Below are 57,671 nucleotides of genomic sequence, written 5' to 3'. Positions count from 1 at the left end.
GAAAGCACTGCAATGGTTTCTTAACATTTGTTTAATTACTTTAGCACTTTTTTTAGCTTTTCTTATGGTAAAGGAGCTTATCGTATTCTTTGACATACTATTCAACCACCACAAGACAGCTCGAGATCATGAAGTTTTCTTAGCGAATATCTTAATCTTCTTCCTCTACTTCGAGTTCATCACAATGATTGTCAAATACTTCAAAGAAGATTATCACTTTCCTCTCCGCTATTTCATCTATATTGGCATTACTGCCATGATTCGGCTTGTTATTATCGATCATTCCAACGCGAAAAGCATGTTGCTTTATTCCTTCGTTATTCTATTATTGATTATTAGTTACTTCATCATTAATATCACTCCATTAGAACGTCCAAAGAGATTTTGGTTTTGCAATCCGAAAGGAAAAAAGCTGAATTAATGCCGCCCACCATCTTCCGCTTCATAGACAGTGTTCTAATCGATATGGCGTATAACAATTACCCATAGCCCATTTATTGTTCATGTATTTTATTTAATCTTTGAATTATGAAATTGATCACGACAATATCTTACTGCTTACGACAAATTACATCATTGTTTGGAATTATTAGAAATTATATTTCCTGAGAAATAATTTTATATATTTTTCTATTCGTTTTAGGAAATAAAATCAAAGTAAAAGGGAGCTACCTACGAATGGTAACTCCCTTATTTTTGAGTTTCATTAAGCTTTTAAAAACTCTGGATCTAAATATGATGGGTTTGGATATTTGTAGAAGCCTTCACCAGATTCTTTACCTGTTTTACCTTTGTCTAGGAAATCTGTTTTTAATATATCTGCGATTGGTTGAGCATTTGGATTGTGTTTTGCTTCATTCGCTACAATATTGTAGGCTGTTTGAATACCTACAACATCTAAAATAGCGAATGGCCCCATTGGTGCACCTGTTGCAAGCATCCACGTTTTATCGATTGTTTCTGGATCAGCAACTCCTTTCGCTAGTAATGCTTGGCCAGCATTTAAAAATGGTACTAACAAGGAATTTAATATATAGCCAGGTTGCTCCTTTAAGATATGAAGAGGAATCATACTGATTGATTTTGCAAATTCAATCACTTGATCTTCATACTGTTTATCAGTTCCTGGGTGACCCATTACTTCAGCTGTATTGTTTTTCCATACTTCGTTCGCAAAGTGTAATGCTAAGAACTTTTCTGGTCGACCTGTATATTCTGCAAATTGGCTTGGCAACATTGTTGAAGAGTTAGATGCAAAGACTGTTTTTTCAGGTGCAACCGTTGCTAATTCTTTATAGAAATTGATTTTAATATCTACTAATTCGGGAATTGCTTCAATAATTAAATCAGCGTCCTTAACTGCTTCTTTTAAACTTGAACTAAACGTGAAGCGTTCAAGTGCAGCAATCGCTTTTGTTTCATCTTTGAAATAATTTGCATAAACATCTTTTAATCCAGCTAGACGTTCCTTCGCTTTTTCAAGAGCTGCATCATTGATATCATAAACACTTACATTATAACCATGAAAAGCAGTTTGGAACGCGATTTGGCTTCCTAATACGCCACTACCAGCAACCGTAATATTTTTGAAATTCATTTGAATTGACTCCTTTAAATTGAATTTAAGTACATTACTAATATCGCATTAATAAAATGCTATGTCAATAAAAAAGTAAGTACTCACTAACTAAAATATAATTTTATAGCCCGGAAGAATGACATCACATAAAATATATTATTGTTGTACTTATTTTTAGTTAATTTCTTACTTAAAAAATATTAAAATCTATAACTGTTAAAATTGAATAAAATAAAAAGGAATATTTGATGGGTAATATCAAATGTTCCTTTTTAATAGTTAATCGTATTTGCGACGAGAATCGCAAGGCGGGGAAATTAAAGAATTTAGCTTATTTTTTGTATTAGTCCATTAGATCCATTAACTTAGGAATGAGTTATTTTTCACTTTGAAATACCTATAAGTTTCAGTGAAATTAGCTGCTCACATAAACTAGCTAATGGTAAACCAACAACGTTTAAATAATCCCCTTCGATTCGATCAACTAAAAAGACGCCATCTGTTTGAATACCGTAGCCGCCTGCTTTATCAAATGGGTCTCCAGTTGCAACGTAGGCTTCTAATAGTTCATCGGATACATTTTTGAAGATGACTTTCGTTTTCTCTACAAATGTTGTTTCCTCCCCATTTTCTTCAATAATTGCCACACCTGTTAAAACGTCGTGTGCTTCGCCACGCAAAGTGCGAAGATGGGAAATTGCTTCTTCATGACTTGTCGGTTTATGAAGTAATCGGTTGTCTTTTGCAACGATTGTATCTGCCCCTATGATTACTTTACCAGGTGCTTTTTCCGCAACATCGCGGGCTTTTAGTAACGCTACTTCTTTGACATATTGTGAGACTTTTGAAGCTTGTACACTTGTTTCTTCAACATCCGATGTGACAATGTCAAATGGTATATTTAATCGCGTGAAGATTTCTTTTCGACGTGGTGATGCAGATGCTAATATAAATGATTTTGTTGTATGAAATTGCATTGTTTTCACTCCTCATTTTTATCATACAAGAAATACCGGGATTTTAAAATTTGTATCATATTATTACTTATTAAATTATTAAATCGAACAAAAAAATTCCCTTATGTCGATTATGACATAAGGGAATTGAACCTATTTCAAAATGAATGAATGACTAATCGTTTCAAAACCTAAATATATGCAAAGAACTGTTAGTATAACTGTAACAACATTTTCTGTTTTACTACCTGTTCGAGTGGTAATTGGAAAACGCACATTGATATCTAGAGGAAACAATAACTTTATCCCTTTTTTTGTGGCCATATCGAGGATGTAATGGCTCACCATTCCGGTTAATATACCTGCTGTGATTGATTCATTTGAAATATACTTATTCATAAACAATGCCATAAGGAATAAAAATAGCAGACTATGTGTGAATGAACGATGTCCAAATAAAGTGTTAACAATCTTGGATATAAAGGGAAATGTCCGGCCAATTTTACTTCCCCCGTGACAAATATCCGGAAGTAATGCGCCTGCAACACTTGCACCAACTAACACTAATGAATCGTAATTTGAAACTTGTACTAAAGCAAGACCTGCTGCTATGCCGCCTATGATGTGTGTATTTCCTGTCATGCTTGTAAATCTCCTTAATTCTCCTAAACTGATTGTCCCTTTACATTACTCCAAGGTTTTCAACCTTTTACTACCTCTTTTCTTATGTAATGTACTTATCAGTATATAAGAACATTCGTTCGTTCGCAACAAAAAAAGGGCGATTCATCCCCTAGTTATAAAAAAGGGGACTTCTCAACCTCTAAACATCCAAAGATAACTGTAGAGAGAATTGTTTATTAAAATAATTTTGATACTCTCCATTTAATATTTGCTCCCACCAATCTATATGATTAAGATACCACTTAATCGTTTGGGCGATCCCCGTTTCAAAGGAGTAGTTCGGTTTCCAACCAAGGTGTTCTAATTTTGATGGGTCAATTGCATAGCGTTTATCGTGTCCTAATCGATCTGTTACAAATTCAATTAGGTCTTCTGATTTACCTAGTGTTTGGATAATAGTTTTCACCACTTCTAGGTTTGTTCGTTCATTATGACCGCCTACGTTATAGACTTCCCCATCTACCCCTTCGTGTAATACTAAATCGATAGCCGTACAATGATCAAACACATGTAACCAATCACGGATATTATCGCCACTTCCATATATAGGTACCTTTTGATTATTTAACACACGAGAAATCGTTAAAGGAATTAACTTCTCTGGAAAATGATAAGGGCCATAGTTATTGGAACAACGGGTAATATTAATTGGTAAACCAAATGTTTCATGGTAAGCACGGACTAACAAATCTGATGATGCTTTACTTGCACTATAAGGACTATTAGGTTGAAGAGGAGTTTCTTCTGTAAAAAATGTAGTTGGATTAAATTCTAATTCACCATACACTTCGTCAGTTGAAACGTGAACAAATTTTTCAACTCCAATAAGTTTTGCTGCGTCTAGTAATACTTGAGTTCCCACTACATTCGTACGAATAAAGATACCCGGATCTGTAATCGAGCGATCCACATGACTTTCCGCAGCAAAATGAATTACATAATCAAATTTATCTTTTTCAAATAAAGGAATGATTGTATCTCGATCTACAATATCTGCTTTCACAAAATGATAATTATCCATTTTTTCAATTACACGATGTTTCGTTAAATCACCTGCATAAGTCAATACATCTAAATTGTAGATATCATATTGAGGGTATTTGTTTACCATGTATTGCACAAAATTCCCGCCAATAAACCCTGCCCCGCCTGTAATAAGTAACTTTTTTCGATTCATACCATCTCACCTCATCCGAACAATTCTCTAAATTAATATTTTTTCTAATGGCTGATGTGCAATTTCAACTAAATATTGACCGTATTCCGTTTTCATAAGAGGCTCAGCAAGACTTAATAATTGCATTTGCGTAATATATCCTCTTCTAAAAGCAATTTCCTCAATACAAGCAATATACATTCCTTGCCTTTTTTGAATGGCTTCAACAAAATTAGAAGCCTGTTGCAATGAATCATGAGTACCCGTGTCCAACCACGCTAAGCCTCTTCCCATAATTTCTACTTTTAGCTTTTGTCTTTTCATGTAATATTCGATAATAGAGGTGATTTCTTTTTCACCACGTTCAGAAGGTTGAACATTTTTGGAGATTTCTATTACATCGTTATCAAAGAAGTATAATCCTGGTACAGCGTATGATGATTTTGGAAATTCAGGCTTTTCTTCTATTGAAATAGCATTTCGATCTTCATCTACCTCAATTACACCGTATGCACGTGGATCTTTTACAAAACAGCCAAAAATAATGCCACCACTTGTTAATGTAGCCGCTTCTTGTAATCTCTGACCAAAATTAGATCCGTAAAAGATATTATCCCCTAATACTAAGGCTACTGATGATTTACCAATAAACTCTTCGCCAAGAATAAATGCTTCAGCTAAGCCATTTGGTTCTGCTTGAATTGCATACTCAAGATTGATTCCAAGGTTGCTACCATCCCCTAACAGCTCTTGAAAATTGATAACATCTCTTGGTGTGGAGATAATAAGAATCTCCTTAATACCTGCAAGCATTAAGACAGATAATGGGTAATAAATCATCGGTTTATCATACACAGGTAGCATTTGTTTCGATACCGCTTTGGTCAATGGATAAAGCCTTGTTCCTGATCCACCAGCTAAAATAATCCCTTTCATCGAAGGCATCCCCCTTTTATGATGTTGCAAATTTGATCAACATTATCTAATGCTAAATCTGCATAAAGAGGTAAGGTTAGCACCCGATCAGCGATATATTGCGCAACTGGTGTATCATCTGGATTAAATTGATCTCCAAAATATTTAAAACTATTCGTAAGTGGATAAAAATACTTTCTAGCAAATATATTTTGTTCCTTTAACAGTTCATACACTTCATCTCTAGAAAATTTATATTGATCAAAAACAACTGGGAAATAAGCATAGTTACTTTTTACTCCTTGTTGTATAAATGGCAGATTAATACCCTTGATTTCACTCAACTGCTCCATATATCTTTCAAAAACTAATTGTCTTTTTTTAATCTCTTCATCAATATTTCGAAGATTGCAAAGTCCCATCGCAGCTTGGAATTCATTCATTTTCGCATTACCAGCAATGTAGTCAACAAACTCTGGTCCAGTCATGCCAAAATTTTTCATTGCGTTAAAAATTGATGTTAGCTGAGGTTCTCTAAAAGATAATGCGCCACCTTCAATAGTGTTAAACACTTTTGTCGCATGGAAACTAAACATAGATGCATCGCCAAAATTAGCAACACTTTCTCCTTTGATCGTAATCCCGAAAGCATGCGCTGCATCATAGATGACTTTCAGATTATACTTATTTGCGATTCTTTCAATTTCTTTCACATCACAAATATTCCCGTATACATGAACTGGTACAATTGCAGTCGTTTTATCTGTAATCAAACTTTCAAGTTGATCAATTTGGAGTGTGTAGTCATCGGGGTTAATATCACAAAAAACGGGCTCTAAGCCATTTCGAACAATGGCCTGAGTAGTAGAAGCAAAGGTGAAAGGTGTAGTGATGACTTCTCCGCTTAAATTGAATGCGGAAAGTGCAGTCTCTAAAGCAAGATGGCCATTTGAAAAAAGGGAGATATTTGGCACATTTAGATAGTTTGCTAATTGTTGTTCTAGTTGTTGATGTTTTGTCCCCATGTTCGTTAGCCAATAGCTCTCCCATAGGTCTTTAATTTCTTCTATATATTGTTCGTAAGGAGGGATTGAGGATTGTGTTACTTGGATTGGGCTTGGCATTATTGGATTACCTCACATTCTATATTAGAAATTCTATTAATAGAGTAGATTTCAACATATAGTATGATTTCGAGGTGACAGTAAGAACTAGATTTTATGAATTTTATCTCATACCTGAATCAATTAGTAAGGAAATTTATACTATTAGATTATACTAATTCTTGTATTCCTATCATTTCTTTAATTCTACTTATTTCGTTAAACATTAATACGTCGATGATTGATAGACCTGGGACAAACTTATGTTTGAATTGCTTATAAGGTGCTAAACTGGGGTTAATAAATTGAATATCTAATCCTTCGTTTTTATATTTTTGTGTACTATAAAATTCTTTACCACCAATAGCATTAATATAAGTTGATGCTTTTAATGCTTTAGATACTTTAATTCCCCATTCATCTGCCTCATCTGCTTGGTTAATAAAAGGAAATTTTTCGGACAATACGGTTATATTTGCATCTATTTTGAGTAGATTGCAAGTCTTTCTTAAAATAGATGTATTAAATTGGCTTACATTATCGCATTTAATACTCAGACATTCTTTAACAAATTCCATAACACTAGTAAAATTCGGGGCAGCCTTATAATAGAGTAATTGTTGAATGATTTTTTCTTGCCAATTAATATCATTATTTATTTGAATATCTTTAATTTTTGTTTCTCTTTGAGCTTTAAAAACTGGGACATTGATATAAATACTTTCCTTATGTGCATTTAATATTCGATTTCTTGTAATCCAGCTTCTTCTAATAAATTGTGCATTATCAAAAATCACAAATTCATCTACTGAATTGATCAGTCTATAATAACCCAGATACGGGAAAAAATAGGGTTGCATTAATGCTACTTTCATCTCAAAATCCCCTCCCTTGATTGAATATTTTACATTAAACTACTAACTTGCGCTGAAATCTCTTCATTATTTCTTGGCACCAGATCTACACTTAGCTCCATATAAATTTTCCCTTTTCGACAGTATACGAAATAAGTATCTTCTTCTTGATAGGCTGTTCCTAGTTTTAATGATGAGAGGACTTCCTCTCTTTCAAAATGAAGGATACGCCATTTTGAAACTTCACCTTGGATCTCTGAAAAATCAAACACGTTTAGCCAATTTTGAGTTCCTCTTAATAAATGCCAGATTCTCTCTATTTCCCATTCTTCCCAATCGATAATTTCTTTATATTCACTAGCTTTTATTTGTCGAGCTCGTACCGTTGGACGTTCTTTTGGTTGTTTTATTCTAGGTGCAGAACCATTTTCTATATCTATGATTGACTTAAGTAACAGCTTACCCCCGATTATATCCTCTAAGTGTTCCATAAATTCCTCTTCAGTGGCACCAAGAGGTAAATGATAACTTTCTTGATAGATAATATCCCCGTTATCTTCATTTTCTTCTAAATAGTGAACTGTTACACCAAATAATTAGGGATTTGATAGTTAGACATAAATTTTTTAATTCTATTGTTTGTATAGTAGGGTTTCTTTGTTTAGAATCGATAATTCCAATATTATTAACCGAAGAATCATGCTAATAATGGACAATATTGTTGAAGCCAATTGTTATTACCATTACTTTTAAATTGCGAACTTCATAGCAATGTTTTAATGTAAAATTCTGTACGGAAATTGGAATTCTTACTCGGTTACTAGTTCCATCATTCAACTGCATTTGTTTTAATATCATTTATTTTGATATTCATTCACAAAATAATCAGAACTTAATAGCGTACAAATATAGGCGTTGTGAAATCCACCTCTTTTATAAACTAAATCTCTTATTTTTCCTTCGATTTTAAACCCTGATTTTTCTAACAATCTTATTGTTGCTTTATGATCTTCTCTGCAGAAAGTATATATCATATTCAAGCCGAGTTCTCCAAATAAATGATCTAAAAACAATTGGCCAGCTTCAAATGCATATCCATTACCAGCTAAATCTTTCGATATGATGATTCCTCCATATTCGCACTTTCTATTAATATAATCGATATTCTTTGCACAGGTGTATCCAATTGGTCTTCCACTATCAATACTAGAAATCATTAAATATAATTGGTTATAATTATTGAATATTTTATCCTCGATCCATTTTTTATCTCGCTCAGAGGAAACATAATATTTGTTACCACAAGTTAGTTCAAACAGTATATCGTCATTACGCAACTCATTTAGAAATTCTAAATCATTGTATTCAAATGCCCTTAAATATAATCTTTTTTCCATAATATTCAATCTCCTCATCTAAGGATTTCTTTCATTTCTACTTTTCTTGTACAAGATCTTTGATAAGTAGATCTTCATCTAGATAAGTTTGTTATTCAACAATAACCCTTACCCACTTTGTTATATTATCCATCTTCTCTAGCATTTCATTCATAGAAGAAAATTTTAGAATCATTGTTCCAATTTTCTCATTAGAGCCTATATAAGTGGAAACATTATCATCTAGATTAACGGTTAAGTCACATTCAACAATATTATTTTTCTTAAATTCGTAATCAATATCAACGCCTTTAAATTTCCCACTTTTCTGACTACTTATTAAATAAGCAGACCAATAGCCATTCGGTTTAACCATCTTCAAGTCACTGCAGTCTTCTCCCAATGCTGCTTTAATGGTAAATTCAATCATATCGATTCCTGTTGCATAATGAGTAACATAAGGTATCAAATGGCCACCATTTCGAGCCCCCATATCCAAAAAGTAAACATTTTCTTGAGCGTCAACTTGAATATCGAAATTATACGCACCTGTTTTCATTTCGAGTAAATCTAATAATCTTTGAATTTCATCATGAATTTTATTTTGTATATGTTCAGGCATGTTGCTTGGCCAACTTGGCCCTACCGCAGCAAACGAATTTACCGGATTTAAATGTTTTGGCAAAAAGTGTGCATTTGCAAAACATCTAAATACAAGTTGACCATTTACTGAAAAACAATCTCCCCCAACTTGATAGCCATTTTTTTCGATGTACTCTTCAATAATAATACGTTTGACTCTTGAAAAACTAAGAGCATTTTCTACTTTTTCTGGAAGTGATACGATAGAGTCTATCTTTGAAACCCCTCTACTTGCAGATGAATCTACGGGCTTAATCATCACTGGCATATTAAAATAATGAAAATCAGCTTTTGCTTCTTCTAATGTGCTATATCCCTTTGCTTTAGGAACGCTAAATTTATTTTTTTTCAAAAACGATCGAAACTTATCTTTAGTTGAAATTATTTCTACAGACCTGTATGGATTTGAGGGTAAACCTAACTTTTCAGCAACATAGGCTACTACAGGTGCAGCTGCATCATTTGCAAAACAAGTAATACCATCAATATTTAATGATTTCGCTAAAGCTAATATCTCTTCTTTATCTGTATAACTTACATTGTAGTAAGCATCAGCATATTTATGTCCTAAATTCGCCTCTATATAGTCACAAGTGATCACATAATGGCCCATTTCTCTTGCTTTTTTAATAGATGGAATTTGTGAATAATCCCCACTAAGTACTAATAATTTTTTCAACTTATTACACCTCGTTTTTTATTAACTTTGTTTTTCTATTTCTTTTATTCCTTAACATCTCTTTCAAAGTCAATAGTAAATAATTAAAGCATTCTAGTTTAAACATCCTAGCTAATCCAACATATATTGTTACACCAGCAAATACTTGAATAATAATTGTAAATATTGCTATCATCCCAAACCAATGGATAGTGTATACTAAAATTCCCATCACTAGAGATAAAAAAAATGAGGGAATAATATCTTTCCATTGTTCTTGAAAACTATAGGCAATTAGTTTTTGATTAGGATAGGCATTTATAAAAGTAGAAAGGAAACTCATCACTAACGTCCCCCATATTATTCCGTATATACCGAAATTTACACTTATCCCTAAGATGATTAGACTTAGTATTACTTTAATTATTTCAAGTTTTAAAAATAGATCACTTCGTCCTAATGCATTCATTACTTGTAAATTTGCTGTATGAATAGGCCATAATGCATAAGAAATACAAAAAATTTGCAACATTGGAACAGCAGGTAGCCATTTATCTGTCAATAGAATTTTAACTAATGGCTCCGCAATAACAGCCAACCCAATCATAATTGGAAATATGATGAAAGTGGTTGTAACTATTGATCTACGAACAAGCGATTTTATTCTATGATTATCATCTTGATAAAATGATAAAGTAGGAAGCATAACAGAATTAATAGCACCATCAATATTACTAACTATTAGGTTTGGAAATTGCTCTCCCCTATTATAAAAACCTAAAAGTACAGGGTTAAATATCTTTCCTACTAAAAGATTTTGGAAATTTGAGGATAGTGTATCTAATAGACTCGAAATTAGTAGCTTCCATCCAAACGAGAAAAGAATTTTGATTCTTTCCATTGAAAAAATAAAATTGGGTCTCCATTTTACTGTGAACCACAAAATAATTGTAATCATCAATTGATTTGTTAATTGTTGTCCCACCAAAGCCCAAACACCTAAGCTAGCATACGCCATTATAATACCTACTATGCTTGATATGAGAATAGCTCCTAATGTACTAAAAAATAGAATTTTAAATTCCATGTTTCTCGCTATCACAGCATTCTGGACTGAACTAAACGGAGTTATAAACAAAATTAAGGATAAAACTCTTAAAACAGATTCTAGTTGTGGTTCTTTAAAGAATATTGTTAGAAAAGGTGCAGTAAAAAAAAGCATTATATAAAGTATGATTGAAATAAATAAGTTTAGGTAAAAGACAGAAGAAAAATCTAATTCATCAACAGTATTCTTTTGAATAAGTGCAGTATTAAATCCACTTTGAACAAATACTCCTGCAAATGTAATAAAAATAGATACTAATACTATTAAACCGAAATCTTTTGGCTCTAAAAGACGGGCTAAAATAATCATAACTACAAACTGAAAACCTTTAGCCCCTCCTCGCTCCATCAGTTTCCAAATCAGAGAAGATATTATAGTATTTTTTGATATTTTATGAATATGAAATGCACCTCCTCTAATTGTCTATTAATCTATTCATGGATGGTTTTAGATCTCAGTGTGTTAAAACTTGTTATATAATACGCTTAGTTTTTTTTATAATCCACGTTATATCTACTTTATTTCTAAAGTAATTAACAAGCCATTTTGGAAAATAGGTACTCATCTTGAACACTATTATTGTTATTATTCTTTCTTTTTTAGCATTATATAATTCTTTTTTAAATTTATAATTGGAATACTCATTAAAATCATTTAATATTTGAATGATTTCCTTATTTAATTCTATATTTTTTTTTATGTCATTAATACCATTAAATGTTCTTTGTGTCCAAGAGCCAGGGACTCCGGTTCTATATGCAGACATTATTTCGTTTATATAATAAAAGTAACCTTTATTTCCAATTAGTAGAGCAGATGGAAAATCCCCAATACTTGCTTTGAAATACCAACTAGGGAGATCCTCCATTGAGCTTTTTCTATAAACTCTTGAAGCTGTTGGAATATAATATGGCGTTGCCTTTGAAGAAATTTCATCCATATAAACAATCCTATTTTCTTCTGCTATTTTTGCAATAGTACCAGTCGGTTCATTAGAGATATTAACAAACTCAGCCGCATGAAAGACCAAACTACATTCTGGATTTTTTTCTAGGTAGTCTATTTGTTTTTGTAATTTAAATAAATCTGTCCAATAGTCATCTCCCTCACAAACAGCAATATATTTTCCTTTGGCTCTCTTTCTATTAAATTCTTCTACTGCAATACCTTTTGAATATTGATTCTCCGATTGGTATATCGGTTTAATCAACTCAGGATACTTTTTCTCATACTCTCTAATGATATCTGCAGTTTTATCAGTAGAAGCATCATCATGAATCAATATTTCGTACTTAAAATTTGTTTTTTGCATTAAAAAACTATCAATTGCATCTGCGATATATTTTTCATGATTATAAGTAATGCAGTGTATACTCACTAATATATCTTCCATTTATTTTACTCTCCCTACTTGAAAGTAATAATCCCTTCTTAATAGTTAGGTGGAGAAACACCCGAAATTAGACTAAATAATATATCTAGGTTCACCTTCTATTCATGAAAAAGATACTTTACTTTTATAGATATCTATATAATCATTGAATCGATCTTTTTTACTATAATATTGATTTGCCCTTCTTATGCAATTCTCCAAAAAAGCTGCTTTACCTGCTTTAGATACTTTTTCAATTGCACTTCTTAATTCATCAGTATTTCCCTTGTCTACTACAAAACCGCATGTATGATCAATATTTTCTGGGCTCCCACCTGTATCAAATGTGATTACAGGTGTACCGCATGCTAATGATTCAATATTTGTTAAACCCATTACTTCTTCCAGTGTTGGGTTTATAAAGACATCTGCTGTCGAGTAGATTTCAGTTAATACTTTTAGATTCTGTGTCTGAGTTAATCCAATTATGTTTTTTGGTAAGTGAACTATTTGATTTTTCGTTAGACCTATCATTACAATAACTGAATCTTTGTCGATTTTCTTTGAAAGCTCTATAAAATAATCAAATCCCTTTCTAGGTTCCCATATATTTGCTACGCCTAATATTATAAATTTTTCTTCTAAATCATATTTTTTTCTAAAGTTACTTTCTGTATGTCTAAAAACTTCTAAATCTATACCATTATTTATAACTTTAATTTCATATTCACCCAAAAAAGAATTTTTCACTAATTTTGCGAGCCATTTAGATGGAGTTACTATTGTCATATTTTTAATCCCAGTAAATAAATCCCTTTTCTTTACATAATTGTATTTTGAATTATCGAAATTAAAACTAGATGGATATATTTTTTTTTGTGGGCATTGATTACAGCCAGTTTTCCATTTCTCACAGCTAATGTTATCAAAATAAGTACAGTGTCCAGTAAATGGCCAACAATCGTGTAAAGTCCAAATTACAGGCTTATTTGATTTTTTTAGATAATCGAATAATATTTCAATGTTAATGTAATATCCATGAATGTTATGCAAATGAATAACATTAGGATTAAGCTCTTCAACCTTTTTTATAAAGTCTTTAGTTGCTTTTTTCGATCCAAAACCATGTTTATCATATATCCTTGTTAAAGCTACATGAGCATAATTATCAAATTTTGTTCCAATCTTAATTGCTGTATCGCAATTCTTATTAGACTCTCTACCATATGCAATAAAACTTTCATGACCTTGTTCTATCAAGATATTATGGATGTCTGTTGCAATTCTCCCAGTACTCCCTATCCCACACACCGAATTTATCTGTAATACTTTCATAGTTTGTTACTCCAAACAACACGATTGACATAATCCGTGTACGATAAAATTATTCTTAGTACTTTATCCGACACATTAGGCATTGTGTAATCGTTAACTTGTCGAAGTGTATTGATTTCTTGTGATTGTACTACTTCAAGAGCTTGCAATATGCGTTCTTTTTTTAAACCGACCATCATCACTGAAGCCTCTTCCATTGCTTCTGGTTTTTCATGCGCTTGTCTTAAGTTTAGTGCTTTGAATCCTAGTATTGATGATTCTTCACTAATCGTCCCACTATCACTTAGTACAGTTTTTGCCTTCATTTGAAGTTTTACATAATCATTAAACCCTAGTGGCTTCAATGTTTTGATTAATGGATTAAATACTATCTCTTTTGCTTGCATCATATTTCTAGTTCTAGGGTGTGTGCTAATAATAATTGGCATGCTGTATTTTTCTGCTACTGTATTTAAACTTTCAATTAAATCTAAAAAATTCGTTTCTGAATTGATATTTTCTTCTCTATGAGCGGATACAACAAAATAGGCCCCTTCTTCAAGTGCTAAACTTTGTAACACATCTGATTTCTCGATATCCTCTTTTCTTGAATTCAGAACTTCAAACATTGGGCTTCCTGTTTTAATAATTCTATCTGCAGGTAAACCTTCTCTTAACAAATATTCTCTCGCAATATCGCTATATGTTAAGTTAATGTCAGCTGTATGATCAACTATTTTTCTATTGATTTCTTCTGGTACCCTTTGGTCAAAGCATCTGTTTCCTGCTTCCATATGGAAAATCGGGATATGTCTTCTTTTCGCTGCAATTGCACACAAACAACTGTTCGTATCACCTAATACTAAAAATGCATCTGGATTAACTTCTTCCAGAATAGGATCAATCCCCAGTAATATATTTCCAATTGTTTCAATCGCGGTACTTTTTGCTGCATTTAAAAAATAATCTGGTTTTTTTAAGTTAAAATCACGAAAGAATACTTCATTTAATTCATAATCATAGTTTTGTCCTGTATGAACTAAAATATGTTCTATTGCTTCAGACTCTTCTAGTTTGTTAATTACACATGATAGTCTAATTATTTCTGGACGCGTTCCAATAACTGTCATTACCTTTAATTTTTTCATAAAAACACCTCCAATATAAAAATCATAAAATAGTATTTAAACTACTTTTAATCCTATCTTGCAAGTCAAAACTGTGCTAATTCTCCTCATAATTTTGCTCTTGCAAGAGTTGGTATCCGATATAAGTCCAAAAGAAAATAGTTACAGAATTTCCTAAACTAAATAATATATTTTCAAATATAGAGTAAATAAAAATAGACATTATTAAAAATAAAGTATAAAATTCAGAAATTTCATAATAACCTTTTACAAAAATTCTTTTATAAAATACAAATAACATCTTAAATAGAATTAAAATTAAAATAAGAAAACTAAAAATACCTGTTTCAACAATTGTTTTAATATAAAAATTATCAAAAGTAATCCCTGGTATCATGTATCCTTGTCCTTTACCAAAAAACCAATCCCCAATATTTAATTGTTTTAAGTGGATTGTCCAATAAAATACTCTATTACTTGTTAGTTTATTTGCAATTGAATAAAATTCATTTATATTCACGATGATTCGTATTATCAATATCATAGCCAGAGTTAGTAAAGTAAGATTCATTATGTTTTTCAAAATAATAGAGTACACTATATTTAGATTATTTTTTACTAATATAATGTTTTTTGAAAATATCATTAAAAAAATTATTAAGAAAAATAAGAATAATGCAGTTCTACTATCACTGATATAGATTAATGCCGTATAAAAAAAAATTACTAGAAGATATCTCTTACTCTTTGTTAATACATAAACAGCTAATGATGTTAATATCCCACCGAAAGAGAATAAACCTAAAAAATTTGGATTTGTAAAATAAGACTGATATCTTTCTCTATCACCAATTACATAATTACTTCCTCCATCCTTTAACCCAAAAATAAATATGATTAATAATGCAATTAAAAATGACCAATAGAAAACTTTTAATACATTGTGAAAATTACCCTCTTTTAAATTCATATAGTACGGTAGTAAAATTAAAGTTAAAATAAATAAAATTAAGTAGGAGATAAAAATAGGAAAACTTTCATTAAAATTGAAGCTAAAAAGTAAAGAAATAGATATAATAAAAAACCAAATATAAAAGAGGAAAAAAAGTTCACTAGGAAATTTTAATAAATCTTTTTTAATCATTACATTTGCTAAAATCCAAAAAAGTAAGAGCAAACTTAATAAAAATTTTAAATTATATAATATTGGCGCAAATTCAAAACGACCGAATGATAATATATTCGTAACAATTAGTAACCCTAGTAATATGTTCGTCACATCTTCTTCTCCTCCGACTAATCTTAAAAATTAGTAGTAATTACAGAATTGCAATTCTACTAGGATCCAATGTTTCCTTATTTATTCAATATCTCGATCGTTATCTTTAATTTCCCAAAATCTTTACACTTCCAAGAAATAAGTGTCTGGCTTATCTTGTTCAAAGCACTCATTTACCCACATTACTGTTACAAGATCACTTTCTCCCACATTAACTATGGAATGTGTGTATCCAATAGGAATATCTACAACTTCGAGTTTTTCCCCACTTACTCGATATTCAATAATTTCATCAGAATCTAATTTTCTAAACCGAATTAGCCCTTCCCCACTGACGACCAAGAATTTTTCATTTTTCGTATGGTGCCAATGATTTCCTTTTGTGATTCCAGGTTTTGAAACATTTACAGAAACCTGGCCTCTTTCAGGTGTTTTTAAAAATTCCGTAAATGTTCCCCTTTGATCAGTATTCATTTTCAGATGATAAGAAAACTCTTTTTCAGGTAAAAAGCTTAAATACGTACTATAAAGCTTTTTAGTTAGAGCATCTTCCATATTAGGAATTGTTAAATTAGATCTACTTTCTTTGAAACTTTTTAAAAGTTCAGCTAACCTTTCAAGTGTAATTGAATAGGTTATTGGTACAATACAATAGCCATCTTTGATAGTAGGATTACCCTCTAAAGCTCTTAAAAATTCAGCCATTACATCATCTATATAACAAAGATTGAGCTCAGCAACGGAATTGTTGATTTGAATATCAATATCCCTGGAAATATTATGGCAAAACGTTGCTATTACGGTATTATAATTTGGTTTACTCCACTTTCCAAATACATTTTGCAATCGATAAATGTAAATATTCACACCTGTTTCAGCAGAATATTCCAACAATATTTTCTCTGCTGCTTTCTTACTTTTTCCATACAGATTATCTTTTTCAGCCTGAATAGAGGAGGTCAAAAGAATCGGTGCTTTATTTCCATGTTTTTTTAACAGTTCTAGTAAATTAGAAGTTAAATTAAAGTTACCCTCTAAAAATTCTTGTTCATCTTTTGGTCTATTCACTCCTGCAAAATGAAATACAAAATCACATTCTTTTGTATATTGTTCGAGTAAAGAAGCCTCACATTCTCTTGTAAATTCCAAAATATCGTTATACCCCTTATTTTTAAGCTCAGCAATCAGATTTTTCCCTATAAAGCCCTTTGCACCTGTAACAAGAATCTTCATAAATTAATTCCACCTTTATCTAAGTAAGTGAATTTCTTTATTCCATTCTTTAAGCTCATTTTGTACATAATCTAGTTTTAATAATCTTTCTTTTATTTGTTCGATATTCAGGATATGTGTGTTATTAGAGTTGTATTCTTCTATTTGTGTTAGCTTTTTACTACCTTCAACAAAATATTTATCGTAGTTCAGGTTTCTTTGATCAGCGGGTACTCTGAAGAATCCTCCCAAGTCTTCTGCAACTACATATTCTTCCTTCGTAAGTAGTGTTTCATACTGCTTTTCCCCATGACGAGTTCCAATTATTTTAATTTCATTTTCTGCATTAAAAAGTTCCTTAATGGCTAGAGCCAAGTCACCAATAGTACTAGCTGGAGATTTTTGAACCATGATATCTCCCGCATCCGCATGTTTGAAAGCAAAAACAACTAATTCAACTGCCTCTTCTAAATTCATTAAAAACCTTGTCATATCCGGATCTGTCACGGTCATTGGTTGTCCACTTTTAATTTGATCGATAAATAATGGGATAACTGATCCACGAGAAGCCATTACATTGCCATATCTTGTTCCGCAAATAAGCGTTTTCTCTGGATTAGCCGTTTTAGATTTTGCAACAAATACCTTTTCCATCATTGCCTTTGAAATCCCCATTGCATTAATTGGATAGGCGGCTTTGTCAGTTGAAAGGCAGATTATCTTTTCCACTTCGTATTCAATCGCAGCTGTAAGTACATTATCTGTTCCTAAAACATTTGTTTTCACTGCTTCAAGTGGGAAGAACTCACACGAGGGTACTTGTTTTAAAGCTGCTGCATGAAAGATATAATCCACTCCATGCATAGCATTTTTTACACTTGCAATATCTCTTACATCCCCTAAATAGAATTGTAATTTATCATTATTGTATAGTTTGCGAATGTCTCCTTGTTTTTTTTCATCGCGTGAGAAAATGCGTATTTCCTTTATATCTGTATTTAGAAATCTTTTCATTACTGCATTACCAAAGGAACCTGTTCCACCCGTAATAAGCAATGTTTTTTCATTAAACATTTTTAGCCCTCCAACTTATTTAATGTTTCTTCTAATGCCGACATAAAATTACTTTTACTATAGTTTTTAATGTAATAATCATATGAATTTTCCATCATGATTTCTTTCTTATCGCTTTTACAAAACTCCAATATGATATTCGCTAATTCTTTTACATCCTCTGCTGCACAGCAAAAACCACAATCAGCCTCTTTTATGACACGACTCGCCTCACCATTAATTGCACCAATAATAGGTTTACTTGCAGCCATATAGGATTGTACTTTACCAGGAAGTGTGTACGAAATTGCAGTATTATCTTTTAAAGTAATTAACATCGCATCTGCCAAGCTATAATACTGAGGCATTTCACTGATTGGTTTTCTGCCGTAAAAAATAATATTACCTAGTTTTAAATTATTACTAAGCATGATACATTCCTCTAACTTAGATCCATCCCCTACTATATGAAAATTAATGTCATTGTGGTCTCGTAATTCATTTGCTGCTTTGACTATTGTTTCTACGCTCTGCATATCCCCAATATTTCCAGCAAAAACAAAATTGAATTTATTATTCACCGGCATTTCAACTGCTTCGGTAAACAAATCTTCAGCATATTGAGGTATATGTTGTATATTTTCAATATTCATTCCTATTGTGCTTTTAAAATATTCTTTAAACATACTAGAAGTAACTGCCATAGAATCAGCTGAACTATAAATCCATTTAGATACTTTCAAAAAGGGCTTATAAATTATTGAATCTTCTTTAATTCCTCCGGCAGATAGGCTAGCTGGCCATAGATCGAGACAATAAAGCAAAATTTTCGTCTTATATTTTTTCTTATAAACTATTGCTGGAATTCCCATTGTGACGGGTGAAAGCTGGTTTACCAATACAACATCAAACTTTTCATTTATAGTCAAAGCTTTTATAGAGGCTGAAACAGTAAAACTAAGGTAATTCAAAAAAAGTTGAAATTTTCTACTTCCTCGACCAATTTCAAAACTTCTTATAACTTTTACACCGCTAATTATTTCATGCCTCTTCTTACCAAAACGATAATCTTTAAATATTTTCCCCTCTGGGTAGTTAGGAAGGCCCGTTAATACAGTGACATCATGCCCTTCCTTAGCAAGTGATTCACATATATCAGTAATTCGAAAAGGCTCTGGGTAGTAATACTGGCAAATGACTAGTATTTTCATTATTTCATCAGCCTCCCATTCATAACCTACTTAACCTTTAATCTTTTCGTGATCTGAATTTCTTCTTTTACTTCAGCACCTTCAACATACCCATCGCTTTTTAACACACTTACAATAGTCATGATAAAACACTTGCAATCCATCCAAAAATTGAGATGCTTCACGTAATAACCATCTAACTTTGCCTTCAATTCAATAGGGAGTTCATCTCTTCCATTTATTTGTGCCCAACCCGTTAGGCCAGGTTTTATATCATTTGCTTTATACTTCTCTCTTTCTTCTATTAAGTCGTATTGATTCCAAAGTGCTGGCCGAGGACCAATAATACTCATTTGGCCAATAAAAATATTCCAAATCTGAGGTAATTCATCAAGTGAAGTTTTTCTTAAAAATTTACCCATTCTCGTTATATATTTATCTGGATTTTCTAGAAGGTGCGTAGGGGTATCTTTTGGTGTGTCTATTCGCATAGTTCGAAACTTTAGTATTTTGAAATGACTCATATGAATTCCAATACGATTTTGTTTAAATAGAATTGGACCTTTTGAATCAATCTTTATTGCTATAATTAACACTACAAATAATGGAGATAATATGACTATTCCTAATAATGAGAGGACAATATCAAACAATCTTTTTATGTTTAAATAAGTCATATTATGTATCCTCCATTTTTTTTATAGAATTATTTCATCATACATATTAATTAATATAGTGATTTAAAATTAGCAATTTCTAGTTTGTTTTTTTCTAATTTTTGTATTAGATATCTCATTAATTCATCTTTAATTTCTTCATCCTTCAAAGCCATATCAATCGTTGTCTTCACAAATCCCAACTTCTCCCCAACATCATATCGCTTACCTTCAAAATCATATGCAAATACCACTTGAACCTCATTCAACTTCTGAATTGCATCTGTCAGCTGAATCTCATTGCCTGTACCCGTTTCTAATTTGTCGAGAAAGTCAAAAATCTCAGGTGTTAAAATGTAACGACCCATGATAGCTAAGTTAGAAGGAGCTGTTCCTAGTGCTGGTTTTTCTACAAAGGTATCAACTTGATAACGTCTACCCTTCATCACACTTGGAGCTATAATTCCATAACGTTGCGTTTCTTCATCAGAAACTTTTTGTACGCCTACTATGGATAATTCAGTCTCCTCATATTGTTCAATTAATTGTTTTAGACATGGTTTTTCAGCTTGAACAATGTCATCACCAAGTAAGACGGCAAATGGTTCATCACCAATGAATTTGCGAGCACACCAAATGGCATGACCTAAGCCTTTTGGCTCTTTTTGCCGAATGTAGTGAATTTCTACTTTTGAGGATTGGTTGATTTTGTCCAAAAGTTCAAAGTTCCCTTTTTTCATTAAATTATCTTCCAGTTCAAAGTTACGATCAAAATGGTCTTCGATTGCCCTTTTGCCTTTTCCGGTAACAATAATAATTTCCTCAATACCTGATTCGATTGCTTCTTCAACGATGTATTCGATTGTAGGTCTGTCTACAATCGGAAGCATTTCCTTTGGCATAGCCTTGGTTGCGGGTAAAAAGCGAGTACCTAAACCTGCTGCTGGAATAATGGCTTTTTTTATTTTTTTCAAATTTAACACCTCTTGACCATTCGAATTAGTTTGAATTCATAAACCTGTTTCCTAAAAATCTATATCTATTACTTACTTCCATTTCGCTTGGTTCAATTATTGACTCTTTATTAATAAGCGCTCATTACGGATTTTATGAATAAAGATATTGCTTTAAATATAAATTATTATTGGAATTAATTATTTTCACACTTGTTGCACTACATTCCTCTATTAGTTGGAAATATCCTTTTTTAAAAGTAATAATGAGCACTTTTATCGATTGATTAAGCCTATTTCATCCATCATCGACAATAAATTTGTTAATGTTATGAATGACGATTGTCTAGTTGATGTGTGTGAAGCCTGAAATCTTTTTCTCAGAAAATTTCAGTAGTACTTTCGCATTAACCGATAGTTTTTACTTCATGTAATGCATGTCGAAAAGGATGACCTTGTCTTCCCTGGTCAGCTAAAATTACTGCGTATGTTACAGCTAGTAGTTGAAAACGACAAAATAATCATGTCATTTGATATTTATGTAATGAATATAGTGTTTTACAATCTGGTGTGTGTAGTGAGATGAAAGTTGATTACTTTGCCAAAGTCACTTGAAATTTGAGGAAATCGAATTTTTGTATTTATTTTATTTGATTCGTCCGGTATTGTTGGAATTGTTAGTTTAAGCATATTGCAATAAATGCAAATTGATCTTTTTACTTAATTGGCAAAAAATCTGTGATATTTGGAGATGGTCGTGAAGAAATAGTTCTACATAAAACATATGACTATTATCATAAAATATTCTCTATTAATAAAAACATTTTTGACTAAATAGTTTTGTTTAATTTTTTGAGGAGATAGTTGCTTAATTTTTATGAATAAAAGATGCACAATGAAGTCATTGTGCATCTTTTTTATCGGTTATGTGAATAATGCCCCGGATTCGGTATGGCTCCTATCGTACTTACCCAGCGGTTGGTGTAGTTGAAGAAGCCTGCGACAAATGCTGCTTCCAAAATTTCGTGGTCATTGAAGCCTACTGCTCTTAGTTTGTCTATTTCATCAGGAGTTAGCTCTGCTACATTTTTTGTTGCTCGATAGGCGTAATCACAAAGTGCCCGTTGCTTCTCTGTTAATTCCGCCGATCGATAATTATAGGTTAACTTATCTACCCATTCAGGATTTTTTGTTAATCCACGTAGCACATCGCCATGGGTGGTCAGGCAATAATTGCAGGAATTTGTAGATGACACAACAAGGCCGATCATCTCTTTGTCTATATTGCTTAAATAACAAGTTTCTGGATTAAATAAAGACTCTTTGAAATTTAAAAAGCCTTTATATTGATGTGCATTTAGTGGCAATATTTTTAATAAATGGTTAAAAAATCCCTGTTGCTCCATTTGCCCATCAATTGCTGCTTCAAACTCCTGCTGCAAATCTGCAGGAACCTCTTCCATATTTGGTTTCTCTAAATAAGAATACTTTTTATCATCCATTGTCATAAATATCTCCCCTTTCAGCATGCAATCATAAAATTTAACGCTGGAATACTCAACTTTTCTATATAAATATGAGTCTTTAACTTATTTATGTGTTTTCCCTTTTAGTTTTCTTCAAAACTATAAAGTTATTTGCAATTTGTCCTCCTTTTAATTATCTGAAAATTCACCTATTTAAAATATAAATTATTTTATCCAATAAAACAAATTATTTTTATAGGATTTAAATCATTCATGATTTGTGAGATGCCCGAATAAAAAACGGATAAACCGTGTTGTGTTAAGAAAATTGTTTTGTATATTCGGATAGTAAAACAATGCTTTCGCAAAATACTTTTCATACTATTAAATTGTAAAGTTTGTTAAAAAATTATTTGTGCAAAGTGCCCAATGAATAAACATACAAAGTTGCTTCATTTTATTTATTAAATTTTATCTTTCTCATAATTCCCTAGCAATTTAGCTCTTATATTTGTGCAGATTGCACATTTTTTATCCTTCGTTTTTATAATATATATTAACTATCTAAATTTTCAAAAAATAATGAAGACGGAGGGTTTCTATGAAAAATGCTGATATTATCATTGTAGGCGGTGGTGTTATGGGTTCTAGCACTGCTTATTCACTACGGAAAATTGGTTTTGATGGAAGAATCATTGTTTTTGAAAAGGATCCTATTTATGAATACTCATCCACTCCTAGAAGTGCTGGAGGAATTCGGCAATTATACACAACAGCTATTAATATTCAAATCAGTCGTTACAGTTTGCAGTTTTACAAAAACTTCCCGAATACTATGGAAATTGATGGAGAACCTTCAGAAATTAATTTCCGCCAAAGGGGTTATCTATTTTTAGGAACAGATCAGATGATGGCTGGTTTAGAAAAGCAAAGAGCTCTGCAAAACGAATACGGCGTACCATCCGAAGTATTAAGTGCAAATGATTTACTTAACATTATTCCAGAATTAAATAGTGAAGACTTAGCTGGTGGCCTTTATTGCCATGAGGACGGCTATCTCGATCCATATTCAGTCATGCAAGGTTTCAAAAAGAATGCTCAGAAGATGGGCGTAGAATATATTTCTGAAGAAGTTGATACGATTTTAACCCAGCAAAATCGAGTAACTGGGGTTCGACTTATCAATGGAACAGAGTTCAATTCGCCAATTGTGATTAATTGTGCTGGTGCATGGGGTGTTTATTTAAGTGAAAAGATCGGTATTCCACTCCCTATCCATCCTTTAAAACGTCAAATTTTCCTGTTTGATACGGCTACCCCATTAGAGAAAGAATTGCCTCTTACAGTAGATCCAACAAATGTGTATTTCCGTCACGAAGGAGATAAAATTTTATGTGGATACTCCGAAAATGTAAAACCAGGTATCGATTTTACGGTGCAGCGTTCACTTTTCTATGATGAAATGTGGCCTATTTTAGCTAACCGAGTGAAAAATTTTGAAAGAGCTAAGATATCAACTGCTTGGGCTGGTTTATATAGTTTTAATACCGTTGATCATAATGCGATTATCGGAAATCACCCATCGATGAAAGGCTACTATATGGCTTTAGGATTTAGTGGTCATGGCATGCAACAAGCACCTGCAGTTGGACAAGGCTTAGCCGAACTGATTCATTTAGGAAAATATGAAAATATTGATTTACGACCACTTCGAGTTGAAAGATTTTCCGAAAATGATCTTGTATTAGAGGATGCGATTGTATAGTAAAAAAGGTTAGAAGGAGGTTATCATTCTTTGCTTATACTAAACGAAAGAGATATTTTGCAAGCGGTTACGATGAATGATGTGATCCTTGCCATTGAAGAAGCCTACGTTCTCTATGAAAGTAATGATTTCCAAATGCCCCTACGAAATCAAATGACAGATCAAGATAATACCATGCTTCTAATGCCATGTGTTGCAAAGGACTCCACAAGCTTAAAAATCGTCCATGTTTTTCCAAATAATCATGAATATCCCGTAACTCAAGGAGTCATGATGCTGAATGATCGTGAAAATGGAACGATTAAAGGAATCCTCAATGGTACTGTTTTAACTGGTATTAGAACTGGAGCTATTGGTGGTGTAACCATCAAATACTTAGCTCCTGAAAATGCTCATTCAGTTGGATTAATTGGTACAGGATTTCAAGGTCTGCATCAATTGATTGCTGCATGTACTGTAAGAAATATCAAGGACATCTACCTATATAATCGGACATCATCTAAACTTCCATCCTTTGTACAAGCCCTAAGAAATCAAATAGCTAAAGAAATAGAAATTCACATCGTGAACAGTACTTCAGAGTTAGTAGATCAAGCAGATATTATAGTAACAGCAACAACCTCAAATTCACCTGTACTACCAACTATTCAGAATGCTTTTAATGGAAAGCTAATTATTGGCATTGGATCTTATCAGCCTCAAATGAGAGAGTTTTCAGAGACAATTTATAATAATCTAGATTTTTTATACGTTGATACGTTAGATGCTATTCATGAAAGTGGTGATGTGATTGACCCTATTCAACATAATTGGCTAGTAGAATCACAAGTCATTTCATTTTCAAAAGTGATTACCCAAAAGATCCACCCTACATTTTCAGAACATCGCCCAACCGTATTTAAATCCACTGGAATGGCCCTTTTCGATTTGGTTGTCGCTAATGTTATTTATGAAAAAGCTTTGAATCAGCAAATTGGACAATATGTTAATCTGTAACTTTTAGCTTGTATTCACCTCAAAAATAAGGAGATGATTATTTGAATACAGTTGTTTTGGTTGAATTTATCCTTTATTGCATTTTCATGCTAGGAGTTGGTTATTTCTTTAGCCGAAGGGACATGGGGCATTCTGATTTCCTTTTAGGTGGTAAGAAAATACCAGGATGGGTGTTAGCTTTTTCTGAGCGGGCAACGGGAGAATCTGCTTGGTTACTCTTAGGATACACTGGATTTGTCTATACAACTGGTTTATCTGGAATTTGGGTAGCTGTAGGTATAGCGCTAGGTATCGTTTTTTCTTGGTTATTTTTAGCGAAACGATTTATGCAAGATGCAGAAAAATATCAGGTTATGACTCTTCCTGGATATCTAGCAAAGAGATTTCCAACTCATGGAAAACTAATTTTGTGGATGTCAACCATTCTTATCTTTAGTTTTATGATGTTCTATTTTGGCGCACAAATTGCTGGAGCTGGAAAAACGCTTTTCACAGTTTTCGGTATTCATACAACAGTTGGAATGCTCCTAAGTATTATCATTGTCATACTCTTATCGTACGCAGGTGGATTTGTCAGTGTCGCATGGACAGATATGATTCAAAGTATAATGATGCTTGCTACATTAGTGATCCTTCCAATTGTTGCGCTCTATAATATCTATACAGGAGATTTGTCAATTAGTCATGCATTAAGAGCATCAGGCTCAGAGATTAATTCTTGGACAGGTGGAGTTACAGGTTTTGCATTAGGTCTACTATTTTTTAATAATTTTGCTTGGTTCTTTGGCTTCCTTGGTGGACAACCACAACTTAGTTCCCGCTTTATGGCTTTGAAAAATAAAAAAGAAGCGAACACAGGTAGTATTGTTGCGATAGTTTGGACAATTTTAGCCTATTGTGGAGCATTTCTAATTGGTATTACCGCCATTACACTTTATCAGGATCATCAGTTCGCAGATGTTGAAACAATTCTACCTTATATGGCCCTTGATCTCCTCCCACCTTGGATAGCTGGACTTTTACTTTCAGGAATTCTTGCCGCAATCATTTCTACCGCTGATTCACAGCTTTTAGTCATGACTAGCTCAGTAAGTGAAGACATTGTAACTAAAGCAATGGGGAAAAAGTTGACAGAAAAGCAACTGGTTAAGGTTTCGAGAATCACCATCATCGTAGCTGGTTTAGTGGGTTTACTCATTGCCTTAACATCAAAATCACTTGTGTACTTAGTAGTTAGCTGGGCTTGGGCAGGAGTTGGTTGTACCTTATCGCCTGCTATTATTCTTACATTTATATGGAAGCGGTATTCGGGGATTGGCGTTATTGCCACAGTCCTTGCAGGTTTCTTCAGTACTGTTATCTGGATTTCTACACCACTTGAAGCGATCATCAGTTCTCGATTCACTACCTTTATCATAGCTGCATTATTCGGGATAGTATTTAGTCTTCTTTTCCCAGATAAACAAAAAGAGCAAGCACAAATTGAAAAGATAGATGATTTAGCAGTATAAAAAATTAGGCCTACAAGGTTCTCTTTAAAGAATCTTAGTAGGCCATTATTATTTGTATTCGGCTGTGTGAAAGGTCAGTGTTAATAGTTTACATCTTAACACTGACCTTTCACATAGGCTGATTTTGGGATCTTACTTAGCTTTCATTCATCGGAGGGCTATGAATGAACCTCTTCTATGGTTGTTGTTGAACTATCTACTTCTGAAGAAAGAAACTTATGAACTCTTCTGCTGACAGTTAAACCATTTTCAATTGCACCATCTATAAAACCAGCCCAACCTTTTGCATATGTTGTACCTCCCAAGAAGACTGTGTTTTCAGGTGTGTTCCATTCCTCATAGTAAGTAGTTAGTTGATTTGGTTTCAGCATTGGCCAAGTCTCTCTAGAAAATTCATCGTTCACCCAATCATGCCCCGTACTTTCGACAACCTCAATGTCAGGAATCCAATACTTTAATGCACGCTCAACAGCTTCCTTATCGTTCGGATTGAGTATTGCTGCACTTGGTCCGAAACCAACAACTATACTGTCCCCATCTATCATGCGGTCTAAATGAACAGAGTTTAATGGATAATTTCCCGGTGCTAGGGCATCGAATGGTTCTAGTTCTCCTTTCACTCTGGCCCATACTTTTACCCCCTTAGCTGTCTGACCTTCTTTCGATGCAGCCTGTTTTTCAAGAGACAGTGCTGGCTCGAATACAATATCTTGCAATGTCGTTAGCGGAACCGTTACTATCACTGCTTTTCCAGTGAAGCAAGTGCCACTATCAGTGATAACATTAACAGAATCTTTTTGATGCTCAATCTTTTTTACAATAGTTGAAAGCTCTAAATCAGCATTTGCATCTGCTGAAATTGCCTCAATTAGCGCTGATGTTCCCTGTTGTAAACGGTAAGTCGAAATCATTGCACTTTGGGTCTCCCAGTTTCCTTGTGAAAAAGCCCACCAACGGAGTATTTGTGTAGCAGCTCCTTCTTCAGGTGCACCACAAAAATCTGAAGCAATCCAGCCATGAATAATATCATATTCTTCTTTTGTTAAATCAAAAGTTTTGATAAATTGATCAGCTGTAATACCATCTAACTCTCTAAATTTTTCAGATTGTAAAGGTTGAAAAGGAAGTGGTAAATATTCATTCCCCACTTTTAATAATTTTTCAATTGCTTTTCTGAGCTTACTCTTAAAATCACTAGCAGATGCTGAAAGTGATTTACCGTCTGCAATCCAGTATACCTTTTGCGTATCAGGTCCAGTTGTAAGTTCTAACCCATATCTTGTTATTTCCGTCCAGACATGAGGTTGATGCCAATGAACGTAAGTGCCTCCCATTTCAAGTCGAGTCCCTAAGCGGTTATCTACCCATGTTCTTCCTCCAATACGGTCACGTGCTTCTATAACAAGAACCTTATGTCCTAACATACTGAGCTCCCTAGCAGCTGTTATTCCCGAAAACCCGCCTCCAACAATAATTACATCATAATTAATATTTTTCAATTTATGATTTCCTCCCTACTTTTTTCTTCAACTACTGGTAACTCTGTATCTATCGGCAATTTAATATTTCTTCGATTAAACACGATATAATAATATAGATAGCAAGCAGCAATGAATCCTAATCCCCAAAATAGTGAGTTACGTTGTGTTTCGTCATAAGCAGTGAATGCAAAGATAAATAAGCACATAGCAATACAAAGAATAGGTACGAATGGGTAGAGTTTAACTCTATATACTAGATCCTCAACTTTTCCTCCATTTCTTACATATTTTCTACGGAAACCAATTTGAGAAGCGGCAATTGTTAACCAAGTAAGCGTACCACCAATACCACTTACTGACAGTAAAACAACGAATAATGTATCTTTTGCTACGATACTTGTTAACAAAGAAATCAAAGCAAATGCTAATGTTATTAGTAATGCGTTTGATGGTACACCCTGTTTATTTAATTTCCCTAAAATTTTAGGCGCCATTCCACTTTGAGCTAGCGAAAACATTACCCTTGTACAGGCAAATAATCCGGTATTGCCAACTGAAAGGATAGCAGTTAATATGACGAAGTTCATAATATCTGCAGCATATGGTATTCCTACCATATCAAAAACTGTAACAAATGGACTTTCAAGTACACTAGCCTGTTTATAAGGAAGAATAGCAGATAAAACAAAAATAGCTAAAATATAAAATATTAATATCCTGAAAACAAGCGTTCGAATAGCTCTCGGAATACTCTTATCTGGTTCTTCTGTCTCTCCGGCTGCAACTCCCATAATCTCTGAACCTTGGAATGCAAAGACAACCGTCATCATTGAGATGAATACCCCTGAGATACCCTCAGGAAATAAACCATTCCCAAAGAAATTAGAAAAATATGGAGTAGGTTGATTTTTTAGATCAATTAAGCCAAAAACCGCCGAAAGACCTACAATAATAAAAATGATTACGGCAACAACTTTTATTCCTGCAAACCAGTATTCAGTTTCAGCAAAGAATTTCGTCGTCAGTGAATTAATCGTAGATAATAAAATCACAAAGAAAAGGCACCAAATCCATGTAGGTACATCAGGAAACCATCTATCCATTAATAATCCCGCGGCTAAAAATTCGAGTCCAACAGTTAAAGCCCAGCTCAACCAATAAACCCATCCAACAACAAAACCTGTGGCTGGTCCAATAAACTTTGTCGCATGAGCTTGAAACGAGCCTGAAACTGGCATTACAACAGATAATTCGCCTAAACATACCATCGCCAAATACATTAGTAAACCACCTACTAAATAAGCCAAAATGATACCTGTTGGACCTGCCTCACCGATCGCATACCCAGAGCCTAAAAATAGACCAGTTCCTATGATACCTCCTAAAGAAATCATAAATAAATGTCGGCTTTTCATCTTCCGCTTTAATTGTCGCTGGTTATCTTTACTACTTTCCATCATAATTCACCATCCTTCATTGAAGAAATTTTTGAAGATTCGACGTAAGCGTTTACATTTATGGTGATACTTAAGATTTTCAGTGATCTATTATGCAATTGGCTATATAGGATTTGACATAGGTAGTGGGAGTATTGCTTCTAAATCCTTTTGTAAAAGTAAATGAAATTGATGAACTAAATTTTCTGTTGGTGAAAATCTTCCTTGTTTATAAGCACCCGTTTCTATTCCTTGCTGAACTACTTCACAAATATCAAGATCCTCTTTTCTAACTAAATCGTCCATCGCTAGCAATTCTTTCTCCTCTTCTGATACCCCATCGTTTAAAAAGAAGGTAGTATAAATGTACTTAGTTGTTTTATGATCGATTGGGATAGATTGGTGGATAGAAAGATTTGCCGGACCCGGGTCAAATGAAAACCAAGTATTGGGATACAGCCAGTAATATCTCCCACCTTCACCTAAACCAAAATCGCTTGTCTTTCCTCTTAGTGGTGTTCCCTGATATGAATAGTAATCATACATTGCTATGTCGTATAGCTTCATATCAAGCTTAGAAACTAGGGTTTTATGAACAAGAGAACAATGATCACATTCAAGATAGTTGTCAATTCCAATCTTCCAATTGGATTTACAAATCGTTTCCTTTACCCGAATTCTTTTAAGTTCCCCCAGATTATATTTTTTCACGTGTTGGAATAAGTCAGGAAATTGGGTAGTCATAGATGGTGCCTCAGGATCTAAATTAATAAAAACAAAAGATTGAACAACTTCAAGTTGAATATTCTTAAGACAAAAATCTTGATAATCAAAGTTCTCACAATCTTTCATATTTGGTGCTCTGAGAAGAGATCCATCTGTACGATATGTCCAACCATGATATGGGCAAGTAAAAACTGCTTTATTCCCTTCACCTTCTACAAGCTTTGCTGCTCTATGGGAACAAACATTATAGAAAGCACGAAGTTTTCCATCTTTTCCGTAATTAACGATAATCGGGCGACCTGCTACTTCTGTTGTAATATAATCCCCAGGCTTCGTAAATTGGCTCATATGGCCAACATACTGCCAAGTTTTGCAAAAGATTTCTCTCTTCTCGACTTCTAGAACTTCAGGTTTTGTATAGAGCCAAGACGGTAGCGTATAAGCTTCACTTATTCTCTCACTAACTCTTACTTCTTTTTGGTTCAACTAAATTACCCCCTCAGTTTTATATAAAAAAATTGATAGATATTGGGAATGATTTAATTTTAAATTAAAAATATTCTGAATTATATGTGCGTATTACCCAAAAATCACTCTCTTTCATCTTGAATTTTTGTTATTTTTTACTATACAAATATGGTTACCACAGAAGCAAAAACGAAATTAATAACAAGTTTATCAACTATTCCAATTTTACATATAATTGTATTTTGCATTATAATTGAGATGTCTATTTTAGAATATTCAGATTATATAAATGACAGAAACAACTTATTTTCTAAGACATATAATAGGTTGAATATTTAATACATTTTTCATCTTACCTTTTTTGAAATCTTTATATTTTGAAAGGAATGGGATTTTGTATGAAAATACTTGAACATAATGCACAGAAAATTGTAGAAAAGGCTAGTGAAATCCTAAAATTCCCTATTAGTATTACAGACAATGAGGGAATCATTATTGGCTCTACCGATAAAAGTCGAATAGGTATTTTCCATAAGCCCTCCTTAGAAGTTATTAAGAAAAATGAAATAGTAGATTGTAAAACTGAGGTTGAGAAGAAAATCCTACCAGGAGTTTCTGCACCAATCAAGTTTAACAATAAAGTAATCGGAGTTCTTGGAATCGTTGGTTCTCCTCGAGAGGTCGAAAAATATGTACAACTTGTCAAAAACCAAGTAGAAATGTTGTGCCAAGAAGCCTTCAGAAATGAGATGCTAGAGCTTAAGGAAAAAATGATAGAAATGTTTGTTCATCAATTAATCAATTATAACGAAAAAGAAACAAACGAAACCGATCATATTCATCAATATGCAAATCTTCTAGAATTTGACTTACAGAAAGATAGAGTTTGCCTGGTTATCAAGATTAATCGTTTTGCACAAAGTTTGTCATCCAAAAAAGGCAATGATGAATTTTTTGGTACATTCCAGTATTTCCAAAAAGATGTTTTAGGATTTTTGCATTTGATTTTCCATGAATGTAAAGATGATATTATCTCATTATTAGATTTTGAGCGTTTTATTGTCATTAAATCGCTCCCTTATAAACAATCATATTCATCATTAATAGCGAGTTTAGATGAAAATCTCAAGAAGTTAAATACTTTTGTAGAAAAGAAATATCCTGCTAGTGTCTCTATATCTGTGGGGGATAGAAATACTGGAATTAGAGGTATTATTGAATCCTATAATAATGCCATTAAAGCTATGAACTTAGGAGTAAGCTTTGAAGAAGGTACGGGAATCTATGTGTACAAAGAGCTCGAAACTTTGTTATGGCTGCTTCCAAAAGAGTTGAATCCAACATACCAGGTAAAGTTATTACGAAGTATTACATCTTTAATTGAACATGACAATTACGAAATATTATCTTCTACTTTTATTGAATTCTGTAAATGCAATATGAATTTAAGCGTAGCATCCCGTAATCTCTATATTCATCGAAACACGATTATTTATAGGTTAGAAAAAATTAGAGAAATCACATCACTAAATACAAATAGTTTTGAACATTGTATGCTATTATTTACTGCTATTCAGTGTTTTGAAGAATCTAAGAAAAGAAGAGGCTAATTATCTGAGGGCACTAAAAACGATTTTACCCCTAAACTTATAGTACAAATCCGATATAACATGAAGTGGAATCAGCTTCGCTTTCCCGCTGGAGTCTTCGCTGATTCCACTTCAATAAAAATAGCATTACAAAATTTTATTATTATATTTCATGCATTTTGACTTTTTCTGTGTGCTCATTATCTTTCGCTCCTTTTTATGCCCACGTTGCCTAACCCAATCTTGTTTTTAACTTCTCACAAATGGAATCTCCAACTTGTTCCGTTGTTGCTTGCCCTCCAAGATCTGGTGTAACTACGTTTTCTTGAAGTACTTCCTCCATCGTCTCGATGATTGCCTTTGCTGATTCTGGATGGCCTAAATGATCAAGCATCATACTTGTACACCAAATTGAAGCAAGAGGATTGGCAATTCCCTTTCCTGCGATATCTGGTGCAGATCCATGGACGGGTTCAAACATTGAAGGAAATTCCTTTTCAGGATTAATATTAGCAGATGGCGCAATTCCAAGTCCCCCAACAATAGCAGCACCTAAATCAGTAAGAATATCTCCGAAAAGATTGGAAGCTACTACAACATCCATCATTTCTGGTTTACTTACAAAGAAAGCTGCAAGAGCATCAATATGAACCGTATTGCTTGTTACATTCGAATATTCTTGATTGATTTTTTGAACATATTCATCCCAGAATGGCATTGTATGATTAATCCCGTTTGATTTAGTAGCGGCTGTAACGTGCCTTCTTTTCCCATTCTTTTGGGCTAAATCAAAGGCATATCTTAAAACCCTCTCTACTCCTTTTCGTGTAAAAACACTATTTTGGATAGCCATATCCATATCAGTTCCTTCATACATACGACCACCAATATTCGAGTACTCGCCTTCGTTATTTTCTCGAATAACAATAAAATCTAAGTCTTCCGAAGTTTTACCAACTAGTGGAGATTGAATACCCTTTAATAGTTTTACAGGACGCAAATTGATATATTGCTGAAATTGTCTTCTTATTGGTAACAGTAGCCCCCAAAGTGATACATGATCTGGTACGCCTGGATAGCCTACAGCCCCAAGAAATATTGAATCAAAGTCCTTTAATCTTTCTAAACCATCATCTGGCATCATACTTCCATGTTTCGCATAATATTCACAGCTCCAATCATATTCAGTATAGGATATCGAAATCCCTCCATGAATATTACAAATCGTATCTAATACTTTCTTTCCTTCTCTGACAACATCTACTCCAATCCCATCTCCAGGTATTAAAGCGAGCGAATAATGGTCCATCATCATTCTCCTATTCTTGTTTAATTGTGTTCAGTACTTCTGGATTAGCAATATAATCAGGGCGTTTTTCTGTCAATACTCTTATTACATTCTCAGCTACCGTAGATGACATGATATAATTACTTTCAACTGTTGTTCCACCTACATGTGGCGTAACAATAACATTTGGTAGGCTTAAGAGTGGAAGATCTTTTTCAGGGGGTTCTGGATCAAATACATCAAGACCTGCTCCACCAATTTTCCCTTCTTTTAATACATGATATAAATCACTTTGATTTAGGATTGCACCCCGAGCTGTATTAATTAAAAAGGCAGATGGTTTCATTAAAGCAAAATATCTTTGATCTATAGAATATTTAGTTTGATCATTTAAAGGAATATGAATTGAAATAAAGTCACTTTGTCGAAATACCTCGTACATATTCGTATTGATTTCTACTCCTAATTGGTGAGCAATTTTATGTTTTTCAGGTTTGTATTTTCTAACCCATGCTGTAACATCCATATCAAATCCAAGTTTTAGGCTTTTCGCAACTTCTTGTGCAATATTCCCAAATCCGATTAATCCTACTTTTTTGCCTTTTAATTCGAAAGATTTAATAGACATACGTGAATTATAATTACCATTTTTCATATTTTCATTGAAGGGAATTACTGATTTTGCTAACGCTATGATTAGCATTACGGTGTGTTCCGCTGTCGATCTCTTATTCACAGCAGGTGCATGTAGAACTGGGATTCCCATTTTTGTGGCATACTCTACATCAATATTATCTAGTCCAACACCCGCGCCTGAAATTACTTTTAGATTAGGATTTGCATTTATTACTTCTTTCGTAATTTTCGCTGGTGCCCTGAGGACAATTCCGTCTACATCCTTTACGCACTCGCATAAATGAGCAATATTGTAATCGTCCGTTCGGATGACTTCTGCACCTTTTTGTAAAATCTTTTCTCCTTCAGGATGATACATTGAGAGAATCTGTAGAACACGCGGTTTACTCATTCCTCTATACCTCCAATGACTAGACTCTTAGATTTTCTACAATGGTTGCGATACCCTGACCGCCACCAATACAAGCAGTAATTAAACCATACCTACCACCAGTTCGTTCAAGTTCGTTCATGATTTTAACTGTTAAAATAGCTCCTGTACCGCCAATAGGATGGCCTAATGCAATTGCACCACCATTAACATTTAATTTTTTTCGATCAATATTTAATTCTTTCACGACAGCAAGTGCTTGAGCAGCAAAAGCCTCGTTCAATTCAATTAAGTCAATATCATCTAAGGTTAGACCAGCAAGTTTTAGTGCCTTGAGAGTTGCAGGTACTGGACCAATACCCATAATTTCTGGGGACACTCCGATAGAAGCTTGAGATACGATACGGAGACGTGGTGATAATCCACGGTTTGCAGCTGTTTCTTCAGACATCATGATCAGAGCTGCAGCCCCATCGTTTCGGCCACTTGAATTACCAGCAGTAACTGTACCTCCCTCTTTAAAAACAGATTTTAAGGTTGCAAGTTTTTCAAAACTAGTTAAACGAGGGTGCTCATCCGTATCAAATTGGACGATTTCTTTCTTCATTTTTATTTCAAAAGGTACAATTTCATCTTTAAATTTCCCATTTTCTATCGCATCAGTAGCTTTTTGTTGGCTTTCAAGAGAGAAATAATCTTGCTCTTCACGACTGATATTATATTTTTCTGCTAAATTTTCGGCTGTTAATCCCATTGTTAAATTTCCATATACTTCAATTGGTTGTGCTCGTGGCTGACTTTCAGTGTTTGGATCAACTAGCTCTGCATTTCCAGCACCATAGCCATATCTAGCTTTTCTTAAATAATATGGAGCTGTGCTCATACTTTCAGCACCGCCAGTTATCATGACATCTGATAAACCACACATGATTTGTTGTGCAGCATTATTTAATGCTTGGAGTCCAGAGCCACATTGACGATGAACTGTATAACCAGCTACTTCAATAGGAAGGTCTGCTCTGAGTGCCGCAAGTCGTGCTAAATTCGGAACATCTGAGCTTTGCTTTGCATGTCCCCAAACTACTTCCTCCACATCAGAAGGGTTAATTTCGCTTCTCTTTATAGCCTCACGTATTACTTTTTCTGAAAGAAAATCTACTTCAATATCCTTAAGGGTTCCCCCCATTCTACCGATAGCGGTCCTTACACCGTCAATAATTACTGCATTTTTCATCCTTACACCCCCGATTTAAATAAACATAGGAAAAACTTGCACATATTTTTGAAAAAGCCCTTATTTATCATTCATTTTTACTTTGAGTTAATTTTATAAATGCTTTTCTAGCTAAAAAGTACGTATGATATATATTCAACCCAATAATTCGGATTATATTTTATATAGTATTGCTTATTATGCCGCTCCAAATGGCGCTTTCCGCGGGCGAGCGGTAAGCCTCCTCGTCCAAAACCCTTTGCTCCTGCATCGCTTCGCTAGCTTCGTCGCAGGACAATGAATAACCCTCTTTGAAATAACATCGCGCGAAAGAAATGCGAATGCATTTTCGAGGACTCGCCATCTTCCGCTTCTTAGACAATGTTCTAATAGATATAGCGTATAACAATTTTCCGATTATGTTCATGTTCGTGTTTTAACTCTAATCTTTGAATTATGAAATTGATTCCTTTAGCTAAATATTAAAAAGTTGTTATAAAAACTCCTTTTTCAATTCGCCTGCAATAATATTTTTTTGAATTTGGCTTGTGCCTTCATAAATTTTCGTGATTCTAGCATCTCTGTAATATCGTTCAATTGGATATTCTTTCATATAACCCATCCCCGCATGAATCTGTACCGCTAAATCAGCGACACGGTTGTACACCTCTGAACCATATAGTTTTGCCATGGCTGCTTCCTTTACTACTCTCATACCTTTATCTGTCATCCATGCTACCCGATAGGTCATCGAACGAAGCAACTCGATTTCAACAGCCATATCTGCTAGCATATGCTGAACAGCTTGCTGTTCAAAAATTGGTTTATCAAACTGAATTCTTTGCATCGCATAGTCCATGCTGTGTTCCAAAAGTTTTTCACTAGAGCCCAGGTTTCTTGCCGCAAGTGCAGCCCGTCCATTTGCTAGAATTTTCAATGCATTTACATATCCCTGACCTTCTTCACCAAGGACATTTTCTACTGGAACTTCCAAATTTTCAAAAAAGAGTTCTGCAGAATGTGAACCACGAAGCCCCATCTTTTTCTCCACATTCCCTACGATAAAGCCAGGAAAATCCTTTTCTACAATAAAGGAAGTTATCCCTTTCGCACCTTTACTCGGATCTGTTACAGCCATAACTGTGAAAACATTTCCACAGACTGCATTGGTAATATAGTGCTTTGAACCATTAATGATAAATTTGTCTCCTTTTCTTTCAGCTCTTGTCTTTAAATTAGCTGCGTTTGATCCAGCACTTGGCTCTGTTAAAGCAAATGCACCAATCCATTCACCGCTAGCCATTTTCGGAAGGTACTTTTCTTTTTGCTCTTTTGTTCCGAGGTCGACAATTCCTACTGTTCCGATTCCAGTATGTGCTCCAATCAGAGTCGTATAGCCGTTATGTGTTTTACCTAATTCTTCGTAAATTGCACATTTTCCAACCATGTTAAGACCAAGACCACCATATTCTTCTGGAATACTTAAACCGAATAGACCCATTTCTTTTGACTTTTCAACTATATAACTAGGAATCTCGTCATTTTCCTCTATTTCCATCGCTACTTTTTCAACTTCACCTTGGACAAAGTCATGAACAGCTTTTTGCAATAATTGAATATCTTCTGGTAATGTAAAATCCATTATTGGCCTCCTTATCTTCCTTCAAAATGTGGATGTCTTTTTTCTAGAAATGCTTGTGTTCCTTCAAGTTTATCTTCAGAACCAATCAGAATCGTCTGGGATAGTTTTTCTAGGTAAAGTGCGGTATCCATATCAATATCTGCTCCGCGATTTACAGCTGCTTTCGCTAAACGTACAGCTAATGGACCTTTTAAACTAATTTTGTTGGCATACTCTTTAGATTTCTCAATAAGTTCATCTTGTGGAACAGCACAACTTACTAGTCCTCGCTTTACTGCTTCTTCCGCAGTAATGATGTCACCCGTCAGAATAAGGTCCAATGCATTTCCTCTACCAATTATTCTAGTGAGCCGTTGAGTTCCACCGGCACCAGGCATGATACCCAATCCAACTTCTGGCAAACCCATCTTTGCATTCAATGATGCTATGCGGATATCACAGGAAAGAGCCAACTCTAAACCACCACCTAAGGCAAAACCATTTATTGCTGCAATTGTTGGCTTCTCATACTCTTCTATTTTTCTATAAGTGGCTGTCATATTTGGTTGGAGTGCTTCGATCATTACTCTTTTATTCAATTCACGAATGTCTGCTCCAGCTGCGAAAGATTTTTCACCTACACCTGTAAAAATGATGACTCGAATGTCTTGATTTACTTTCCAATTATCTAACGCCTTTTCGATTTCAAGTAATGTCTCTAAATTTAAGGCATTTCGTTGATCAGGTCGGTTAATTTTAATAAAGCCTATGTTATTTTCCTGTTCTACGATAATATTAGAAAAATGCAACTTTTCCACACCTCCATACTCATATAATATCTCGTGATAAATGTTTCAAAAGAAAGGAAATTATCGTTAAAGAATTGTCTATTCAATTCTCATCGTTTGTAAATTTTCAGAAACTCTAAAATGAGCGTCTGTCAGTTTTCTTACTTCATCAACAGAGGTATCATTAGAAATTTCCTCTAGGAATAATTCCCCATTTCCATTTCGAAAAACGGCTTTTTCAGTTACAATCAAATCTGCTGTACGTATACCGCTTGTTGGATAGGTAAGCTTTTTTACAATTTTAGGTGTGTTTTCTTTCGTAACATGGGTCATGGTAATTATTATTTTTTTTGCACTTGCTACTAAATCCATCGCACCCCCAACCCCAAGAATATCCTTACCAGGTACAGCCCAGTTGGCAATCTCACCGGTTTCACTTACTTGGAGCGCTCCCATTACTGCAATATCAATATGTCCCCCTCGGATCATCGCAAAAGAATCTGAACTCGAGAATATGGATGCCCCCACGCCTAATGAGATTGGCTGTTTGCTAGCACTAATTAGATTCATATCAATCTCATCCTTATTCGGTGTCGGCCCCATACCTAATAGACCGTTTTCCGATTGAAGAAACACCTTGCTGTCTGGCTTTAAATAGTTTTGGATAAGTGAAGGAATCCCTACACCAAGATTTACCACTGCCCCTTCGTGAAGTTCACTGACAATACGTTTTGCAATCCTTACTCGATCTATCGATTGTTTATTATCGACTACGCTCAACATACTCACCACCTATTTTTTCATAGCGATCATTCAATACAATGGTGTCTACATAGGAGTGGGGAGTTACAATTTGTTCAGGATCCAAAGTGCCAACCTCTACTATTTCATCCACTTCTGCAATAACATAATCCGCTGCTGTAGCCATCATCGGGTTGAAATTACGTGCTGTTTTCGAGTATACAAGATTCCCCATTGTATCTGCCTTATCTGCTTTGATTAAGGCAACATTTGCTTTTATCCCTTTAACAAAAAGATATTCTTCTCCATCAAAAACTCTTACTTCTTTTCCTTCAGCTAACTTGGAACCAACGCCTGTTTTTGTATAAAACCCAGCAATTCCAGCACCACCTGCACGGATTGCTTCTGCGAGTGAGCCTTGAGGTATGAGTTCAATCTCCAACTCTCCATTATTCCAAGCTTTTACAGCGTCTCGATTTGTTGTGAAATAAGAACCAACTGCTTTTTTAATTTGCTTGGAAATTAGTAGTTTTCCTAGGCCCTTACCTGCTTCTCCTAAATTATTACTGATAATTGTTAGCTCTCTAGCATGGTCCGATTCGGTAATTGTATCGATTAATGTAAAAGGAGTGCCACAAATACCAAATCCACCAACCAATACACGATCTCCACTTTGAATCTTTTTTATTGCCTCTTCTGCGGATTTTTGTTTTTCACATTCCCTACTCATTATTTTTTGGACCTCCCATCAGCTGAAATTGGATAATTACTTGTAATTATAAAATCCTGAACCTGTTTTACGTCCTAATTTCCCCGCTTTTACATACTTAATAAGGAGTGGGCAAGGTCTATATTTTTCTCCTAATGTTTTATAAAGGTATTCCATGTTTCTAAGACGTGTATCCAAGCCTACTAAATCTGCTAATTCTAAAGGTCCCATTGGATGATTCAATCCAAGTTTCATAGCTTTATCGATGTCTTCAGGTGATGCAACACCTTCCATTAGAAGATTCATGGCTTCATTTCCAATTAAACAATTCATACGGCTTGTAACAAACCCCGGAAATTCGTTCACCTCTACCGTTTCTTTGCCTAATTTTTCGCCAATTTCTTTTGCCTTAGCTACCGTTTCATCCGATGTTTCTAAGCCTCTAATCATTTCGATTAATTTCATTTTGTGAACAGGATTAAAGAAATGCATCGCCAGACACTTTTCTGGTCTGGAAGTTTGTGCAGCAATTTCTGTTGGGCTCATCGTTGAGGTATTTGTAGCTAGAATCGTATGTTGGGGACAAATCTTATCTAATTTTTTAAAGATTTCTATTTTTAGTTCCATTAGTTCAAAAACAGCTTCAATCACTATATCCGAATCACTAGCTGCAGATTCTAAATCTGTTGTGAATTCTAAATTTTCTAATGCTGTAGCTGCTTGTTCACTTTTCAAATAGCCTCTTTCAACACTTTTCGCCATTTCTTTCTCGATCTGTAACTTAGCCTTGTCTAAATTCTCTTGGTTAATATCATTTAATACAACTTGAAAATCTCCAATTGCTGCAGCATATGCAATTCCTCTCCCCATTACTCCTGAACCCACGACTGTTAATTTTTCCATTTCTCTGCACCCCTAACTTCTATGTAGAATAACCTGTATTCCTACAAGAAACACAGGTTACCCTATTTTTTTAACGAGCTAGATTAATAATTATCTATTTGTGCTCTTTGTAATTTCCCACTGAAATCGACATAAACTGCTTTCCATTCAGTGTATACATCTAATGCAGCTACACCTGAATCTCTGTGTCCATTTCCAGTTCCTTTTGTCCCACCAAAAGGCAAATGGATTTCAGCACCAGTTGTACCAGCATTAATATAGACAATACCCGTATCCAAATCTCTCATAGCAGCGAATACGTTATTGACATTTGCCGTATAAATAGCACTTGAAAGACCGAATTCGACGCTATTGTTCACTTCGACTGCTTCTTCTAGACTATTTACTGTTATAATAGAAACAACTGGTCCAAATATTTCTTCTTTTGCAATTCTCATCTCTGGTGTTACATCCGTGAATATAGTTGGCGCATAATAGTTCCCTTTTTCTAAACCATTTTCCTTAATAATTTGACCACCTGTAAGAAGTTTCGCCCCCTCTTTTTGGCCAATTTTGACGTATTCATCAATCCGTTCTAATGCTGCACTGTTAATAACAGGACCTACTTTTACAGTTTCATCTAGTCCATCACCCATTTTCAATTCTTTAATACGACTTATTAATTTCTTCTCCAGTTCTACTTTTATTTCATTGTGAACAATCACTCGACTTGTTGCTGTACATCTTTGTCCCGCTGTTCCAAATGCCCCCCACAAGATCCCTTCTACTGCTAGGTCTAAGTCAGCATCTTCTAAAACAGTTACAGCATTTTTGCCACCCATTTCAAGAGATGTTTTTTTCAATAACTCCCCTGCACGTCCATTGATTGCCTTCCCTACTTCATTTGAACCCGTAAACGAAATTAAATTAATCTGAGGATGCTCGACCATTGCACTTCCAACTACACTACCTGAACCATTCACTAGATTGATCAGTCCTTTTGGTAAACCAGCCTCTTCATAAATTTTCACGAATTCCTGTGCCACCATAGGTGTTTCTGTAGCTGGTTTCCACACCACGGCATTTCCAGATACAAGTGCAGGAAGTGACTTCCAGGAAGCAATTGCGATAGGAAAATTCCATGGTGTAATGATTCCTACCACTCCAACTGGAACCCTTATGCTCATCGCAAATTTGTTGCGAAGCTCAGATGGTATCGTATCTCCAAACAGACGGCGCCCTTCTCCAGCCATATAGTAAGCCATATCAATAGCTTCCTGAACTTCTCCTCTACCTTCATCAATTACTTTTCCCATTTCGCTTGTAAGAATTTGAGCAATCTCTTCTTTTCTTTCTTTTAATAAATTCGCAACTTTATATAAAACCTCTGCCCGTTCTGGAGCAGGTACTAAACTCCATTCCTTTTGAGCACTTTTTGCAGCAGTTACCGCTCTATCTACATCTTCATTAGTAGATTGTGTTACTTCTGCTAATACTTGGCCATTTGCTGGATTTGTTACAGGAATATATTTACCTGATGAACCTTCACACCATTCACCGTTAATGTAGTTTAAGACTTTTTTCATCTGAGCCCCTCCAATATTTTGAAATTTCAATCTTTATATAATCAATTTACCTTTTAATCCTTTTTATAACTATGTTCAAATTGAACAAAATATCAATGCTTTTTCTGGATTTATTCCGTCTATTTTTCACAATTCAACTAATAAAAAGAGATAAGTTGAATGAAAAACAGGCAACAATAACTAAAAAATAAATCAACAAATGATCAGATAATATGGTAAAATAACTTTTGAAACTAAATAAAACTTTTTACTAAATGTAAGAGAGGTTCTAGAACAACCCTCTATAAAAAACTAGGGATAACTATATCTTTAGGGATATAGTTTTTTATTTTGCTAGGTTCCTTCTTATTTTTAGAAATATGGGAGGAGATGAAAGATATGGATAGTTTATATAGAGTTAGGCGAGTTACATAGGCACCCTTTTATTTTTAGCTGATTGAGTCAATTTCGAACAATATTTCATTTCTAGTATTTACATTGTATGCCGCTCCAGATGGCGCTTTCCGCGGGCGAGCGTCGAGCCTCCTCGGAAGCACGTAGCGTGCTTCACTGCGGGGTCTCACCTGTCTCGCTTTCCCGCAGGAGTCGCCATCTTCCGCTTCATAGATAATGTGCTAATTGGCATATAACAATGGCCCATTTAATGTTTGTGTTTTTTTATCAAATCTTTGAATTAAGAAATTAATTCGTTTGAACAACTATTTAACTAAAAGGAGTCTTATTTTATGAGAGTTTTCTTATATCTCTTAGCTATCGTTCTAGCAAATGTCATTACAGCAAGTTTTAACCCACTTATTTTGGGAATATTTATCATTCCTTATGGCTCATTCCTAATCGGAGCTACTTTCATCTTGCGAGATCTTGTACAAAACAAATATGGAAAGAAAAAAACGTATCTTTTTATTGGACTTGCATTACTGTTATCAGCTATTTCTAGCTATTTATTAGGAGATACTTTATGGATTGTCTTCGCCAGTGCGGTAAGTTTTGCAGTTTCTGAGACAACTGATACAGAAATTTATTCAAGAATGAAATCGTCCATCAGCATGAGAATTCTATATAGCGGTGTTGTTGGTGGTTTCTTGGATTCTACGATTTTTGTTATCATCGGATTATCACCACTTGGTGCAGGATTTGTACCATGGGATGCTGTGTGGATGGCGATTTTAGGTCAAATCATGATCAAAATTGTAATGCAAATTTTGGGTGTTCTGGTTCTACAATTCACCCCTCTTACAAAAGAACACTTTGCGAGTTAATGGATTACATGAAGAATTGGCATTTATTCGTTAGCGGAAATAAATGTAAAAAACAGATGCTACCCATTTGGGTTTGCATCTGTTTTTTTGTAACCACTTTAATAGAAAGAGCATGCTTTGAAAAATCAAAATATACTCTTATAAAATTTCACCTCTATTTCACGGTCAATATAGTAGGAGTTTTAACGGGCATACCATTGTGTTGTCTAACCCAAGCTATAATTTCATATTCACCTTTCTCAGTTGGTGCTTTGAATGTCAATGATTTTGAAGTCATGAATCCTTCGTTTAAACTAAATTCTTGAAATTGGACTTTCAAATTCTTATAAGTGTAACCATACTCTAAGTCTACACCAGTAGCAATTGTATTAACTGTTACTTTTTCACCTGGTTTTACTTTGGTCTTACTTAGAGTCATACTCTTGATTTTAGGAGTCACAGCTTTTACCGCTTTTATTGAGATTGTTTTTGAACTTGTATGTTCTGAAACATAGTTCTTAGCAGTAACTTTGATTTTATACGTACCTGGCTTTTTTGCTCCGAAAGATTTTGTCTTCCTTCCCCAGTCCCTCAACAGTACATATTTCGTAGATCCCGGTTCCTTTACCTCGACTCTATATGACAAATGCTCACCTATAGCCGAAAATCTTAATGTAGTATAAAGACCACCTGCAACCAATGTACCTGTTACATTATCGCTTAATTTTATGGTTGCTGAAGAAACTAATCCCCCTAATATATTTCGAACTGATGATAAAGTGAATGTTTGATCACTTATATCTGATGTCGGTAACACATACATTTCTAAAACATAGTTACCTTTATCAATATTTGTACTTAATACTTGATAACTTTCCCCCCCCAATTTTTCTAATGAACTTATTGCGACTATTTGTCCGGAAGCATCTTTTAACGCCATTAAAATATCTGCATTAGTCGATTTATTGTTAGGATAAGATAAAGTAAATGCAATATCTTCGTTATATTCAGCGTGAACATTATATTTTAAAGTGTCTGCACTACTAGCTAAAAATTTCTTTGTATCCAAAAACTTTTTAGAATCTTTTAAACCTTCCTCTAATTTAGGCGTTAGCGATTTTGTTGGTTTATGTTGCGGCATATTCTTTTTTATTGTTGTCGTTAATTTTGTTTCTAATGATTTTATATGCTCTATATTTTCAGAAGAAGGTAAAGTATCTAATACCTTTAATGCTGTTAATGGTGCAAGCTTTTCTGATGTAATGTCTCCATACGACTCTACTAAATTTACGATTAAGGATAATTCCTCTTCTGTAATCGATTTTGCTCCTAAATCACTCAATACTTTTGTATAGATGCTCAAATTAGATAATGTTGCGTTTGAATTTACTTGATTAACGTCCTCAAAATGAATGTCATTATACTTTTCATCTTTTAATGATGTATTGATTCTATCTAAAGCGTCATACATAGATTTTACTTTTGATAAATTACAGCCACAGTCATCCGCTTCAGCTGCTTGAGCTACAATTGAATTGGACGCAAACCCTACTATACTAGATATCCCCAACACTGTTACAATTGCTGCAACTGCCAATTTATTGACCATTTTCCCCATTCTATACTACTCCTTTGTCTTTTGTGCCTTCATACTGTTTAGCGACAAAAGAGATATTCTATAACTATATTTATACAATATCTCTAAAAATAAATTCCATTTACTCTATGATGAAATCTTCTATTTCACTGTAAATACTATATTTTCAACTACATCAGGACCATTATGCTGTTGCACGCGAACTGAGAATACGTATTTACCTTTCTTAGATGGTGCTTTGAATGTTAGTGTATTTGCCGAACTATACTTTTTGTAGAATGAAGTATATGGAGAACCTTTCACCTTATAAGAATACTGATACTCAAGATTTGCACCTGTAGCTGTTGTTTTAACTGTTATCCTTTCACCAGGTTTCACATACGTTTTACTTAAAGTTATATTCTTGATCTTAGGTGTTACAGCTTTTATCATATTTAAAGTTATTATCTTTGAATCCGAATGACCTGACACTGTGTTCTCAGCAATAACTTTTATTTTATATATTCCTAGTTTCATTGGTTGTCTAAATGCAAAATAATTTATATAGTTTGTTTTATATTCATAAACTGTAACAAATTCTGTAGAATCCGGTTCTTTGACTTGTACCGTAAATTTTTTATGCGAACCTTTAGCAGAAGCAGATAAAACTGGAACTGACCCTATAGGTACTACTCCTTTGAGACTTAACTCCGCTTTTGTCAAAGTAACATAACCACCTAAAACATCTTTAACCGATGACATTGTAACCGTTTGATCCTTTAAATTTGTTGTAGGCAATACATACATTTTTAAAACATAATCACCGGGTGAAACATTTGTACTTAATACTTGATAATTAGTTCCATCAATATTTACCAATGAGCTTAATCCCACAATTTGACCTGAAGAGTCATTTAACACCATTAAAATATCTTCTTTTGTCGTCTTATTTTCTCCATTATTGTTTGGATAGGATAAAGCGAATGCGACATCTTCTTTGTAACTATCTACATGTACATCATACGTTAAAGTATCACCACTACTTGCTGAAAAATTTTGAGTCTCTGATAAAGTACTAGAATCTTTTAAACCCGTCACTAATTTAGCATTTAGTGATTTTGTTGGTTTTTCTTGTATAACATTACTTCTTATAATTGTAGATAAATTTGATACTAATGGGTTTATATGTTCCAAGTTTTCTAATGAAGGTAATAAGTCTAATAGTACTAAAGCTTTTAAGGGTGTCATGGTGTTAGAGGTTATATCACCATATGTATTTACTAAATCTACTATTAAAAATAACTCGTTCTCTGTAACCGCTTTGACTTCTAAATTTTTTAGTACTTTTGTATACATACTCATCTTCGATAATTTAGCGTTCTTATTTACCTGATATACATCATAAAAATCAATGTCACTATAATTACTTTCATTTAAAGCACTATTAATTCTATCTAAAACCCCATTTTCTACTGCATGAGCTACTTGGTAAGTAGACTTATAGCCAAGGAAACTTTGAGAAAAGCTAGAGAATCCTATAATTGCTACGAACGATGAAACTACTACTATATTTTTCACTAAATTTTCATTTCTACATTTTATCAAAGTAATTACTCCTTTCATCATTCATATTTATTTCACGGTAAATGCTTTTTCGGAATAGATAAAATTACCATTGATTTGTTTTACTTGTACATTAAGCTTGTATTTGCCTTTCCTAGTTGGTGCTTTGATGGTAGCTGTATTTTTAGAAGTGTATGATTTTACTTTATAACCTTGATATTTATCTACGAACCAATATTGATACACTAGGTAAATACCTGAAGCTGTCGTTTTAATTTTTATTTTTTCACCAGGTCTATACTGAGTCTTATTTAAAGTGATTTTTTTAACACTTGGTATAATATTTTTTACTGCTTTTATGGAAAGTGTATTTGAAGCTGAATGTCCTGAAACTGTATTTTTAACAATAGCTTTTATGCTATAAGTTCCCAGTTTCGTAGGACTAAATCTATTATCTGAATTCCAACTAGGCACTTTGCTATTAAATGGAACATATATTGATGATCCCGGTTCTTTTATTAGTATTGTTTGTTCTAAATGTTCACCTTCAGCGGATGTGTATATATGACCTAATCTTCCACCAACTGGTGTTATCGTGCCTGTTAAAGTAGTATTTACTTTTACCGAAGAAACATAACCTCCAAAAACGTTTTTAACTGTTGTTAAATTTAAGGTTTGATAACTTACATCTGTTGTAGGTAAAGTATATATTTCTAAAACATATTGATCTGGATCAACATTTGTAGTCAATACTTGATAATCTGTACCATCTATCTTAACTAATGAGCTTACCGCGACTAATTGGCCTGTAGAATCTTTTAATGCCATTAAAATATCTTCGTTTGTCGAAATATTATTTGGATAGGATAAAGCAAATGCAATGTCCTCGTTGTATTCTACCGGTACATCATATTTCAATGTTTCGCTGCTGCTAGCTATCAATTTTTTTGTATCCTTTGGAGTGTTAGAACCTTTTAACTGATCCTCCAATTTGGTAGTTAACGACTGGGTCGGTTTTTCTTGCACTACATTATTTCTTATTACGGTAGATAATTTAGTGACCAATGGTTTTAAATGATCAATCCCCTGCGATGAAGGAAATGCATCTACTATTTTTAAAGCTTTTACGGGTGAAATCGTATTAGAGGTAATATCACCATATGTGTTTACTAAATCTACTATTATAGTTAATTCATCTTCCGTGATTACTTTAATTCCTAAATCATTTAATACTTTTGTATAACCAGTTAGCTTTGATAATAATGCGTTATTGTTTACCTGATATACATCATAAAAATTAATATCACTATATTTAGAATCCTTTAACGATGCGTTGATCCTATCTAATGCTGCATACATTGATTTTACGTTTGTTAAATCACAGATATCATCAGTTGTAGTTGCATTTGATTCTTCAGCATGAGCTACAATTGAATTAGACTTAAAACCAAGAAAATTTTGTGGCAAACTGGATAATCCCATTACTGTAACAAATGAAGCAACTACCAATTTTTTTGCTATTTTTCTCATTTGTGTATTTGAATTCTCTGATTTACTCAAAGTATCACTCCTTTTCCTATTGTATGATCACCCTGTTAAAATCCAATCTTTCTACATATGTATTTTTTGAATGTAAAGGTGATGCACAATTTTTTCATTTTGATATTGCCTTTTCTTAGGGATATTAAAACTATCCTATCTACACGACATAACCTAATAGATAACTATTAATACCAAAATGTTAATTTGTTCCCAGTTTAGAATATCATACCACTAAATAAGGGGATTCTATAGATTGATTGCAAGAAAAGCAAAAATTGTTCGGTTATTTTTACATTGAATTGAACATTATCTTTTTTCTAACTGATTGAACCTTTCCAAATATAAACATTTGGCTGCCCTAGAGCAGTACTTGGGAAATTGATTTATTAACGGATTTCCGAAATCCAAAATATTTACCAAATGCCTCGATACTAGGATTTCTTGTTCCGTGTTAAAGTATTTTAATAAGTCTGCAACAGTAAATTGGTAACCTTTCATGTTGTGAACCCCTTTCACTATTATTTTACTAATATATTATTAGAATATGAGCATAAAAATAGAGCAGTGACTTATTAGTCACTGCTCTGACTCTTATTGCTTAGTTTTTCCAAAGGGTTTTGTATTGTGTTATTGCATCTTCCTTTTGAACAAATTTCACTAAGGTTCCGTTAGGGTCAACGAAAGCGTATGCGTAAACTGCAGATACATCTTCAGGTGTTGAAGGTGTGAAATCTAAGATACTGTCATTTACTGAAGTGTAAATTGTTTTATATGTTGTTAAAGCGCTAGCTTTGTCCGTGAATTTTAAAACATTACCATCTTTGTCAGCAAAAGCGAATTTTAAATTGTAACTTTGTTCACTTGGGGTTGCTTCATAACCGTAAATACCGTTTTGGATGAGATTTTTATTAACAGGTGTTGAATTTGGTACTTCAACTCCATTTTGATAAACCTTACCTTGGTATACCCCTGTGGCAAGAACTCCATTGACATAATACTTGTTGTTGTAAGTACCAGTTGCTAATTTACCGTTGACGTAGTATAAACCATTGAAAGTTCCAGTTCCTGCTACACCATCTACATAGTAAGTACCATTGTACAATCCAGTTCCTACTTTTCCATTTAAGTAGTATATTGAATCGAATACCCCTGTGGCTTTACTACCTTTGACGTAGTAAGTACCATTGTAAAGTCCTGTTCCAACTTCACCTTTAATATAGTACACATCGTTGTATACACCTGTAACTGGTAACCCATCTACATAATAGTTGTTGTTATATAAACCTGTAGCTTTAACTCCATTGGCATAATATATATCTCCGTATACACCTGTTCCTTTGACACCATCACGATAATAGATGTTGTTGTACAGACCTGTTGCAGGTTTACCATTTACGTAATAGACGTTGTTATAAGTACCTGTAGCGACTAACCCTTTTTCGTAATAAGTCGAATTGTATACCCCCGTTCCTTTGTTTCCATCCTTGTAGTAGATGTAATCATAAAGACCATTGGCTTTATCACCATTTACATAGTAAAGGTTACTGAAAGTCCCTGTTGCTCTAACACCGTCTTTATAGTATACATCTTTAACTATTCCGTTGGCTTTTACCCCATTTGAATACATGATGTTGTTGTACAGACCATCAGCCCTTTTACCTTTAACATAGTAAATATCGCTATAGAATCCCTCTACTGCTACACCGTTTTTGTAAAAAGTGTTTTCGTACTCTCCGTAAGCTTTTTCACCGTATACATAATAAAGGCCTTGGTATAGTCCTGTACCTTTTCTCCCATCTTTATAGTAAATATCGTTATAAAGACCTGTTGCTGGTGTGCCTTGTCTATAGTATTCACCATATAATAGACCTGTAAATGCAACCCCATTCCTATAGTAAATACCATCTAGCGTACCTGTTAGGAGTTTTCCGTCTTCATAGATAAGACCTTCTTGCATACCATTGAAAATGTTTCCATCTTTGTAGAGTACACCGTTATATGTTCCTGTGGCTTTCTTCCCTGATTTGTAGTAAGTTGAATTATATATTCCAGTACCTAACTTACCGTTCATATAATAAACTGATTTGTAAACCCCTGTTGCTCTCATACCGTCTTTATAATAGATTGAGCTATAAACTCCATTAGCCTTTTTACCACCTCTGTAATAAATGGATTTATACGTTCCTGTAGCTTTCTTCCCTGATTTATAGTATGTTGAGTTATAAACTCCAGTGGCTTTTTTACCTTTTTTATAGTAGATACCGTTTTTCACACCTGTGAAAGATTTTGATACCTTATAAGTTTTAGCTTGAGCGTTAAAATCTAATTGAGGTGCGACTGTAACAAACGTACTTAATGCTAAAGTTGAAGCTAGTATGTATTTTGGTAATTTCTTGTTCATAATGTTACCCCTTTTCAATATGTTTTAGTTTTTAGCAGTTGATTGAGAATCACCTGTCTACTATGATTAGTCTAACTCGATTAATCGTTTCATTGCAGAGTGAACCGTAAGTCTATGGTATGAAATTAATTTATTCTTGTAAATGACTCCATAAATACCATAAGGGGTGGGTGAAAGTTTCAATAATTCTTCTCTGTTTTTCATGTCAATAATTTCTACATTTATACCCAGTTTATTTGCTGCCTTAATAACATTATCGGTTGATATATCTACAAATGGGCACTGCTGTGTGCGGAGGATTGTTAAATCTTGAAAAGGTGTAAGTCTCTCATCCCAATCATTTGGAAAATATGGATCAGGTGAATCTGTAAATTTATTAACAAGTAATTCAAAACCATAAGGTGCGTGATCTACTTTTATAAAGTTGTTTTTGATAAAAACATCCTTACTCGGTGTCCAAGAAGTGTCTGGATTTGTAATCACAATAACTCCATCTTTATTTTGTTCTTTAGCATCTTGAATACAGTTACTAATCAATTTTGAGGCATAGCCTTTTCCCGTAATTTGTACCCATAAGCAATGAATAACTAAATAGTTTTCACCATAGACAACTCTTGAAGAATATTCAATAGGTGTATATTCGATAAACCCTGCTTGTTTGCTATTCTCCATAATTTTTATATACTTTAACCCTTCATTGAACTTTCCCATAAGCCATTCATTTTTATTTAAGTAACCTGTTGAATTTGGTTTGCTACGAAGGCAAAAACATCCCTTATCATTTAAATTCTCTTCGTCTAGCTCTACCATTTCAATTGTTTCCAAAAAATACACCTCCTCCACATTTTAATCAACTCTATTATCGCTACCAAACAGTTATGAATTTTTGAAGTTCAAGTTTTGTAATATTGTAATTTGAAATTGATCTGCTATTTTGAACATAAATTTATAAATGCTATATCCAAGAATAACACCTACTACATTACAGATTACGTCATCAATATCATCGGCTCGTCCAAATCCACCTGCTATCATTTCCTATTAATGATTACATTACCATAATTTATAAACACAATTAAAGCACCAAATATAAATTACTAAACTGTTTTTCTATTAAAAAGTTGAAATATTTAAATATTTCTCTCTATATTTTAAAACCTTTTTCATTTATAATTTTTATAAGGAGGTGGTAAAAATGGGTAAATTTACAAAATTCATTGTAACACTTGTTATTTCAGTTTCATTGTTAGGAACGACAACTATCGAATCGGCTACTGCAAATTCACTCACTGAAAAGCAAAAACAACAATATTATAAGCAGTATGTAAAAATCGTGGATGAGGCAATGGAAAAGAAAGTAGGTATTCATATTGAAGTAGTACCTATGGATAAGTTTAAACCAGAAGATTGGGTTGAACCGAAAGCATTTGCAACAATGATCCAAAATATGGTCGATGAACATATAACAACTGAACGTGAAACATTAAATGCTTTATCGTCAACTTATGATCTTATAGCTAAAAACGTCAACGGAAAAACGATAAAAACAACACACATTTATGTTAGTGGTCATATACCTGAGATTGAAGTTACAGCTAACATTGAAACTCAATACAACGAACGCTCTGACCGTCAGTTGTTTGCAAAAATAGACAATATTTCAACACATGTAGTAGGCTCTTCTGGTAAGTGGGAGCAAACATCTTACGAGGCATCTCTAATAGATGGTGGTCGTACATATAGCATTCACATTGAAGGTATCTTTAAGAAATACGGTCAATCGTTTGAGAAAGCGTTCACTATAGAGTTTAGTTGTAATAAATTCGGCAAAATATCTTAATATGATTGACGGACTATTTATTTGAATCGGGACAAGCGTTTTCAAGACACGCAGATCTTTACTACTGATTAAATCATTCATAAGGAAAGAGTGCAGACCAAGTCAAAAAGACTTTGTCTACACTCTTAAATAATCACACATCCGATTTAATGGGTGCCGATTTGAAGCAAAGTTGTACTGTTTTAGAAAATATTCCTTGTCCTATTCACATCTCAACCCGCTTTGCAATCAATGGAAGACAATCGTCTTATTCCCTTCCACAATAATGCGGTTTTCTAAATGCCATCTAACAGCTTTTACAAGAACTCGACGTTCGATTTGACGACCGATTTTTTTCAACTTCTCGGCATCATCGCGATGATCTACACGTTCTACGTCTTGTTCGATAATTGGACCTTCGTCCAAATCATTGGTCACATAATGTGAAGTTGCACCTATCAGTTTCACGCCACGAGCAAATGCACGTTCATAAGGACCTGCTCCGATAAATGCAGGTAAGAATGAGTGGTGAATATTGATAATGCGATTTTCAAAATGGCTTACAAAATCAGGTGTTAAAATTTGCATATAACGAGCCAAAATCAGCACATCTACTTTATATTCTTCTATTAAACGAATTTGCTCTTCTTCCACTTGTTTGCGTATATCCTTATTTGCTGGAATATAATAAAAAGGAATACCTAATGCCTCAACTATCGGGCGTGCTGTCTCGTGATTACTAATGACCAACGCGATATCTGTTTCTAAATCCCCATTTTGCCATTCCCATAATAGTTCCAACAAACAGTGTGTCTCTTTTGATACAAAGATAGCTGAACGCTCGCGAACATTTCGATAATAAAAACGGTATTGCATCTGATAATCTTCTGCGATAATTTCAAAATCCTTTTCCATTTCAACAGCCTTTTGTTGAAGATTATCACAGTGATATTCGAAACGAATGAAAAATGTTCCATTCTCAGGATCCGTAGAAAACTGATTTGACTCAATAATATTGGCATCGTGATTATGTAAAAACGAAGACAACACCGATACAATCCCAGGTTTATCTGGACATTTCACTAACAAACGCGCACGATTTTCGAATTCCTTATTTTCTTGATTTGACATTTCATTATAATCAATATTCATTATATTATTTACATCTCCTACATAACATATATTATAAATTATCAAACAATCCAGAGTAATACTCAAGTCATTTCTTCTGCAACAATTAAAATACACTTGGATATAATGTAATATACAACCCTTTTAAGGAAAGAAGCGGTGAAACATGGGAAATTCATTTCGTTACGATCCTTTTCAAAATCTTCAAGAAAAAAATATGTCTTTCGAAGACGTTTTTGATCATATTGTCCATTATATGAGTTTAAATCCGAGGGGGAATTATCGATTAATCGTTGGAACGGACTCACAAGTTCATAAAGATTGCACCGTATTTATCACTGGCATTGTGATTTTGCAAGAAGGCCATGGTGTATGGGCATGTATTAGAAAAGTGATTGTCCCAAGGAAAATGCTACATCTACATGAACGCATTTCACTAGAGCTCTCCTTCACGGAAGAAATCGTATCGATGTTTTCAGAGGAAAAGAAAAAGCAACTGATCGACATCATTCTTCCATTTATTTATGAAGGTTCAACTTTTACAATGGAAGGCCATATCGATATCGGTGCTGGCAAACGCAACAAAACGCGTGAATTTGTACAAGAAATGGTCGCTAGAATGGAATCCATTGGAGTGGAGCCGAAGATTAAGCCAGATGCTTTTGTCGCTTCCCATTATGCGAATCGATATACGAGGTAAAAAAGACTGGAACAATCTCCAAGGATACTAAAATGAACAACAGGAAAAGTTAAAAGACCGCAAATCAAACGGTTAAAATGATAGTGAGCAAGGAAATTGGCGATACCCCATCCATCTGAGCATCTATCTCAAGGATGGGGTATTTTTTTTTTGAGTTATGTAGTAATGAAGTTCTTACATATATAGCATTCCAAAACTCACATCTCTCCAATAGATTAGAAATGGAAACATTCGCTACTTTTAAATTTTTTAAAAATGGACATTATAAGTATAAGATTTTTCCAGGAATAAGGTGAATATATTTAACAAAAATGATTTTATAAATACTCGCTATTTAAAAAAACTTGTCTCAGCATTCGATTAAACCCAATTATACTAAGGAGCAGACTAAAAATGAAAAAAAGAAAAATACTATTAACTTTCTCACTTACTTGTGCTTTATCATTAGGAATTATGAGTAACACAGCTGCACCTACTTTTGCTGCAACGCTAAACCATAACAAAATAGCTACCGAACAACAACCAAAACTGAATCCGAAAACCCAACAAAAAGTAGATGAAATTTTAAACAAATTAGATTCAGATTTATCGAAAATAGGTGTTTCAGTCCCAAAGCATCACGCTAAATGTGAAATGTTCGAGAACCTAGACGACAAAACCAAAGTTAAAGTCAAAGAAATTATGAAAAAAGTAAAGGATGGCTCCTTATCGAAAGAAGAAGCCCATAAACAGTTAAAAGCATTAGGCGTATCAATTCCAAAGCATCATAAAGTTGATATGTTTGGAAAGTTAGATGACAACACCAAAGCAAAAGTCAAAGAAATTATGCATAAGGTGAAAGCTGGTTCCTTAACAAAAGAGGAAGCTGATAAACAACTTAAAGCACTTGGAGTTTCATTTCCAAAGCATCACGGAAAATTCAAGCACTTAGATAAAGAAACAAAAACAAAGGCAAAAACTTTAATTGAAGATGCCAAATCTCAAGTAAACAAATTGGGTGCTGATTTTCCTTCAAGAAAATATGGCTATTTAATGAGATAGATAAAAATATTACACCAAAACTCTAATCCACTTCATCACCGGGACTAGAGTTTTTTCATGTTTTAAATTTATCGAAATAATTATTTTTTATTAAAACCTTTCGCTGTAATGACTTCATAAATAAATCTAATTGCAATCTGTTTTAAAGATAAAAACAAATTATTAATCCTAAACCAAGAATTAGCTGAAGAGTTTTTAATTAGAGGACTTTGGAAATATTTGTCGAATAATTCATCTATAATAAAGAAAGCTAAGATAGTGAGGGGGCATATTGTTGCAAGAAAATAAAGAAGTAACTCGTAAACCGTTTATTATTTTTACTTGTATAGTAAGTGTTAGTGTTGCTATTTTTTCTGTAGTTTCAGATAACTTATTTTTTATAAATGAAGATATTTCTATTTTTAAATTTGTCATTTCTTATTTAGCGATAATGATTAATTCTTTACCTATATGGTTTATGATAGCTATGTTCATTGGCTATCGATTTGCCAATAATCTAAAAGAAGCCGTTTTATTTGGTATGGTGTATACACTCATTGCTATTAGTTTCTATTTAGTTATTGGACATTTTTATGAAAATACTCCAGATAACATATCCATACCAGTTATACAACAATTAATGAATTATGTAGGTTGGTTCGGTGCTTCAGCTTTAGGGGGATTATTTGGTGGAGCTGTTGGATTTTTAGTGAAAAAATCATACTATACATTATTGATTTTACTTGTAGGACTGATTCTACAATTGTTGGTAAACGGAAAAGACAGTTGGAACGACATAATTGGCATTGCACAAAATTGTACGTTTTGCCTAATCATCGTTGGAATAATATTTTATTTATTTTATAAGAAACCAGAAAAATTAAAGGCGATAAAATTATAGCTATAGTAAAAAGGCTAATTTTTAGATTTCGCTCTATGTTACACGCCTTTTTCTGCCGCAATGGATCATTCTTAGCACAATTTCTCGTTGTAATTTCTTCATAAGATTTATCTATATTAAAAATGATGTATAAAATGGCTCGGTAAAATTTCAGTGTAGATTTAATTAGAAAATAAAATAGACTTGTGTGAAAACCAAGTCTATTTTATTTGTTTTATAATTCAACTATAAGCATACGCCTGTTAAATAATAAATTATTGATTCTTATTACTTGGGCGAGCATTAAAAAAACTTAGGATAATTGACAACCCTGCGATAATTCCGAACACATCTGACGAAGAAACATTTATTAGCCAAAAAGAAATGGATGAACTCGCTATATATTCTGGCAAAGATTTCAATGATGAAAGTGTAGCCAAAATTGGGAAGGCAAACGAAAGTAATATACTCGGAATAGCTACACACCAAAATAAAGATGGATTTATATTAAATGACCATTTTTTCACAAAAACAAGAGATATATATAAACCAAATATAATCGAGATAAATAATTTAGACCAAATAACAGGAATTAAACTATAAGTTTCTCTCGCAGTTTGTTGAATCTGATTTTCATAATTAAAACTTATATTTACTAATAAAACTAATCCGACAACCCATAGAATTTTCCAAAAATAAGATAACCAATTAGAATTTTTCATGAACAATCCCCCCTTTTTTACTAATTTACGTTTATAAAGTGATTTTGTTTCAAAATATATCCAAATTAATCAATTTCATAAATCCATTTCGGTTTTTATATACGAACATTTCCTGCGGGGCTTTTAGTTCATGCTGTTCCCTAGAAGTCGCCGTCTTTCGCTCCTTCATTATGAAATTGATTCAAATAATTTAAAATTCTATTTTTCTCCACAAAAATAGAATAAGCAAAATGCTTATTCTACCTTTATTCTTTCATCATTTTTCTTTACCTACATTAGTATATCAATCCAAATTTTAATAGCAGTTGCTAAAATCAATATGGAAAGTAAAACTTGAAGGGCTTTTGTATTCATTTTCTTAGCAGCTTTAGCGCCTAGTGGAGCAGCAATTATACTTGCAATTGCTAATACAATGACAGGTAACCATTCAACTTGCCCCGTTGTGATTTTGCCAATAGATCCGCCAATGGAAGAAATAAATGTAATGGCTAAACTCGATGCCACTGTCACACGTGTTGGAATTTTTAAAATAACAAGCATAATTGGTACGAGTAAGAAACCACCGCCTGCACCGACAATACCTGAACCAATTCCAACGATGAACGCTAAAATTGCTGCTA

General features: G+C 33.6%; 51 protein-coding genes and 1 riboswitch (2 of these 52 cut by a window edge). Of the genes, 10 read left to right on the top strand and 41 right to left on the bottom strand.

The window, feature by feature from the left end; genetic code table 11:
* Window positions 1–421, top strand: the 3' portion of a protein-coding gene (locus Q8X41_RS00525) for a phosphate-starvation-inducible protein PsiE (RefSeq protein WP_397538323.1). It extends 47 nt beyond the left edge of the window; 421 of the gene's 468 nt are visible here — the last part of the coding sequence; its start codon lies off the left edge, out of view; the stop codon is at window positions 419–421.
* 285 nt (window positions 422–706) lie between these two features.
* Here Q8X41_RS00525 and Q8X41_RS00520 read toward each other — a convergent pair whose 3' ends face one another.
* From Q8X41_RS00520 to Q8X41_RS00420, 21 genes are all read right to left on the bottom strand, one after another.
* On the bottom strand, window positions 707–1,597 hold the full coding sequence (locus Q8X41_RS00520) for a 3-hydroxyacyl-CoA dehydrogenase (RefSeq protein ID WP_397538322.1): 891 nt from the start codon (window positions 1,595–1,597) through the stop codon (window positions 707–709).
* A gap of 365 nt (window positions 1,598–1,962) precedes the next feature.
* On the bottom strand, window positions 1,963–2,556 hold the full coding sequence (locus Q8X41_RS00515; RefSeq protein WP_397538321.1) for a Maf family protein: 594 nt from the start codon (window positions 2,554–2,556) through the stop codon (window positions 1,963–1,965).
* Window positions 2,557–2,688: 132 nt separating this feature from the next.
* Window positions 2,689–3,177, bottom strand: coding sequence for a metal-dependent hydrolase (locus Q8X41_RS00510; protein ID WP_397538320.1), 489 nt, complete (start codon window positions 3,175–3,177; stop codon window positions 2,689–2,691).
* A gap of 181 nt (window positions 3,178–3,358) precedes the next feature.
* Window positions 3,359–4,396 carry a dTDP-glucose 4,6-dehydratase gene (rfbB, locus tag Q8X41_RS00505; RefSeq protein WP_397538319.1) on the bottom strand — a complete coding sequence of 346 codons (1,038 nt, stop codon included), beginning with the start codon at window positions 4,394–4,396 and terminating at the stop codon, window positions 3,359–3,361.
* A gap of 27 nt (window positions 4,397–4,423) precedes the next feature.
* Window positions 4,424–5,311: a glucose-1-phosphate thymidylyltransferase RfbA gene (gene rfbA, locus Q8X41_RS00500; protein WP_397538318.1), complete on the bottom strand. Its 888-nt coding sequence runs from the start codon at window positions 5,309–5,311 to the stop codon at window positions 4,424–4,426.
* Complete coding sequence (locus Q8X41_RS00495) at window positions 5,308–6,414, bottom strand: DegT/DnrJ/EryC1/StrS family aminotransferase (RefSeq protein WP_397538317.1); 1,107 nt, start codon at window positions 6,412–6,414, stop codon at window positions 5,308–5,310. Before Q8X41_RS00495 ends, rfbA begins: the two co-directional genes overlap by 4 nt.
* A 149-nt stretch (window positions 6,415–6,563) precedes the next feature.
* Window positions 6,564–7,268: a WbqC family protein gene (locus Q8X41_RS00490; protein WP_397538316.1), complete on the bottom strand. Its 705-nt coding sequence runs from the start codon at window positions 7,266–7,268 to the stop codon at window positions 6,564–6,566.
* 29 nt (window positions 7,269–7,297) lie between these two features.
* Entirely contained in the window at window positions 7,298–7,738 is a 441-nt protein-coding gene (locus tag Q8X41_RS00485; RefSeq protein ID WP_397538315.1) for a hypothetical protein, read from the bottom strand.
* Window positions 7,739–8,101: 363 nt separating this feature from the next.
* On the bottom strand, window positions 8,102–8,644 hold the full coding sequence (locus Q8X41_RS00480; protein ID WP_397538314.1) for a GNAT family N-acetyltransferase: 543 nt from the start codon (window positions 8,642–8,644) through the stop codon (window positions 8,102–8,104).
* 91 nt (window positions 8,645–8,735) lie between these two features.
* Window positions 8,736–9,944 carry an acetyl-CoA carboxylase biotin carboxylase subunit family protein gene (locus Q8X41_RS00475; protein WP_397538313.1) on the bottom strand — a complete coding sequence of 403 codons (1,209 nt, stop codon included), beginning with the start codon at window positions 9,942–9,944 and terminating at the stop codon, window positions 8,736–8,738.
* A 4-nt stretch (window positions 9,945–9,948) separates the two neighbouring features.
* On the bottom strand, window positions 9,949–11,379 hold the full coding sequence (locus Q8X41_RS00470; protein WP_397538312.1) for a lipopolysaccharide biosynthesis protein: 1,431 nt from the start codon (window positions 11,377–11,379) through the stop codon (window positions 9,949–9,951).
* 124 nt (window positions 11,380–11,503) lie between these two features.
* Window positions 11,504–12,424 (bottom strand): glycosyltransferase family 2 protein, encoded by a 921-nt coding sequence (locus Q8X41_RS00465; protein ID WP_397538311.1) that lies wholly within the window; start codon window positions 12,422–12,424, stop codon window positions 11,504–11,506.
* Between the two features lie 102 nt (window positions 12,425–12,526).
* Entirely contained in the window at window positions 12,527–13,738 is a 1,212-nt protein-coding gene (locus tag Q8X41_RS00460) for a glycosyltransferase (protein WP_397538310.1), read from the bottom strand.
* Window positions 13,735–14,865 carry a non-hydrolyzing UDP-N-acetylglucosamine 2-epimerase gene (gene wecB / locus Q8X41_RS00455; RefSeq protein WP_397538309.1) on the bottom strand — a complete coding sequence of 377 codons (1,131 nt, stop codon included), beginning with the start codon at window positions 14,863–14,865 and terminating at the stop codon, window positions 13,735–13,737. Before wecB ends, Q8X41_RS00460 begins: the two co-directional genes overlap by 4 nt.
* Window positions 14,866–14,941: 76 nt before the next feature.
* Window positions 14,942–16,123, bottom strand: a complete 1,182-nt coding sequence (locus Q8X41_RS00450; RefSeq protein WP_397538308.1) for a hypothetical protein — start codon at window positions 16,121–16,123, stop codon at window positions 14,942–14,944.
* 123 nt (window positions 16,124–16,246) lie between these two features.
* Window positions 16,247–17,356 (bottom strand): capsular polysaccharide biosynthesis protein CapF, encoded by a 1,110-nt coding sequence (locus tag Q8X41_RS00445; RefSeq protein WP_397538307.1) that lies wholly within the window; start codon window positions 17,354–17,356, stop codon window positions 16,247–16,249.
* Window positions 17,357–17,371: 15 nt separating this feature from the next.
* The gene (locus Q8X41_RS00440) at window positions 17,372–18,409 is read right to left on the bottom strand and encodes a polysaccharide biosynthesis protein (protein ID WP_397538306.1); all 1,038 of its coding nucleotides are present in this window, start codon (window positions 18,407–18,409) and stop codon (window positions 17,372–17,374) included.
* A gap of 2 nt (window positions 18,410–18,411) precedes the next feature.
* Complete coding sequence (locus Q8X41_RS00435; RefSeq protein ID WP_397538305.1) at window positions 18,412–19,599, bottom strand: glycosyltransferase family 4 protein; 1,188 nt, start codon at window positions 19,597–19,599, stop codon at window positions 18,412–18,414.
* 26 nt (window positions 19,600–19,625) lie between these two features.
* Entirely contained in the window at window positions 19,626–20,255 is a 630-nt protein-coding gene (locus Q8X41_RS00430) for a sugar transferase (RefSeq protein ID WP_397538304.1), read from the bottom strand.
* 50 nt (window positions 20,256–20,305) lie between these two features.
* A complete protein-coding gene (gene galU, locus Q8X41_RS00425; protein WP_397538303.1) occupies window positions 20,306–21,208 on the bottom strand; it encodes a UTP--glucose-1-phosphate uridylyltransferase GalU in 903 nt (300 codons plus the stop codon).
* 896 nt (window positions 21,209–22,104) lie between these two features.
* Window positions 22,105–22,695 carry a peroxidase-related enzyme gene (locus Q8X41_RS00420; RefSeq protein ID WP_397538302.1) on the bottom strand — a complete coding sequence of 197 codons (591 nt, stop codon included), beginning with the start codon at window positions 22,693–22,695 and terminating at the stop codon, window positions 22,105–22,107.
* A 559-nt stretch (window positions 22,696–23,254) separates the two neighbouring features.
* On the opposite strand from Q8X41_RS00420, the gene Q8X41_RS00415 reads away from it, so the two are divergent.
* The 3 genes from Q8X41_RS00415 to Q8X41_RS00405 are packed head-to-tail and all read left to right on the top strand — an operon-like array spanning window position 23,255 to window position 26,925.
* Entirely contained in the window at window positions 23,255–24,418 is a 1,164-nt protein-coding gene (locus Q8X41_RS00415; protein ID WP_397538301.1) for an NAD(P)/FAD-dependent oxidoreductase, read from the top strand.
* Between the two features lie 30 nt (window positions 24,419–24,448).
* On the top strand, window positions 24,449–25,414 hold the full coding sequence (locus Q8X41_RS00410; protein WP_397538300.1) for an ornithine cyclodeaminase family protein: 966 nt from the start codon (window positions 24,449–24,451) through the stop codon (window positions 25,412–25,414).
* 41 nt (window positions 25,415–25,455) lie between these two features.
* Window positions 25,456–26,925 carry a sodium/proline symporter gene (locus Q8X41_RS00405; protein WP_397538299.1) on the top strand — a complete coding sequence of 490 codons (1,470 nt, stop codon included), beginning with the start codon at window positions 25,456–25,458 and terminating at the stop codon, window positions 26,923–26,925.
* Window positions 26,926–27,083: 158 nt separating this feature from the next.
* On the opposite strand, the gene Q8X41_RS00400 is transcribed toward Q8X41_RS00405, so the two are convergent.
* From Q8X41_RS00400 to Q8X41_RS00390, 3 genes are all read right to left on the bottom strand, one after another.
* The gene (locus Q8X41_RS00400) at window positions 27,084–28,424 is read right to left on the bottom strand and encodes a flavin monoamine oxidase family protein (protein WP_397538298.1); all 1,341 of its coding nucleotides are present in this window, start codon (window positions 28,422–28,424) and stop codon (window positions 27,084–27,086) included.
* Window positions 28,421–29,863 carry an amino acid permease gene (locus Q8X41_RS00395; protein ID WP_397540166.1) on the bottom strand — a complete coding sequence of 481 codons (1,443 nt, stop codon included), beginning with the start codon at window positions 29,861–29,863 and terminating at the stop codon, window positions 28,421–28,423. Before Q8X41_RS00395 ends, Q8X41_RS00400 begins: the two co-directional genes overlap by 4 nt.
* A 102-nt stretch (window positions 29,864–29,965) precedes the next feature.
* Complete coding sequence (locus Q8X41_RS00390; RefSeq protein ID WP_397538297.1) at window positions 29,966–31,054, bottom strand: aromatic ring-hydroxylating dioxygenase subunit alpha; 1,089 nt, start codon at window positions 31,052–31,054, stop codon at window positions 29,966–29,968.
* Between the two features lie 380 nt (window positions 31,055–31,434).
* Here Q8X41_RS00390 and Q8X41_RS00385 point away from each other — a divergent pair, with 380 nt between their 5' ends.
* A complete protein-coding gene (locus Q8X41_RS00385) occupies window positions 31,435–32,646 on the top strand; it encodes a CdaR family transcriptional regulator (RefSeq protein WP_397538296.1) in 1,212 nt (403 codons plus the stop codon).
* Between the two features lie 211 nt (window positions 32,647–32,857).
* On the opposite strand, the gene Q8X41_RS00380 is transcribed toward Q8X41_RS00385, so the two are convergent.
* The 9 genes from Q8X41_RS00380 to Q8X41_RS00340 all read right to left on the bottom strand — a co-directional run bounded on the left by Q8X41_RS00380 (window position 32,858) and on the right by Q8X41_RS00340 (window position 42,459).
* The gene (locus Q8X41_RS00380; protein WP_397538295.1) at window positions 32,858–33,934 is read right to left on the bottom strand and encodes a tartrate dehydrogenase; all 1,077 of its coding nucleotides are present in this window, start codon (window positions 33,932–33,934) and stop codon (window positions 32,858–32,860) included.
* 10 nt (window positions 33,935–33,944) lie between these two features.
* Window positions 33,945–34,940, bottom strand: a complete 996-nt coding sequence (locus Q8X41_RS00375; protein WP_397538294.1) for a hydroxyacid dehydrogenase — start codon at window positions 34,938–34,940, stop codon at window positions 33,945–33,947.
* A 19-nt stretch (window positions 34,941–34,959) separates the two neighbouring features.
* Window positions 34,960–36,153, bottom strand: coding sequence for a thiolase family protein (locus Q8X41_RS00370; RefSeq protein WP_397538293.1), 1,194 nt, complete (start codon window positions 36,151–36,153; stop codon window positions 34,960–34,962).
* A 472-nt stretch (window positions 36,154–36,625) separates the two neighbouring features.
* Window positions 36,626–37,774, bottom strand: coding sequence for an acyl-CoA dehydrogenase family protein (locus Q8X41_RS00365; protein WP_397538292.1), 1,149 nt, complete (start codon window positions 37,772–37,774; stop codon window positions 36,626–36,628).
* Between the two features lie 11 nt (window positions 37,775–37,785).
* A complete protein-coding gene (locus Q8X41_RS00360) occupies window positions 37,786–38,562 on the bottom strand; it encodes an enoyl-CoA hydratase/isomerase family protein (RefSeq protein ID WP_397538291.1) in 777 nt (258 codons plus the stop codon).
* Window positions 38,563–38,640: 78 nt separating this feature from the next.
* Entirely contained in the window at window positions 38,641–39,321 is a 681-nt protein-coding gene (locus Q8X41_RS00355; RefSeq protein WP_397538290.1) for a 3-oxoacid CoA-transferase subunit B, read from the bottom strand.
* Entirely contained in the window at window positions 39,305–40,012 is a 708-nt protein-coding gene (locus Q8X41_RS00350) for a CoA transferase subunit A (protein WP_397538289.1), read from the bottom strand. Before Q8X41_RS00350 ends, Q8X41_RS00355 begins: the two co-directional genes overlap by 17 nt.
* A gap of 36 nt (window positions 40,013–40,048) precedes the next feature.
* Window positions 40,049–40,894: a 3-hydroxyacyl-CoA dehydrogenase gene (locus Q8X41_RS00345; protein ID WP_397538288.1), complete on the bottom strand. Its 846-nt coding sequence runs from the start codon at window positions 40,892–40,894 to the stop codon at window positions 40,049–40,051.
* An 83-nt stretch (window positions 40,895–40,977) separates the two neighbouring features.
* Window positions 40,978–42,459 carry an aldehyde dehydrogenase family protein gene (locus Q8X41_RS00340; protein ID WP_397538287.1) on the bottom strand — a complete coding sequence of 494 codons (1,482 nt, stop codon included), beginning with the start codon at window positions 42,457–42,459 and terminating at the stop codon, window positions 40,978–40,980.
* A gap of 256 nt (window positions 42,460–42,715) precedes the next feature.
* Window positions 42,716–42,760: riboswitch (PreQ1 riboswitch) on the top strand.
* Window positions 42,761–43,184: 424 nt separating this feature from the next.
* Here Q8X41_RS00340 and Q8X41_RS00335 point away from each other — a divergent pair.
* Window positions 43,185–43,718, top strand: coding sequence for a VUT family protein (locus tag Q8X41_RS00335; RefSeq protein ID WP_397538286.1), 534 nt, complete (start codon window positions 43,185–43,187; stop codon window positions 43,716–43,718).
* Between the two features lie 154 nt (window positions 43,719–43,872).
* Here the strand turns inward: Q8X41_RS00335 and Q8X41_RS00330 are convergent, their stop codons facing one another.
* The 5 genes from Q8X41_RS00330 to Q8X41_RS00310 form a co-directional block, all read right to left on the bottom strand.
* The gene (locus Q8X41_RS00330) at window positions 43,873–45,315 is read right to left on the bottom strand and encodes a hypothetical protein (protein WP_397538285.1); all 1,443 of its coding nucleotides are present in this window, start codon (window positions 45,313–45,315) and stop codon (window positions 43,873–43,875) included.
* 120 nt (window positions 45,316–45,435) lie between these two features.
* Entirely contained in the window at window positions 45,436–46,878 is a 1,443-nt protein-coding gene (locus Q8X41_RS00325; RefSeq protein WP_397538284.1) for a hypothetical protein, read from the bottom strand.
* A gap of 27 nt (window positions 46,879–46,905) precedes the next feature.
* Window positions 46,906–48,396, bottom strand: a complete 1,491-nt coding sequence (locus tag Q8X41_RS00320) for a hypothetical protein (protein ID WP_397538283.1) — start codon at window positions 48,394–48,396, stop codon at window positions 46,906–46,908.
* A 580-nt stretch (window positions 48,397–48,976) separates the two neighbouring features.
* Entirely contained in the window at window positions 48,977–50,779 is a 1,803-nt protein-coding gene (locus Q8X41_RS00315) for a hypothetical protein (RefSeq protein ID WP_397538282.1), read from the bottom strand.
* 66 nt (window positions 50,780–50,845) lie between these two features.
* On the bottom strand, window positions 50,846–51,604 hold the full coding sequence (locus Q8X41_RS00310) for a GNAT family N-acetyltransferase (protein ID WP_397538281.1): 759 nt from the start codon (window positions 51,602–51,604) through the stop codon (window positions 50,846–50,848).
* Between the two features lie 370 nt (window positions 51,605–51,974).
* Here Q8X41_RS00310 and Q8X41_RS00305 point away from each other — a divergent pair, with 370 nt between their 5' ends.
* Window positions 51,975–52,619: a hypothetical protein gene (locus Q8X41_RS00305; protein WP_397538280.1), complete on the top strand. Its 645-nt coding sequence runs from the start codon at window positions 51,975–51,977 to the stop codon at window positions 52,617–52,619.
* A gap of 228 nt (window positions 52,620–52,847) precedes the next feature.
* Here the strand turns inward: Q8X41_RS00305 and purU are convergent, their stop codons facing one another.
* The gene (gene purU, locus Q8X41_RS00300) at window positions 52,848–53,750 is read right to left on the bottom strand and encodes a formyltetrahydrofolate deformylase (RefSeq protein WP_397538279.1); all 903 of its coding nucleotides are present in this window, start codon (window positions 53,748–53,750) and stop codon (window positions 52,848–52,850) included.
* 145 nt (window positions 53,751–53,895) lie between these two features.
* Between purU and Q8X41_RS00295 the strand changes: the two genes are divergently transcribed.
* From Q8X41_RS00295 to Q8X41_RS00285, 3 genes are all read left to right on the top strand, one after another.
* On the top strand, window positions 53,896–54,429 hold the full coding sequence (locus tag Q8X41_RS00295) for a ribonuclease H-like YkuK family protein (protein ID WP_397538278.1): 534 nt from the start codon (window positions 53,896–53,898) through the stop codon (window positions 54,427–54,429).
* Between the two features lie 393 nt (window positions 54,430–54,822).
* Window positions 54,823–55,470, top strand: a complete 648-nt coding sequence (locus Q8X41_RS00290) for a hypothetical protein (RefSeq protein WP_397538277.1) — start codon at window positions 54,823–54,825, stop codon at window positions 55,468–55,470.
* A 274-nt stretch (window positions 55,471–55,744) separates the two neighbouring features.
* Window positions 55,745–56,350: a hypothetical protein gene (locus tag Q8X41_RS00285; protein WP_397538276.1), complete on the top strand. Its 606-nt coding sequence runs from the start codon at window positions 55,745–55,747 to the stop codon at window positions 56,348–56,350.
* Between the two features lie 254 nt (window positions 56,351–56,604).
* Here Q8X41_RS00285 and Q8X41_RS00280 read toward each other — a convergent pair whose 3' ends face one another.
* Both Q8X41_RS00280 and Q8X41_RS00275 read right to left on the bottom strand, forming a co-directional pair.
* Window positions 56,605–57,051: a hypothetical protein gene (locus Q8X41_RS00280; RefSeq protein ID WP_397538275.1), complete on the bottom strand. Its 447-nt coding sequence runs from the start codon at window positions 57,049–57,051 to the stop codon at window positions 56,605–56,607.
* 270 nt (window positions 57,052–57,321) lie between these two features.
* A protein-coding gene (locus Q8X41_RS00275) for a sulfite exporter TauE/SafE family protein (RefSeq protein WP_397538274.1) crosses the window boundary here: on the bottom strand, window positions 57,322–57,671 show its final stretch. The gene runs 427 nt beyond the window's last position; the window shows 350 of its 777 coding nt (coding positions 428–777); the start codon falls outside the window, past its right edge; it ends in the stop codon at window positions 57,322–57,324.

The organism is Rummeliibacillus pycnus (assembly GCF_044359855.1).
In the GTDB taxonomy this organism is placed as follows: domain Bacteria; phylum Bacillota; class Bacilli; order Bacillales_A; family Planococcaceae; genus Rummeliibacillus; species Rummeliibacillus pycnus_A.
This window is presented reverse-complemented; position numbering and strand designations above follow the sequence as displayed.

Excerpts from the sequence above, each read along its gene's own strand:
- Q8X41_RS00520 (WP_397538322.1), bottom strand. The coding sequence starts at position 1,597 with ATGAATTTCAAAAATATTACGGTTGCTGGTAGTGGCGTATTAGGAAGC.
- Q8X41_RS00515 (WP_397538321.1), bottom strand. The coding sequence starts at position 2,556 with ATGCAATTTCATACAACAAAATCATTTATATTAGCATCTGCATCACCA.
- Q8X41_RS00510 (WP_397538320.1), bottom strand. The coding sequence starts at position 3,177 with ATGACAGGAAATACACACATCATAGGCGGCATAGCAGCAGGTCTTGCT.
- rfbB (WP_397538319.1), bottom strand. The coding sequence starts at position 4,396 with ATGAATCGAAAAAAGTTACTTATTACAGGCGGGGCAGGGTTTATTGGC.
- rfbA (WP_397538318.1), bottom strand. The coding sequence starts at position 5,311 with ATGAAAGGGATTATTTTAGCTGGTGGATCAGGAACAAGGCTTTATCCA.
- Q8X41_RS00495 (WP_397538317.1), bottom strand. The coding sequence starts at position 6,414 with ATGCCAAGCCCAATCCAAGTAACACAATCCTCAATCCCTCCTTACGAA.
- Q8X41_RS00490 (WP_397538316.1), bottom strand. The coding sequence starts at position 7,268 with ATGAAAGTAGCATTAATGCAACCCTATTTTTTCCCGTATCTGGGTTAT.
- Q8X41_RS00485 (WP_397538315.1), bottom strand. The coding sequence starts at position 7,738 with ATGGAACACTTAGAGGATATAATCGGGGGTAAGCTGTTACTTAAGTCA.
- Q8X41_RS00480 (WP_397538314.1), bottom strand. The coding sequence starts at position 8,644 with ATGGAAAAAAGATTATATTTAAGGGCATTTGAATACAATGATTTAGAA.
- Q8X41_RS00470 (WP_397538312.1), bottom strand. The coding sequence starts at position 11,379 with ATGGAGCGAGGAGGGGCTAAAGGTTTTCAGTTTGTAGTTATGATTATT.
- Q8X41_RS00465 (WP_397538311.1), bottom strand. The coding sequence starts at position 12,424 with ATGGAAGATATATTAGTGAGTATACACTGCATTACTTATAATCATGAA.
- Q8X41_RS00460 (WP_397538310.1), bottom strand. The coding sequence starts at position 13,738 with ATGAAAGTATTACAGATAAATTCGGTGTGTGGGATAGGGAGTACTGGG.
- wecB (WP_397538309.1), bottom strand. The coding sequence starts at position 14,865 with ATGAAAAAATTAAAGGTAATGACAGTTATTGGAACGCGTCCAGAAATA.
- Q8X41_RS00445 (WP_397538307.1), bottom strand. The coding sequence starts at position 17,356 with ATGAAGATTCTTGTTACAGGTGCAAAGGGCTTTATAGGGAAAAATCTG.
- Q8X41_RS00440 (WP_397538306.1), bottom strand. The coding sequence starts at position 18,409 with ATGTTTAATGAAAAAACATTGCTTATTACGGGTGGAACAGGTTCCTTT.
- Q8X41_RS00435 (WP_397538305.1), bottom strand. The coding sequence starts at position 19,599 with ATGAAAATACTAGTCATTTGCCAGTATTACTACCCAGAGCCTTTTCGA.
- Q8X41_RS00430 (WP_397538304.1), bottom strand. The coding sequence starts at position 20,255 with ATGACTTATTTAAACATAAAAAGATTGTTTGATATTGTCCTCTCATTA.
- Q8X41_RS00420 (WP_397538302.1), bottom strand. The coding sequence starts at position 22,695 with ATGACAATGGATGATAAAAAGTATTCTTATTTAGAGAAACCAAATATG.
- Q8X41_RS00415 (WP_397538301.1), top strand. The coding sequence starts at position 23,255 with ATGAAAAATGCTGATATTATCATTGTAGGCGGTGGTGTTATGGGTTCT.
- Q8X41_RS00395 (WP_397540166.1), bottom strand. The coding sequence starts at position 29,863 with ATGGAAAGTAGTAAAGATAACCAGCGACAATTAAAGCGGAAGATGAAA.
- Q8X41_RS00385 (WP_397538296.1), top strand. The coding sequence starts at position 31,435 with ATGAAAATACTTGAACATAATGCACAGAAAATTGTAGAAAAGGCTAGT.
- Q8X41_RS00380 (WP_397538295.1), bottom strand. The coding sequence starts at position 33,934 with ATGGACCATTATTCGCTCGCTTTAATACCTGGAGATGGGATTGGAGTA.
- Q8X41_RS00375 (WP_397538294.1), bottom strand. The coding sequence starts at position 34,940 with ATGAGTAAACCGCGTGTTCTACAGATTCTCTCAATGTATCATCCTGAA.
- Q8X41_RS00370 (WP_397538293.1), bottom strand. The coding sequence starts at position 36,153 with ATGAAAAATGCAGTAATTATTGACGGTGTAAGGACCGCTATCGGTAGA.
- Q8X41_RS00365 (WP_397538292.1), bottom strand. The coding sequence starts at position 37,774 with ATGGATTTTACATTACCAGAAGATATTCAATTATTGCAAAAAGCTGTT.
- Q8X41_RS00350 (WP_397538289.1), bottom strand. The coding sequence starts at position 40,012 with ATGAGTAGGGAATGTGAAAAACAAAAATCCGCAGAAGAGGCAATAAAA.
- Q8X41_RS00345 (WP_397538288.1), bottom strand. The coding sequence starts at position 40,894 with ATGGAAAAATTAACAGTCGTGGGTTCAGGAGTAATGGGGAGAGGAATT.
- Q8X41_RS00340 (WP_397538287.1), bottom strand. The coding sequence starts at position 42,459 with ATGAAAAAAGTCTTAAACTACATTAACGGTGAATGGTGTGAAGGTTCA.
- Q8X41_RS00335 (WP_397538286.1), top strand. The coding sequence starts at position 43,185 with ATGAGAGTTTTCTTATATCTCTTAGCTATCGTTCTAGCAAATGTCATT.
- Q8X41_RS00330 (WP_397538285.1), bottom strand. The coding sequence starts at position 45,315 with ATGGGGAAAATGGTCAATAAATTGGCAGTTGCAGCAATTGTAACAGTG.
- Q8X41_RS00315 (WP_397538282.1), bottom strand. The coding sequence starts at position 50,779 with ATGAACAAGAAATTACCAAAATACATACTAGCTTCAACTTTAGCATTA.
- Q8X41_RS00305 (WP_397538280.1), top strand. The coding sequence starts at position 51,975 with ATGGGTAAATTTACAAAATTCATTGTAACACTTGTTATTTCAGTTTCA.
- purU (WP_397538279.1), bottom strand. The coding sequence starts at position 53,750 with ATGAATATTGATTATAATGAAATGTCAAATCAAGAAAATAAGGAATTC.
- Q8X41_RS00295 (WP_397538278.1), top strand. The coding sequence starts at position 53,896 with ATGGGAAATTCATTTCGTTACGATCCTTTTCAAAATCTTCAAGAAAAA.
- Q8X41_RS00290 (WP_397538277.1), top strand. The coding sequence starts at position 54,823 with ATGAAAAAAAGAAAAATACTATTAACTTTCTCACTTACTTGTGCTTTA.
- Q8X41_RS00280 (WP_397538275.1), bottom strand. The coding sequence starts at position 57,051 with ATGAAAAATTCTAATTGGTTATCTTATTTTTGGAAAATTCTATGGGTT.